The sequence below is a fragment of the Flaviramulus sp. genome, from assembly GCF_982512915.1.
Map to the genome: position 1 here is coordinate 57,672 of NZ_CEWOCJ010000008.1, position 57,671 is coordinate 115,342.

At 32.0% G+C, this 57,671-nt stretch carries 67 protein-coding genes (2 of these 67 cut by a window edge); 18 read left to right on the top strand and 49 right to left on the bottom strand.

All coding sequences use genetic code 11. The annotated features are described in order from the left end of the window. Both AC1XJX_RS07420 and AC1XJX_RS07425 read left to right on the top strand, forming a co-directional pair. Positions 1-284, top strand: the 3' portion of a protein-coding gene (locus AC1XJX_RS07420; protein ID WP_482003340.1) for a DUF1501 domain-containing protein. Its footprint begins 1,351 nt before the window's first position; 284 of the gene's 1,635 nt are visible here — the last part of the coding sequence; its start codon lies beyond the left edge, outside the window; its stop codon occupies positions 282-284. Positions 285-376: 92 nt separating this feature from the next. Then, the gene (locus tag AC1XJX_RS07425) at positions 377-823 is read left to right on the top strand and encodes a HEAT repeat domain-containing protein (protein WP_482003341.1); all 447 of its coding nucleotides are present in this window, start codon (positions 377-379) and stop codon (positions 821-823) included. Between the two features lie 123 nt (positions 824-946). On the opposite strand, the gene AC1XJX_RS07430 is transcribed toward AC1XJX_RS07425, so the two are convergent. Then, positions 947-2,560 (bottom strand): SulP family inorganic anion transporter, encoded by a 1,614-nt coding sequence (locus tag AC1XJX_RS07430; RefSeq protein ID WP_482003342.1) that lies wholly within the window; start codon positions 2,558-2,560, stop codon positions 947-949. Positions 2,561-2,709: 149 nt separating this feature from the next. Between AC1XJX_RS07430 and AC1XJX_RS07435 the strand changes: the two genes are divergently transcribed. After that, a complete protein-coding gene (locus tag AC1XJX_RS07435) occupies positions 2,710-4,449 on the top strand; it encodes a M14 family metallopeptidase (RefSeq protein WP_482003343.1) in 1,740 nt (579 codons plus the stop codon). Positions 4,450-4,455: 6 nt separating this feature from the next. Here AC1XJX_RS07435 and AC1XJX_RS07440 read toward each other — a convergent pair whose 3' ends face one another. From AC1XJX_RS07440 to rpsL, 36 genes are all read right to left on the bottom strand, one after another. After that, positions 4,456-5,370: a dimethylarginine dimethylaminohydrolase family protein gene (locus tag AC1XJX_RS07440; protein WP_482003344.1), complete on the bottom strand. Its 915-nt coding sequence runs from the start codon at positions 5,368-5,370 to the stop codon at positions 4,456-4,458. Between the two features lie 67 nt (positions 5,371-5,437). Further along, on the bottom strand, positions 5,438-6,724 hold the full coding sequence (locus AC1XJX_RS07445) for a citrate synthase (RefSeq protein WP_482003345.1): 1,287 nt from the start codon (positions 6,722-6,724) through the stop codon (positions 5,438-5,440). A 172-nt stretch (positions 6,725-6,896) separates the two neighbouring features. Then, positions 6,897-8,189 (bottom strand): phosphopyruvate hydratase, encoded by a 1,293-nt coding sequence (gene eno, locus AC1XJX_RS07450; protein WP_482003346.1) that lies wholly within the window; start codon positions 8,187-8,189, stop codon positions 6,897-6,899. A gap of 156 nt (positions 8,190-8,345) precedes the next feature. Then, positions 8,346-9,449 carry a glutamine-hydrolyzing carbamoyl-phosphate synthase small subunit gene (gene carA, locus AC1XJX_RS07455; RefSeq protein WP_482003347.1) on the bottom strand — a complete coding sequence of 368 codons (1,104 nt, stop codon included), beginning with the start codon at positions 9,447-9,449 and terminating at the stop codon, positions 8,346-8,348. A gap of 86 nt (positions 9,450-9,535) precedes the next feature. Next, positions 9,536-10,012, bottom strand: coding sequence for a 50S ribosomal protein L17 (gene rplQ, locus AC1XJX_RS07460; protein WP_482003348.1), 477 nt, complete (start codon positions 10,010-10,012; stop codon positions 9,536-9,538). Positions 10,013-10,071: 59 nt separating this feature from the next. Further along, a complete protein-coding gene (locus tag AC1XJX_RS07465; protein WP_482003349.1) occupies positions 10,072-11,064 on the bottom strand; it encodes a DNA-directed RNA polymerase subunit alpha in 993 nt (330 codons plus the stop codon). A gap of 95 nt (positions 11,065-11,159) precedes the next feature. Beyond that, positions 11,160-11,765: a 30S ribosomal protein S4 gene (gene rpsD, locus AC1XJX_RS07470; protein WP_482003350.1), complete on the bottom strand. Its 606-nt coding sequence runs from the start codon at positions 11,763-11,765 to the stop codon at positions 11,160-11,162. A 176-nt stretch (positions 11,766-11,941) separates the two neighbouring features. Continuing rightward, positions 11,942-12,334: a 30S ribosomal protein S11 gene (rpsK, locus tag AC1XJX_RS07475; protein WP_482003351.1), complete on the bottom strand. Its 393-nt coding sequence runs from the start codon at positions 12,332-12,334 to the stop codon at positions 11,942-11,944. A 105-nt stretch (positions 12,335-12,439) separates the two neighbouring features. Continuing rightward, positions 12,440-12,814, bottom strand: coding sequence for a 30S ribosomal protein S13 (gene rpsM / locus AC1XJX_RS07480; protein WP_482003352.1), 375 nt, complete (start codon positions 12,812-12,814; stop codon positions 12,440-12,442). Positions 12,815-12,817: 3 nt separating this feature from the next. Then, complete coding sequence (ykgO, locus tag AC1XJX_RS07485) at positions 12,818-12,934, bottom strand: type B 50S ribosomal protein L36 (protein ID WP_013305171.1); 117 nt, start codon at positions 12,932-12,934, stop codon at positions 12,818-12,820. A gap of 4 nt (positions 12,935-12,938) precedes the next feature. Continuing rightward, on the bottom strand, positions 12,939-13,154 hold the full coding sequence (infA, locus tag AC1XJX_RS07490; protein ID WP_482003353.1) for a translation initiation factor IF-1: 216 nt from the start codon (positions 13,152-13,154) through the stop codon (positions 12,939-12,941). A 10-nt stretch (positions 13,155-13,164) separates the two neighbouring features. Further along, the gene (gene secY / locus AC1XJX_RS07495) at positions 13,165-14,511 is read right to left on the bottom strand and encodes a preprotein translocase subunit SecY (protein ID WP_482003354.1); all 1,347 of its coding nucleotides are present in this window, start codon (positions 14,509-14,511) and stop codon (positions 13,165-13,167) included. A gap of 15 nt (positions 14,512-14,526) precedes the next feature. After that, positions 14,527-14,979, bottom strand: a complete 453-nt coding sequence (gene rplO, locus AC1XJX_RS07500; RefSeq protein ID WP_482003355.1) for a 50S ribosomal protein L15 — start codon at positions 14,977-14,979, stop codon at positions 14,527-14,529. Positions 14,980-14,990: 11 nt separating this feature from the next. Beyond that, on the bottom strand, positions 14,991-15,173 hold the full coding sequence (rpmD, locus tag AC1XJX_RS07505; RefSeq protein WP_482003356.1) for a 50S ribosomal protein L30: 183 nt from the start codon (positions 15,171-15,173) through the stop codon (positions 14,991-14,993). Between the two features lie 12 nt (positions 15,174-15,185). After that, positions 15,186-15,710, bottom strand: coding sequence for a 30S ribosomal protein S5 (gene rpsE, locus AC1XJX_RS07510; RefSeq protein WP_482003357.1), 525 nt, complete (start codon positions 15,708-15,710; stop codon positions 15,186-15,188). Between the two features lie 6 nt (positions 15,711-15,716). Then, positions 15,717-16,073, bottom strand: a complete 357-nt coding sequence (rplR, locus tag AC1XJX_RS07515; protein ID WP_482003358.1) for a 50S ribosomal protein L18 — start codon at positions 16,071-16,073, stop codon at positions 15,717-15,719. A 10-nt stretch (positions 16,074-16,083) separates the two neighbouring features. Then, complete coding sequence (gene rplF, locus AC1XJX_RS07520) at positions 16,084-16,626, bottom strand: 50S ribosomal protein L6 (RefSeq protein WP_482003359.1); 543 nt, start codon at positions 16,624-16,626, stop codon at positions 16,084-16,086. 18 nt (positions 16,627-16,644) lie between these two features. Then, the gene (gene rpsH / locus AC1XJX_RS07525) at positions 16,645-17,043 is read right to left on the bottom strand and encodes a 30S ribosomal protein S8 (protein ID WP_482003360.1); all 399 of its coding nucleotides are present in this window, start codon (positions 17,041-17,043) and stop codon (positions 16,645-16,647) included. A 68-nt stretch (positions 17,044-17,111) separates the two neighbouring features. Then, positions 17,112-17,381 (bottom strand): 30S ribosomal protein S14, encoded by a 270-nt coding sequence (rpsN, locus tag AC1XJX_RS07530; protein ID WP_345275907.1) that lies wholly within the window; start codon positions 17,379-17,381, stop codon positions 17,112-17,114. Between the two features lie 3 nt (positions 17,382-17,384). After that, a complete protein-coding gene (gene rplE, locus AC1XJX_RS07535) occupies positions 17,385-17,936 on the bottom strand; it encodes a 50S ribosomal protein L5 (protein ID WP_482003361.1) in 552 nt (183 codons plus the stop codon). A 2-nt stretch (positions 17,937-17,938) separates the two neighbouring features. Then, entirely contained in the window at positions 17,939-18,250 is a 312-nt protein-coding gene (gene rplX / locus AC1XJX_RS07540; protein WP_482003362.1) for a 50S ribosomal protein L24, read from the bottom strand. A 13-nt stretch (positions 18,251-18,263) separates the two neighbouring features. Further along, entirely contained in the window at positions 18,264-18,632 is a 369-nt protein-coding gene (rplN, locus tag AC1XJX_RS07545; protein WP_237231812.1) for a 50S ribosomal protein L14, read from the bottom strand. A 2-nt stretch (positions 18,633-18,634) separates the two neighbouring features. Further along, complete coding sequence (gene rpsQ, locus AC1XJX_RS07550; RefSeq protein WP_054729566.1) at positions 18,635-18,892, bottom strand: 30S ribosomal protein S17; 258 nt, start codon at positions 18,890-18,892, stop codon at positions 18,635-18,637. 12 nt (positions 18,893-18,904) lie between these two features. Next, positions 18,905-19,096, bottom strand: a complete 192-nt coding sequence (rpmC, locus tag AC1XJX_RS07555; protein WP_482003363.1) for a 50S ribosomal protein L29 — start codon at positions 19,094-19,096, stop codon at positions 18,905-18,907. A gap of 13 nt (positions 19,097-19,109) precedes the next feature. Further along, on the bottom strand, positions 19,110-19,529 hold the full coding sequence (rplP, locus tag AC1XJX_RS07560) for a 50S ribosomal protein L16 (protein ID WP_482003364.1): 420 nt from the start codon (positions 19,527-19,529) through the stop codon (positions 19,110-19,112). A gap of 21 nt (positions 19,530-19,550) precedes the next feature. Further along, positions 19,551-20,282, bottom strand: a complete 732-nt coding sequence (gene rpsC / locus AC1XJX_RS07565; protein ID WP_482003365.1) for a 30S ribosomal protein S3 — start codon at positions 20,280-20,282, stop codon at positions 19,551-19,553. A gap of 9 nt (positions 20,283-20,291) precedes the next feature. Further along, positions 20,292-20,699, bottom strand: coding sequence for a 50S ribosomal protein L22 (gene rplV / locus AC1XJX_RS07570; RefSeq protein WP_482003366.1), 408 nt, complete (start codon positions 20,697-20,699; stop codon positions 20,292-20,294). A gap of 6 nt (positions 20,700-20,705) precedes the next feature. Further along, positions 20,706-20,984 (bottom strand): 30S ribosomal protein S19, encoded by a 279-nt coding sequence (gene rpsS / locus AC1XJX_RS07575; RefSeq protein ID WP_482003367.1) that lies wholly within the window; start codon positions 20,982-20,984, stop codon positions 20,706-20,708. Positions 20,985-20,987: 3 nt separating this feature from the next. Next, on the bottom strand, positions 20,988-21,815 hold the full coding sequence (rplB, locus tag AC1XJX_RS07580; protein ID WP_482003368.1) for a 50S ribosomal protein L2: 828 nt from the start codon (positions 21,813-21,815) through the stop codon (positions 20,988-20,990). Between the two features lie 10 nt (positions 21,816-21,825). Continuing rightward, positions 21,826-22,116, bottom strand: a complete 291-nt coding sequence (gene rplW / locus AC1XJX_RS07585; protein WP_482003369.1) for a 50S ribosomal protein L23 — start codon at positions 22,114-22,116, stop codon at positions 21,826-21,828. Positions 22,117-22,121: 5 nt separating this feature from the next. Further along, on the bottom strand, positions 22,122-22,751 hold the full coding sequence (rplD, locus tag AC1XJX_RS07590; protein ID WP_482003370.1) for a 50S ribosomal protein L4: 630 nt from the start codon (positions 22,749-22,751) through the stop codon (positions 22,122-22,124). Beyond that, positions 22,751-23,368, bottom strand: coding sequence for a 50S ribosomal protein L3 (gene rplC, locus AC1XJX_RS07595; RefSeq protein ID WP_482003371.1), 618 nt, complete (start codon positions 23,366-23,368; stop codon positions 22,751-22,753). The genes rplD and rplC overlap by 1 nt, the downstream gene beginning before the upstream one ends. Before the next feature lie 135 nt (positions 23,369-23,503). Then, the gene (rpsJ, locus tag AC1XJX_RS07600; RefSeq protein WP_007650482.1) at positions 23,504-23,809 is read right to left on the bottom strand and encodes a 30S ribosomal protein S10; all 306 of its coding nucleotides are present in this window, start codon (positions 23,807-23,809) and stop codon (positions 23,504-23,506) included. A gap of 11 nt (positions 23,810-23,820) precedes the next feature. Further along, positions 23,821-25,947: an elongation factor G gene (fusA, locus tag AC1XJX_RS07605; protein ID WP_482003372.1), complete on the bottom strand. Its 2,127-nt coding sequence runs from the start codon at positions 25,945-25,947 to the stop codon at positions 23,821-23,823. Between the two features lie 6 nt (positions 25,948-25,953). Beyond that, positions 25,954-26,430: a 30S ribosomal protein S7 gene (gene rpsG, locus AC1XJX_RS07610; protein ID WP_482003373.1), complete on the bottom strand. Its 477-nt coding sequence runs from the start codon at positions 26,428-26,430 to the stop codon at positions 25,954-25,956. A 20-nt stretch (positions 26,431-26,450) separates the two neighbouring features. After that, positions 26,451-26,825 (bottom strand): 30S ribosomal protein S12, encoded by a 375-nt coding sequence (gene rpsL / locus AC1XJX_RS07615; protein WP_237231822.1) that lies wholly within the window; start codon positions 26,823-26,825, stop codon positions 26,451-26,453. A 180-nt stretch (positions 26,826-27,005) separates the two neighbouring features. Between rpsL and AC1XJX_RS07620 the strand changes: the two genes are divergently transcribed. From AC1XJX_RS07620 to rlmB, 6 genes are all read left to right on the top strand, one after another. After that, positions 27,006-28,700 carry a POTRA domain-containing protein gene (locus AC1XJX_RS07620; RefSeq protein ID WP_482003374.1) on the top strand — a complete coding sequence of 565 codons (1,695 nt, stop codon included), beginning with the start codon at positions 27,006-27,008 and terminating at the stop codon, positions 28,698-28,700. 298 nt (positions 28,701-28,998) lie between these two features. Continuing rightward, positions 28,999-32,103 (top strand): SusC/RagA family TonB-linked outer membrane protein, encoded by a 3,105-nt coding sequence (locus tag AC1XJX_RS07625; protein WP_482003375.1) that lies wholly within the window; start codon positions 28,999-29,001, stop codon positions 32,101-32,103. Between the two features lie 10 nt (positions 32,104-32,113). After that, positions 32,114-33,712 carry a SusD/RagB family nutrient-binding outer membrane lipoprotein gene (locus AC1XJX_RS07630; RefSeq protein ID WP_482003376.1) on the top strand — a complete coding sequence of 533 codons (1,599 nt, stop codon included), beginning with the start codon at positions 32,114-32,116 and terminating at the stop codon, positions 33,710-33,712. 17 nt (positions 33,713-33,729) lie between these two features. Beyond that, positions 33,730-34,689 carry a hypothetical protein gene (locus tag AC1XJX_RS07635; protein WP_482003377.1) on the top strand — a complete coding sequence of 320 codons (960 nt, stop codon included), beginning with the start codon at positions 33,730-33,732 and terminating at the stop codon, positions 34,687-34,689. An 18-nt stretch (positions 34,690-34,707) separates the two neighbouring features. Beyond that, positions 34,708-35,550, top strand: coding sequence for a hypothetical protein (locus AC1XJX_RS07640; RefSeq protein WP_482003378.1), 843 nt, complete (start codon positions 34,708-34,710; stop codon positions 35,548-35,550). 64 nt (positions 35,551-35,614) lie between these two features. Next, a complete protein-coding gene (gene rlmB, locus AC1XJX_RS07645; protein WP_482003379.1) occupies positions 35,615-36,349 on the top strand; it encodes a 23S rRNA (guanosine(2251)-2'-O)-methyltransferase RlmB in 735 nt (244 codons plus the stop codon). Here rlmB and AC1XJX_RS07650 read toward each other — a convergent pair. Next, entirely contained in the window at positions 36,346-37,074 is a 729-nt protein-coding gene (locus tag AC1XJX_RS07650) for a rhomboid family intramembrane serine protease (protein WP_482003380.1), read from the bottom strand. The genes rlmB and AC1XJX_RS07650 overlap by 4 nt on opposite strands. A gap of 167 nt (positions 37,075-37,241) precedes the next feature. Here AC1XJX_RS07650 and AC1XJX_RS07655 point away from each other — a divergent pair, with 167 nt between their 5' ends. Further along, positions 37,242-38,525: a replication-associated recombination protein A gene (locus AC1XJX_RS07655; protein WP_482003381.1), complete on the top strand. Its 1,284-nt coding sequence runs from the start codon at positions 37,242-37,244 to the stop codon at positions 38,523-38,525. 116 nt (positions 38,526-38,641) lie between these two features. Here the strand turns inward: AC1XJX_RS07655 and AC1XJX_RS07660 are convergent, their stop codons facing one another. The 4 genes from AC1XJX_RS07660 to radC are packed head-to-tail and all read right to left on the bottom strand — an operon-like array spanning position 38,642 to position 42,225. Next, positions 38,642-39,496: a hypothetical protein gene (locus AC1XJX_RS07660; protein WP_482003382.1), complete on the bottom strand. Its 855-nt coding sequence runs from the start codon at positions 39,494-39,496 to the stop codon at positions 38,642-38,644. Between the two features lie 50 nt (positions 39,497-39,546). Further along, a complete protein-coding gene (locus AC1XJX_RS07665) occupies positions 39,547-40,236 on the bottom strand; it encodes a YjjG family noncanonical pyrimidine nucleotidase (RefSeq protein ID WP_482003383.1) in 690 nt (229 codons plus the stop codon). Continuing rightward, positions 40,226-41,527 (bottom strand): polysaccharide deacetylase family protein, encoded by a 1,302-nt coding sequence (locus AC1XJX_RS07670; protein WP_482003384.1) that lies wholly within the window; start codon positions 41,525-41,527, stop codon positions 40,226-40,228. The genes AC1XJX_RS07665 and AC1XJX_RS07670 overlap by 11 nt, the downstream gene beginning before the upstream one ends. Then, complete coding sequence (radC, locus tag AC1XJX_RS07675) at positions 41,527-42,225, bottom strand: RadC family protein (protein WP_482003385.1); 699 nt, start codon at positions 42,223-42,225, stop codon at positions 41,527-41,529. The genes AC1XJX_RS07670 and radC overlap by 1 nt, the downstream gene beginning before the upstream one ends. Before the next feature lie 49 nt (positions 42,226-42,274). On the opposite strand from radC, the gene AC1XJX_RS07680 reads away from it, so the two are divergent. From AC1XJX_RS07680 to AC1XJX_RS07690, 3 genes are all read left to right on the top strand, one after another. Further along, a complete protein-coding gene (locus AC1XJX_RS07680; protein ID WP_482003386.1) occupies positions 42,275-43,162 on the top strand; it encodes a dienelactone hydrolase family protein in 888 nt (295 codons plus the stop codon). 211 nt (positions 43,163-43,373) lie between these two features. Beyond that, complete coding sequence (locus tag AC1XJX_RS07685) at positions 43,374-44,414, top strand: sensor histidine kinase (RefSeq protein ID WP_482003387.1); 1,041 nt, start codon at positions 43,374-43,376, stop codon at positions 44,412-44,414. Next, complete coding sequence (locus tag AC1XJX_RS07690) at positions 44,415-45,095, top strand: LytR/AlgR family response regulator transcription factor (protein WP_482003388.1); 681 nt, start codon at positions 44,415-44,417, stop codon at positions 45,093-45,095. Positions 45,096-45,263: 168 nt separating this feature from the next. On the opposite strand, the gene AC1XJX_RS07695 is transcribed toward AC1XJX_RS07690, so the two are convergent. The 3 genes from AC1XJX_RS07695 to AC1XJX_RS07705 all read right to left on the bottom strand — a co-directional run bounded on the left by AC1XJX_RS07695 (position 45,264) and on the right by AC1XJX_RS07705 (position 49,215). Continuing rightward, positions 45,264-46,619: a UDP-N-acetylmuramate--L-alanine ligase gene (locus tag AC1XJX_RS07695; protein WP_482003389.1), complete on the bottom strand. Its 1,356-nt coding sequence runs from the start codon at positions 46,617-46,619 to the stop codon at positions 45,264-45,266. A 178-nt stretch (positions 46,620-46,797) separates the two neighbouring features. Beyond that, positions 46,798-47,748 (bottom strand): tetratricopeptide repeat protein, encoded by a 951-nt coding sequence (locus AC1XJX_RS07700; protein WP_482003390.1) that lies wholly within the window; start codon positions 47,746-47,748, stop codon positions 46,798-46,800. A gap of 180 nt (positions 47,749-47,928) precedes the next feature. Further along, complete coding sequence (locus AC1XJX_RS07705; protein WP_482003391.1) at positions 47,929-49,215, bottom strand: hypothetical protein; 1,287 nt, start codon at positions 49,213-49,215, stop codon at positions 47,929-47,931. A gap of 150 nt (positions 49,216-49,365) precedes the next feature. On the opposite strand from AC1XJX_RS07705, the gene AC1XJX_RS07710 reads away from it, so the two are divergent. Further along, positions 49,366-49,872, top strand: coding sequence for a hypothetical protein (locus AC1XJX_RS07710; RefSeq protein ID WP_482003392.1), 507 nt, complete (start codon positions 49,366-49,368; stop codon positions 49,870-49,872). A gap of 5 nt (positions 49,873-49,877) precedes the next feature. Continuing rightward, positions 49,878-51,269: a T9SS type A sorting domain-containing protein gene (locus AC1XJX_RS07715; protein WP_482003393.1), complete on the top strand. Its 1,392-nt coding sequence runs from the start codon at positions 49,878-49,880 to the stop codon at positions 51,267-51,269. A gap of 4 nt (positions 51,270-51,273) precedes the next feature. On the opposite strand, the gene AC1XJX_RS07720 is transcribed toward AC1XJX_RS07715, so the two are convergent. The 4 genes from AC1XJX_RS07720 to AC1XJX_RS07735 form a co-directional block, all read right to left on the bottom strand. Beyond that, positions 51,274-51,792, bottom strand: a complete 519-nt coding sequence (locus AC1XJX_RS07720) for a DUF4136 domain-containing protein (protein ID WP_482003394.1) — start codon at positions 51,790-51,792, stop codon at positions 51,274-51,276. 78 nt (positions 51,793-51,870) lie between these two features. Beyond that, positions 51,871-52,869, bottom strand: coding sequence for a GTPase ObgE (obgE, locus tag AC1XJX_RS07725; protein WP_482003395.1), 999 nt, complete (start codon positions 52,867-52,869; stop codon positions 51,871-51,873). Positions 52,870-52,908: 39 nt separating this feature from the next. Then, entirely contained in the window at positions 52,909-53,133 is a 225-nt protein-coding gene (locus AC1XJX_RS07730; RefSeq protein WP_482003396.1) for a PLD nuclease N-terminal domain-containing protein, read from the bottom strand. After that, positions 53,117-54,244 (bottom strand): adenylate kinase, encoded by a 1,128-nt coding sequence (locus AC1XJX_RS07735; protein WP_482003397.1) that lies wholly within the window; start codon positions 54,242-54,244, stop codon positions 53,117-53,119. Before AC1XJX_RS07735 ends, AC1XJX_RS07730 begins: the two co-directional genes overlap by 17 nt. A gap of 133 nt (positions 54,245-54,377) precedes the next feature. Here AC1XJX_RS07735 and AC1XJX_RS07740 point away from each other — a divergent pair, with 133 nt between their 5' ends. The 3 genes from AC1XJX_RS07740 to AC1XJX_RS07750 all read left to right on the top strand — a co-directional run. Continuing rightward, positions 54,378-55,535: a 5-(carboxyamino)imidazole ribonucleotide synthase gene (locus AC1XJX_RS07740; RefSeq protein ID WP_482003398.1), complete on the top strand. Its 1,158-nt coding sequence runs from the start codon at positions 54,378-54,380 to the stop codon at positions 55,533-55,535. A 2-nt stretch (positions 55,536-55,537) separates the two neighbouring features. Continuing rightward, the gene (gene purE / locus AC1XJX_RS07745) at positions 55,538-56,017 is read left to right on the top strand and encodes a 5-(carboxyamino)imidazole ribonucleotide mutase (RefSeq protein ID WP_482003399.1); all 480 of its coding nucleotides are present in this window, start codon (positions 55,538-55,540) and stop codon (positions 56,015-56,017) included. A gap of 151 nt (positions 56,018-56,168) precedes the next feature. Then, a protein-coding gene (locus AC1XJX_RS07750) for a M3 family metallopeptidase (RefSeq protein WP_482003400.1) crosses the window boundary here: on the top strand, positions 56,169-57,671 show its 5' portion. The gene runs 534 nt beyond the window's last position; only the first 1,503 of its 2,037 coding nucleotides appear in the window; its start codon is at positions 56,169-56,171; its stop codon lies beyond the right edge, outside the window.

Sequence of the window (57,671 nt, forward strand, 5' to 3'; positions counted from 1 at the left end):
ATTGCACAAATTTTTCAGGTGAAAATCCAAAAGAAGCATCTAAAAAATGGATGATTCATCCCAATCCTTTTATAGATATCATAAATCTTTCAACCACTTTAGAAAATACTGACTCTATTTCTTATAGACTTTTTAACTCATCTGGAGTCATGTTAATAGATAAAACCGAAAATCTTGAAGCTGGCAAATTAGAACTTAATTTAAAAAACTTATCAAGCGGACTATACCTTTTCCAAATTGACACTCTTAATAAAAAGGAAATTCACAAAGTAATTAAAATTTAAAACTTTGCTTTATCGAACTAATACTTTAATTAGTTATCGTAACAAAACCTATTTATTAAACACTAATAGATAAACTGTTACTAGCCAATAACATGTTCTATAAAATTATATTTTTAATTTTCAAACTTAAATTTATTCAACCTTCAGAACGTGCTATCAATTATTTGATGCACAACGAAGAAGTTGAAAAGTTAGAATATACTTTAAGGTTTGGAAACTATAAAAATAGAAAATTATCTGCCGAAGCTTTGGGGGTTATTGGTAAACCATCTTCTATACCTGTACTTATAAATGTTATGAATGATAAAGTTCAAAACGTATCTATGGCTGTTTTAAATGCTTTGGAAACATTAGAAGATAATGATGAGCTTGTAAAAACGATTGTAAATAAACGATTTAATTGGTTAAAGCTTGTTACCGATAGTAAAGTTAAATATGAAGTTAACAAAAACAAAAAGTATAAAATTTACCGTTGGGAACGCGCTAGTAAAAAATCGTTTGATCGCGCTAAAGAACAACTAAAAAAGCCAATGCGATAGTTTTGCGTTAAGTATTGCAGTGAAAACCCTTTTTAGGAGGCACGAGCAAAAAAGATTGTAAAGTAAAGCCAGACTTCATGTCATAAGCGTAATCGAAGGATTTGGTAACGCCCTAATTATTACTTAAAACTTATACTCGGATAATGGTTTTGTAAATTTCTCAGGGTCTTCTGCTAAATGGTAACGTGGGTCGTCTATATCCTCGATGATTACTTCTCTGAATTTTGGGCTTGCTTTGTAAAGTAATATTTTACAGTCTTCGCTTAAGTGTTTTAGTTTGATTGTTTTGCCTTCGGCTTCGTATTTATTTACCAAATTAAAAATTGCTTCTAAGGCAGAATGATCGCTTATGCGTGACTCTACAAAATCTATTTCAACATTATCGGGATCGTTTTTTACATCAAACTTATCATTAAACGCTATGATGGAACCGAAAAATAATGGTCCCCAAATTTCGTAAACCTTTGTACCATCATCACGCATACGCTTCCGTGCTCGAATGCGTTTAGCATTTTCCCATGAAAAAACTAAGGCACTAATAATAACACCTGCTATTACCGCAATTGCCAAATCGAAAATAACAGTTAGTGAGGATACGGCTACTAGAACAATGACATCGGTAATCGGGATTTTATTTAATATACGAAAACTACTCCAAGCGAATGTGCCTATAACAACCATAAACATAACGCCAACTAACGCAGCTATAGGAACTTGCTCAATTAATCCAGATGCAAATAGAATAAATACTAGCAATAAAACCGCAGCTACAATACCTGATAATCGTTTTCTACCTCCTGACTTTATGTTGATTAAAGATTGTCCAATCATGGCACAACCACCCATACCACCAAATAATCCGGTAATGATATTTGCACCACCTTGCGCTAAACATTCACGGTTGGTATTACCTCTAGTTTCAGTTAATTCGTCAACTAAATTTAGTGTCATTAACGATTCAATTAAACCAATAGCTGCTAATATTAATGCATACGGACCAATAAACTTTAAAGTTTGCCAAGTAAAAGGAACTTTACTAAAAATATCTGTTTGGAATTGTGGTAAACCGCCTTTTAAACCTTCGCCTCCACCATCGCGTATAAAACTACCAACGGTTGCAACATCTAATTTTCCAAAAATAACAATAGCAGAAACTACCAAAATAGCAATTAAAGCTTCGGGTAATTTTTTAGTTAGTTTAGGTAAACCAAACATAATCCCCATGGTTAAAGCTACCAGTCCAAGCATAATATATAACTGAATGCCAGAAAACCAATCACCATAAGCGTTTTTAAACATCCCTAATTGAGACAAGAAAATAACTATTGCTAAACCATTAACAAAACCCATCATTACTGGGTGAGGAATCAATCTTACAAACTTACCTAGTTTAAAAACACCAGCTAACATTTGTATAAAACCCATTAAAATAACTGTTGCAAATAAATAATATAACCCTAATTGTTCACCCTCGGCTCCAAAAGCATTTCCTTCAGCAACCAAACTTACCATTACTACTGCAAGTGCACCTGTAGCTCCACTTATCATTCCGGGTCTGCCACCAAAAACAGAGGTTATCAACCCAATCATAAATGCGGCATACAAACCAACTAAAGGATCTACCCCTGCAACAAATGCAAATGCTACTGCTTCAGGAACCAAGGCTAATGCCACAGTTACTCCACTTAAAATATCATTTTTTGCGTTGGTTGTTCTTGTAGTAATAAATTCGGTCATCTTGAGTATTTGAAGCTACAAATTTACAGTTTATATATTTCCCAACAAGTTATCTTATATTATTTGACCTATAGTTTTACTACAACGTTTGAAAATTTATGAGTTATTTTCTTTAGAAATTGTAGATTTACTAAAAACAATTTTTAATTATGAAAAAGATTCTTTTTCTAGTAGTTTTAACAGTTGGTTGTAACGCTTCAACTGAAATTAAAAATTTCGATTTTGAAACTCAGTTTGAAAAATCTGAGGGCCTAGAAACTGCTACTTACGAGGAAACCATTCAATATTATACTAATCTATCAGAAGCCTACAAAGAAATCTCTATTGATAGTATTGGAGAAACCGACTCTGGCAAACCACTCCATCTTGTAACTTTAAACCTAGATAAACTATTTGATTTTTCTGAAATTCATAAAACAGGAAAACGCATCTTATTAATTAATAATGGCATTCACCCTGGTGAGTCTGATGGTATTGATGCTACTATGATGCTTTTTAGGGATATTGTACAAGGAAAAATTGAAGCTCCAAAGAATACGGTTTTAGCTACCATCCCAATTTATAATGTTGGTGGTAGTTTAAATAGAAACTCAAAAACTAGAACAAACCAAAATGGTCCTCTTGAATATGGTTTTAGAGGTAATGCCAGAAATTATGATTTAAATAGAGATTTTATAAAATCGGATACTAAAAATGCTAAGACCTTTGCAAAGATTTTTCATTTAGTAAAACCAGATGTTTTTATTGATAACCATGTAAGTAATGGGGCAGATTACCAATATACGCTAACGCATTTATTCACGCAACACAACAAACTTGGTGGTAATTTAGGCCAATTTTTACATACTGAAATGATGCCTAAACTAGAACAAAAACTTGCCGAAAAAGAATGGGATATCACACCTTATGTTAATGTATTTAACTCCATTCCTGAAAAAGGATTTTCTCAATTTATGGACCATCCCCGTTATTCAACAGGCTATACTACTTTATTTAACACCTTAGGTATGATGGTGGAAACACACATGTTAAAACCATACAAACAGCGTGTAGAGGGAACTTACGAACTGATGAAAAGTATGATAGAAATTACTGAAGAACAGGGGGATCAGATTTCAGAATTACGAAAGGATGCATTATCTGATATTAAAAAACAAAAAACCTATACACTTGATTGGGAGATTGACACTACTAAAACAACAACTTTAAATTTTAAAGGTTTTGAAGGTGAGATTATAAAAAGCGCTGTAACAGGATTTGATCGATTAAAATATGATAAAACTAAACCATTTATAAAGAAGGTTGTTTATGAAAATTATTTTAAGCCAAACTCAATTATTGATGTACCAAAAGCATATGTGATACCTAAAGGTTTACATCATGTTATTGATTTATTAAAATTAAATCAAGTTAAAATGACCGCATTTGAAAACGATACAACAATTAATGTTGAATCTTATAAAATTTCAGACTATAAAACCAGACAATCACCTTATGAAGGTCATTATCAACATTACAAAACTGAAATTAATAAAACAGAAAAAACCATTCACTTTTTTAAAGGTGATTTTATGATTTACACCAATCAAGCTGCTTTTAGGTATTTGATTGAAACTCTTGAGCCACAGGCTCCAGATTCATTTTTTAATTGGAATTTCTTCGATACTATTTTACAACAAAAAGAAGGGTTTTCGCCGTATGTTTGGGAAGACAAAATACTCGAAATACTAAATCAAAATCTAGAATTGAAAATTAAATTTGATTCAAAAAAATCAATTGATAATGATTTTGCTAACAATTGGTATGCACAATTAGATTGGTTGCATAAACAAAGTAAAAACTATGAAAAAGCACATATGCAATTCCCTATTTATAGGATTAGCTATTAATTAACTTTAATCTCTAATTAAAGGCATAGTCGTACAACGCAACAAACCGCCTTGTTTTGATATTTCGCCGTAAGTAACTTCCTCTACTGTGAAACCTTCATTACACAACCATATATTTAATCTTGTAAAGTTCTTTTCAGAAATAATAACATCTTCAGATATTGAAAAAACATTACTATTCATTTCATACATTTCCTCTTTAGAGATTTCAAATACATTTTCTTTTCCAAAAAAATCAACTAACCAATCATACTCCTTTTCAATTAAAAATCCATTTTTATGAATAATAGCTTTTCCTTTGCCTATGGGTTGAAAACAACAATCTAAATGTAAAGCATTTTCTTTAGCATTTGTATTTGACTTTCTTAATTCGAAAGATTTTACAATTTTATCTGGAAATAATTCTTGAATTGCAATAACTGCATCCATATTTGTTCGAGCTGTTATTAAATCTGGATAATCTTCTCCTGAATAAGTACCAATAAAAATATAATCGCCCCAAGGCATAACATCACCGCCTTCGACATGACACTCATCTGGTAAAATGATTCTTTTATCTCTATCTACTTGATTCCAAACATATCTAATCGCTTCAATTTCTCTATCTCTATCTGGAAGTATATTTGCACGGATAATTTTATCGTCTATAACAAATGCAATATCTCTGGAGAATATTTGATTACAATTATTTATAACTTCTGGTCTAAAAACTTTAACACCATATTTTTCAAACACTTTAGCAACAGCATCCATTTCTAAAATCATATCAGACTCTTTAGGATAAGTACCTGATAGAACATGCTCTATGCTTTTAGGATCGTAACAATCTTCAACTTTAGGAATACGCCCATTACTTTCAGCTGTACCTAAAATCACCTCCCGAAGCCTTGAAATTTCATCTGTAATATTTAAATGTAGCATATTGTAAATATAAAAAAGCTCCACAAGTAATAACTTATGAAGCTTTGTATTTTTTACTCTATTAAAATTACCTTTTATCTATTGAAACAAACTTTCTTTCAGTCTCTCCAATATAAATTTGTCTTGGTCTTCCAATTGGTTCTTTACGTAATCGCATTTCTCTCCATTGTGCTATCCAACCTGGTAAACGACCAAGTGCAAACATAACTGTAAACATATCAGTTGGTATCCCCATACCTCTGTAAATGATTCCTGAGTAGAAGTCTACATTAGGATATAACTTTCTATCCACAAAATATGAATCTTCTAATGCTTCTTTTTCAAGTCCTTTAGCTATATCTAAAATAGGATCAACAATCCCTAAATTACCTAACACTTCATCAGCAGCTTTTTTGATAATTTTAGCTCTAGGATCAAAATTTTTGTAAACACGATGTCCAAAACCCATTAAACGGAAAGGATCATTTTTATCTTTAGCTTTAGCCATGTATTTTTTTGTATCTCCTCCATCTTCTTTGATAGCTTCCAACATTTCTAAAACTGCTTGATTTGCACCACCATGAAGTGGACCCCAAAGTGCTGAAATACCAGCAGAAATAGATGCAAAAAGACCAGCATGAGATGAACCTACAATCCTTACTGTAGATGTAGAACAGTTTTGCTCATGGTCTGCATGAAGAATTAAAAGTTTATCTAAAGCATCAACTAAAATTTTACTTTGTACATAACAAGCATTAGGTTGTCGAAACATCATTTTCAAAATGTTTTCAACATATCCTAACTCATTATCACCATAATCAAGTGGTAACCCTTGTTTTTTGCGTAATGTCCAAGCTACTAAAACAGGAAACTTTCCTAAGATTCTAACTACAGATTTGTACATATCCTCTTCTGAATTCACATTTACAGAAGAAGGATTAAATGCCGTTAACGCACTAGTTAAAGACGATATTACACCCATTGGATGTGCGGATTTTGGAAAAGCATCTAAAATCTTTTTTATATCTTCATCCACAATAGATTGTGCTTTAATATCTGCATGAAATTTTTCACTTTGTTCTTTTGTAGGTAGCTCACCAAAAATTAATAAAAATGCTACTTCTAAAAAATCGGCTTTTTCAGCTAGCTCTTCAATTGAATATCCACGATATCTCAAAATACCTTTTTCACCATCTAAAAAAGTAATAGCACTTTCACATGACCCTGTATTTTTATACCCAGGATCTATTGTTATTACACCTCCCGAATCACTTCTAAGAGTTGTAATGTCAATTGCAAGCTCATTTTCGGTTCCCTTTATTAAAGGAAATTCATTTTTTTTACCGTTAATTTCTATCGTAGCAGTATTTGCCATTTTTTTAGTAATTTAAAGTTATCATGTGGTTTGCTAAATTACGAAATATACCTTTATTTTTAAAGACAATTCGAAATGATTTAATCGATTAAGCAATTATTAAAATTGATACTAAATAAAAAAGCGATTATTAGAAAATAATCGCTTTTAATATAATTTATAAATTGTTTTCTTATTTTATTTTGAATGCTTTTTCTTGTGGAAAATAAGCAACTTCTCCTAATTGTTCTTCAATACGAAGTAATTGATTGTATTTCGCCATACGATCACTTCTAGAGGCAGAACCGGTTTTAATTTGCCCACAATTTAAAGCTACCGCTAAATCAGCAATCGTATTATCTTCTGTTTCACCAGAACGATGAGACATTACTGAAGTATATCCTGCATTTTTAGCCATATTAACTGCTGCAATAGTTTCAGTTAAAGATCCAATTTGATTTACTTTTATTAAAATTGAATTAGCAATACCATTTTCAATACCACGAGATAATCTCTCTACATTAGTAACAAATAAATCATCACCAACTAATTGAACTTTATCGCCAATTTTTTCTGTTAATAATTTCCATCCATCCCAATCGTTTTCATCCATACCATCTTCAATAGAAATAATTGGATATTTTGCAGCTAATTCAGCTAAATACTCAGCTTGTTCAGCAGAAGTTCTCACTTTACCTGTTTCACCTTCAAATTTTGTGTAGTCGTATTTTCCATTTACATAAAATTCGGCAGCTGCACAATCTAAAGCTACCATCACATCACCTCCAAAAGTATATCCTGCTTTTTCAACGGCTACTTTAATAGAATCCAAAGCATCCTCTGTACCTCCTGCTAAATTTGGCGCAAAACCTCCTTCATCACCTACAGCTGTGCTTAAACCTCTATCGTGTAAAACTTTTTTAAGGTTATGGAAGATTTCAGTGCCCATTTGCATAGCCTGTGTAAAGTTTTTAGCTTTAACTGGCATAATCATAAATTCTTGGAATGCAATTGGCGCATCACTATGAGAACCACCGTTAATGATATTCATCATTGGTACTGGCAATGTATTAGCAGAAACTCCACCAACATAACGATATAATGGCATATTTAACTCTGCTGCTGCTGCTTTAGCTACTGCTAAAGAAACACCTAAAATAGCATTAGCTCCTAACTTTGATTTATTTTTTGTTCCATCTAAATCAATCATTATTTGATCGATAAGATTTTGTTCAAATACTGATACTCCTAATAATTCTTGAGCAATAATAGAATTTACATTATCTACGGCTTTTAAAACGCCTTTACCCATATATGCTTTTCCACCGTCACGTAATTCTACTGCTTCATGTTCTCCAGTTGATGCACCTGATGGTACAGCGGCTCTTCCTAAAACGTCATTTTCTGTAACTACATCTACTTCTACTGTAGGATTTCCTCTTGAATCTAGAATTTGTCTTGCGTGGATATTAATTATAATACTCATAATTGGTTTGTTTTAAACTTTTAATAATCAAATTTACGGTTAAATCTTGTTTTTAATTTAATGTTTGTAGAGAATTTAACAAAAACGGTTCTATAACGTTTTAGTTAAGAAACCCTCAATATTAATAATTTAATATTGAGGGTTTTATGGGGTTAATTATTTTTTTAAATTTTCAATAAATTGATCAAATAAATATGAAGAATCATGCGGACCAGGACTAGCTTCAGGATGGTATTGAACTGAAAAACAGTTTTTACTTTTCATCGCTAAACCAGCTACTGTATGGTCATTTAAATGAATATGAGTTACTTCCAAATCAGCATGAGACTCAGCTTCTTCCTTATTAACTGCAAAACCATGATTTTGAGACGTAATTTCACCTTTACCCGTTATTAAATTTTTAACAGGATGGTTAATACCTCTGTGTCCATTATGCATTTTATAAGTAGAGACTCCATTCGCTAATGCTATTACTTGATGACCTAAACAAATACCAAATAAAGGTAAATCTCTTTTAATAATTTCTTTGGCTAATTCTTGAGCTTCAATTAAAGGTTCAGGATCACCTGGTCCATTTGATAAAAAGTACCCATCAGGCTTAAATGATTCTAAATCTTCAAATTTTGAATTATATGGAAACACTTTAATATAAGCATCTCTTTTAGCTATGTTACGAAGTATATTCTTTTTTATACCAATATCTAATGCTGCTACTTTATAAGCCGCATTTTCATCACCAAAATAATAAGGCTCTTTAGTTGATACTTTTGAAGCTAATTCTAAACCTTCCATATTTGGAACTTTAGCTAACTGCTTTTTTAAACCTTCTATATTATCTACATCTGTTGAAATAACAGCATTCATAGCACCATGATCTCTGATATAACTAACCAGAGCTCTAGTATCTACATCAGAAATTGCTAGAAGATTATTTTTATTTAAAAAATTTTCTAACGAATCATCGGCCGCAGTTCTAGAGTATTCATAACTAAAGTTTTTTACAATGAGTCCTGCTATCTTAATAGAATCTGATTCAACTTCATCTTCGTTTGTTCCGTAATTACCAATATGAGCATTCGTAGCTACCATTAATTGACCATAATATGAAGGATCTGTAAAAATCTCTTGGTAACCAGTCATTCCTGTATTAAAACACACTTCGCCAAAAGCAGTACCTTGTTTATCACCTACAGCTTTACCATAAAAAATGGTACCATCTGCTAAAAGGATGATGGCTTTTTGTCTTTTTTGATATTTCATGTTTTTAAAAAAGTTTTACAAAATTGCATAAAAAAAAGGATAAACTAAAATAGTTTATCCTTTATATATTAAATGCTTATTAACATTTATTCTTCTTCTTCGTTAGATGCTTTAGTTTCTACAACTGGAGCCGCAGCAGGTTTAGAACCACCTCTCCTACTTCTTCTTGTTGTTTTCTTACTAGATTTTTCAGCGTTATAAATTTCATTATAATCTACTAATTCAATCATAGCCATATCAGCATTATCACCTAACCGATTTCCAAGTTTAATAATTCTTGTATAACCACCTGGTCTATCAGCTATTTTAGCAGCAACATCTCTAAATAATTCAGTTACTGCCTCTTTTTGTCTAAGACGAGCCATAACAATACGTCTGTTATGTGTAGTATCTTCTTTAGATTTAGTAATAATTGGCTCAACAAATTGCTTTAAAGCTTTAGCTTTAGCTAATGTTGTGTTAATACGTTTATGCTCAATTAATGAACATGCCATATTAGCTAACATAGATTTTCTATGAGCAGTTTTTCTACCTAAGTGGTTAATTTTTTTTCCGTGTCTCATGACGTCTATTTTATCATCTTGCTACCAAACTCGACAAGCGAGGAGCAAAATATGATTAATTAATCTTTATCTAATTTATATTTACTTAAATCCATTCCGAAATTTAAACCTTTAACATTTACGAGCTCCTCAAGCTCAGTTAATGATTTTTTACCAAAATTTCTGAATTTCATCAAATCGTTTTTATTGAATGATACTAAATCTCCTAAAGTATCTACTTCTGCAGCTTTTAAACAATTAAGAGCACGAACTGATAAGTCCATATCAATTAATTTAGTTTTAAGCAACTGTCTCATGTGAAGTGATTCTTCATCATAAGTTTCAGTTTGTGCAATTTCATCAGCTTCTAAAGTGATACGCTCATCCGAGAATAACATGAAGTGATGAATTAACGTTTTAGCAGCTTCAGTTAATGCATCTTGTGGCGTAATTGATCCATCTGTAATGATTTCAAAAACTAATTTTTCATAATCAGTTTTTTGCTCAACACGATAGTTTTCAATACTATATTTGACATTTTTTATAGGAGTATAAATTGAATCTGTAAAAATCGTACCTATTGGAGCAGTTGGTTTTTTATTTTCTTCTGCAGGAACATAACCTCTCCCTTTTTCAATTGTGATTTCCATATTTATATTGACTTTAGGATCTAAATTACATATTACTAATTCTGTATTTAATACTTGAAATCCTGAAATAAATTTTTGAAAATCACCAGCTGTAATGCGGTCTTGTCCTGAAATTGAAATTGAAATTGATTCATTATCAATATCTTCAATTTGTCTTTTAAAACGTACTTGTTTTAAATTTAAGATAATTTCTGTTACGTCTTCTACAACTCCAGAGATTGCTGAAAACTCATGATCTACACCTTCTATTCTAACTGATGTGATTGCAAAACCTTCTAAAGAAGATAATAAGACTCTTCTTAGAGCATTACCTACTGTTAATCCGTAACCTGGTTCTAAGGGTCTGAATTCGAATTTACCTTCGAAATCAGTAGAATCAATCATGATTACTTTATCAGGTTTTTGAAAATTAAATACTGCCATTTTTTTCTTCGTTTTAATTGTTATTTAGTTGCGCGGTTTAAAAGTTTGAAGAAGACTAATAAACCCTTTGGCTAAATACCAATATGATTAAATTATTATTTTGAATATAATTCGACTATGAATTGTTCATTAATGTTTTCTGGAATTTGAATCCTAGCAGGAACAGAAACATAAGTCCCTTGCTTAGTATCATTATTCCAAGTGATCCATTCGTATACGTGACTTGAATTATTAAGAGATTTATCAATAGCCTCAAGAGACTTTGATTTTTCTCTTACCGCCACAATATCTCCAGCTTTTAATGAATAAGATGGAATGTTCACCAGCTCTCCATTTACGGTAATATGTCTGTGAGATACTAATTGTCTAGCACCACTTCTACTTGGAGCGATACCCATTCTGAATACTACATTATCTAATCTAGACTCACAAAGTTGTAATAAAACTTCTCCTGTAATACCTTGAGCAGCTCTTGCGCTTTTAAATAAGTTTCTGAATTGACGTTCTAATATACCGTATGTATATTTTGCTTTTTGCTTTTCTTGTAATTGAATTGCATATTCAGATTTTTTTCCACGACGTCTTGCATTTCCGTGTTGACCTGGAGGATAATTTCTTTTTTCAAAAGATTTATCTTCTCCAAAAATAGCTTCACCGAATTTTCGGGCTATTTTAGTTTTAGGACCAGTATATCTTGCCATTTTTAAATTTGTTTTTAAGAGTGATTATGAATTAAGGTCTTAATCTTATCCTTCGATAATCGTTGATCTCTTGTTGATACTTGTTTTGATTTTTAAGTTTGCAAATGTACAAACAAAATTAATATCAATAACATTTAGCTATTGATATTAATTAAATAATTTTCTTAGCAAAAGAACTAAACTCTTCTACGTTTAGGGGGACGACATCCATTGTGAGGCAATGGAGTAACATCAATGATTTCCGTTACTTCGATTCCAGCGTTATGAATAGAACGAATAGCAGATTCTCTACCATTTCCTGGACCTTTAACATATACCTTTACTTTTTTCAAACCAGCTTCTTGTGCAACAGCTGCAGCATCTTCAGCAGCTAATTGAGCAGCATAAGGTGTGTTTTTTTTAGAACCTCTAAATCCCATTTTTCCAGCTGAAGACCATGATATTACGTCTCCTTTTTTATTGGTAAGTGAGATGATAATGTTATTAAAAGAAGCATTTACGTGAGCTTCTCCAACAGAGTCTACAATAACTTTACGTTTTTTTGTACTCTTTGTATTTGTTTTTGCCATATGATTATATAGTTTTCAGTTGTTAGTTGATAGTCGCTAGAATCCTAAACCTTTTATAATTTCAAACAGATTCCTTCCAACGTCTAATTACTAAAGACTAATTAATTATTTAGTTGCTTTTTTCTTGTTAGCAACAGTTTTTCTTCTACCTTTTCTAGTTCTAGAGTTGTTTTTTGTACGCTGTCCTCTTAAAGGAAGTCCAGATCTATGACGGATACCCCTATAACATCCAATATCCATTAATCGCTTAATGTTTAATTGTGTTTCAGAACGTAATTCGCCTTCAATGGTAAATGACCCAACAGCTTCACGAATGTTGCTTATTTCGTCATCAGTCCAATCTTGAACTTTTGTACTTTCATCTACTTTAGCTTCTGCTAAAATTTCTTTTGCTCTACTTTTACCTATACCATAGATATAAGTTAAAGAGATGACTCCTCTTTTGTTTTTTGGTATGTCTACACCTGCAATTCTTGCCATAATTTACCCTTGTCTTTGTTTAAATCTAGGATTCTTTTTGTTTATCACGTAAAGTCTACCTTTTCTACGTACGATTTTACAATCTGCACTTCTTTTTTTAACTGATGCTCTTACTTTCATCTTGTTAGTATCTATAAGTTATTCGAGCCTTACTTAAATCATAAGGACTCATTTCTAATTTCACTTTGTCTCCTGTCAACAACTTAATATAATGCATGCGCATTTTACCAGAAATATGCGCAGTCACAATGTGTCCATTTTCTAATTCTACTCGAAACATAGCATTTGATAATGCTTCAATAATTGTCCCGTCTTGTTCTATTGCTGCTTGTTTTGCCATAGTATAAAAGTTAAGCTACCGCTTTTCTATTTTTACCTGTCTTCATCAAACCGTCATAGTGTCTATTCAACAAATAAGAATTTATTTGCTGCATAGTGTCAATTGCAACTCCAACCATAATTAATAGTGATGTACCACCGAAAAATAAAGCCCAACCTTGTTGCACTCCCATAAGTTTGACAATAAACGCTGGGAACACAGCAATAAGTGCTAAAAATATAGAACCTGGTAAAGTAATTTGAGACATTATTTTATCTAAATATTCTGATGTTTCAGATCCAGGACGAATACCAGGAATAAAACCACCACTACGTTTTAAATCATCAGCCATTTTATTTGTTGGTACTGTAATTGCTGTATAAAAGTACGTAAATACGATAATCAATAAAGCAAAAGTTAAATTATACCAAAAACCAAACATATCTGAATAGTTAGTTTGCATCCAAGCCCCAGCCGAAGTCTCCTTCAAAAATGAAGAGCCTCCAATAAAACTAGGAACAAACATAATAGCTTGAGCAAATATAATTGGCATAACTCCGGATGCATTAAGCTTTAATGGGATATATTGTCTTGACCCAGCCATAGCACTCTTTTCATAACCGCCAGATGCTGTCCTTCTAGCATATTGTACTGCTATTTTTCTAACACCCATTACAAGCATAATAGAACCAAGAATAATAACAAACCATAATACCAATTCAAAAAGAATTAACATAACATTATTCCCTTCTAACCTTGTTGCTGCATTCTGTAAAAAAGCCTGTGGTAAAGTTGCAATAATACCAACCATAATTAGTAATGAAATACCATTACCTATACCTTTGTCAGTAATTTTTTCTCCTAACCACATTGCAAAAATACAACCAGTAACTAGAATAGTAACAGAGGAAAAATAAAATAAAGGACCTGTACCTAACAAAAATGCACTTTGAGGAATACCTAAACTTGGTAAAGCAGCTAGGTAACCTGGAGCTTGTAATAAACAAATTGCGATTGTTAACCAACGTGTAATTTGATTAATTTTTTTTTGCCCGCTAGCGCCTTCTTTTTGCAGTTTTTGCAAATAAGGAATAGCTATACCCATTAACTGAACAACAATAGAAGCTGAAATGTATGGCATGATTCCTAAAGCAAATACCGAAGCATTAGCAAAAGCACCACCAGTAAAAGCATTGAGTAAACCTAGAATGCCTCCGTCTGTTTTATCTGCTAAACCTCCTAACTGGGAAGCATCAATACCTGGTAAAACTACTTGTGCACCAAATCGATAAACTAATAACAGACTCAAAGTGACTATGATTCTGTTTCTTAGTTCTTCTATTTTCCAAACATTCTTTATTGATTCTATAAATTTCATACTTAAAATAAAGTCTTATAAAGTTACAGCTTCTCCTCCAGCAGCTTCTATTGCAGCTTTTGCTGAAGCAGTAAACTTATGAGCAGACACTTTTAATTTTGCTTTTAACTCGCCACGACCTAAAATTTTAACTAGGTCATTTTTACCAGCCAAACGGTGAACAAATAATGTTTCAAAATCTACTGTATCTTTTATTTTCTTATCATCAACTAGTTGTTGTAAAGTATCTAAATTGATACCTTGATAATCAACACGGTTAACATTTGTAAAACCAAATTTAGGAACACGTCTTTGAAGTGGCATTTGCCCACCTTCAAATCCTACTTTTTTAGAATATCCAGAACGAGATTTTGCTCCTTTGTGACCGCGTGTAGCAGTACCACCCTTACCAGAACCTTGTCCTCTACCTATTCTTTTCCCTTGGTTTTTTACTGAACCCTCTGCAGGTTTTAAATTACTTAAATCCATTATCAGTTATATTATTTTGTTTCCTCAACAGAAACTAAATGTGAAACTTTAGCAACCATACCAAGAATGTTTGGTGTAGCCTCGTGCTCTATTACTTGACCAATCTTTTTAAGACCAAGAGCTTCTAAAGTTCTTTTTTGTCTTAGCGTGCGATTGATTGCGCTTTTAACTTTTGTTACTTTAATCTTTGCCATCTCTGTCCTTTATTAAGCGTTAAAAACTTGTTCAAGTGAAATACCTCTATCTCTAGCTATAGTATTAGCATCTCTTAATTGCAATAAGGCATCAAATGTTGCTTTAACTACGTTGTGTGGATTTGATGATCCTTGAGATTTAGATAATACATCGTGAACACCAACTGCTTCTAAAACAGTTCTTACTGCACCACCAGCAATAACACCTGTACCAGGAGCCGCAGGAATAATATTTACTCTAGCGCCACCGTATTTACCTTTTTGCTCATGTGGTAAGGTTCCTTTAAGAATAGGAATTCTAACTAGATTTTTCTTAGCATCTTCAACTGCTTTGGCAATTGCACTAGCTACATCTTTAGATTTTCCTAAACCTTGACCTACGACGCCAGCTTCATCACCAACTACAACAATTGCTGAAAAGCCAAATGCTCTACCACCTTTAGTTACTTTTGTAACTCTTTGTACACCAACTAAACGATCTTTAAGATCTAATCCAACTGGTTTTACTAACTCTGCACTTTTATATTTTTGAAACATAATTTCTTAGAATTTAAGTCCTGCCTCTCTAGCTCCTTCAGCTAGTGATTTTACTCTACCATGATATAAATAACCACCTCTATCAAAAGCGATAGTTTCTATACCAGCTTTTAAAGCTTTTTCAGCAAGCGTCTTACCTACTAGCTTAGCAGTTTCAACTTTAGTTGCTTTAGCAGCATTAATAACTTTATCTCTTGAAGATGCCGAACTGATTGTTACACCAGTTACATCATCAACTATTTGAGCATAGATTTCTTTGTTACTTCTGTAAACAGCTAATCTAGGTCTAGCCTCTGTACCAGAGACTACCTTACGGATTCTGTTTTTAATCCTTAGTCTTCTTTCGTTCTTTGTCAATGCCATAACTTAATTATTAAGCTGATTTACCTGCTTTTCTTCTTAATACTTCACCAACAAACTTAATACCTTTACCTTTGTAAGGTTCTGGTGGTCTAAAGCCACGAATTTTTGCTGCTACTTGACCAACAAGTTGTTTATCGAATGATGTTAATTTAACAATTGGATTTTTACCTTTTTCTGATATAGTTTCAACTACTACCTCTGGAGCAACTTCTAAAACTATGTTGTGCGAAAACCCTAGAGCTAAATCCAATTTTTGTCCTTGATTCGATGCTCTATAACCTACACCTACCAATTCTAATTGCTTAGTCCATCCTTGAGAAACACCTGCAATCATATTATTCATTAAAGATCTATATAAGCCATGTTTAGCTTTTTGATCTTTAGTATCTGAAGAACGAGTAACCCAAACGCTACTATCTTCAACTTTTATTTCAATAGAATCGTAATATTGTTTTAACTCTCCTAATTTTCCTTTTACTGTTACAACGTTATCTTTAACGTCAACTGTTACACCTTCTGGAATGGCTACTGGATTATTTCCTATTCTTGACATTTCTTTCTGGTTTTAAAATTAGTAAACATAACATAAAACTTCACCACCTACATTATCCCTTTTTGCTTGTTTACCTGTCATAACTCCGTGAGAAGTTGAAACAATAGCAATACCAAGACCATTAAGAATTCTAGGTAATTCATCAGCACCTGCATACTTACGAAGTCCTGGTTTACTGATTCTTTGAAGTTTTTTAATTACTGGTTCTTTTGTCTCTTTATTGTACTTAAGAGCAATTTTTATTGTTCCTTGTACAGATGAGTCATCAAATTTATAACTTAAAATATATCCTTGTTCGAATAATATTTTAGTAATGTCTTTTTTCAAATTAGAAGCTGGTATATCAACCACTCTGTGGTTAGCACGCACTGCATTTCTAATTCTTGTCAAATAATCCGCAATTGGATCTGAATACATAATGAATTGATTTTGTGATTTTGGTTTTCGAACTATTTCGAACCTAAAATCTGATTATTTAAATAATATTACCAACTAGCTTTTCTAACCCCGGGTATAAGGCCTTGATTAGCCATTTCTCTAAACGTTACACGAGAAATACCAAAAGTTCTCATGTATCCCCTCGGTCTTCCAGTTAATTTACATCTATTGTGCACACGAATTGGAGAAGCATTTTTTGGTAACTTTTGTAATGCTTCGTAATCTCCAGCTTCTTTTAAAGCTTTACGTTTCTCAGCATATTTTGCTACTGTTTTAGCTCTTTTTACCTCACGGGCTTTCATTGATTCTTTAGCCATATCTTAGTTCTTTTGAAAAGGTAATCCTAATTCGGTTAATAATGATTTTGCTTCTTTATCAGTCTCGGCAGATGTTACAAATGAAATATCCATACCTGAAATCTTATTAACTTTATCAATATTAATTTCTGGAAATATAATTTGCTCAGTGATACCTAAGTTATAGTTACCACGACCATCAAAACCTGAAGCTTTAATTCCGTTAAAATCTCTTACACGTGGAAGTGCTGAAGTTACTAAACGATCTAAAAACTCATACATTCTTTCTCCACGAAGGGTAACTTTTGCCCCGATTGGCATTCCTTTACGTAATTTGAAAGATGCAACATCTTTTTTAGATATTGTTGCTATAGCTTTTTGTCCAGATATAGTAGATAATTCTTCTACAGCGTAGTCGATTAACTTTTTGTCTGCAACAGCTGCTCCAACTCCTTTAGATATAACTATCTTTTGTAATTTTGGAACTTGCATTACATTCTTATATCCAAATTCGTCTGTAAGAGCTGCAATTACTCTGCTTTTATACTCTTCTTTGAGTCTAGGTGAATATGCCATAACTATATTACTTCATTAGATTTTTTAGAAAATCTTACTTTATTATCGCCTTCCATTCTGTATCCAATCCTTGTTGTTTCCCCTTTTGAAGTTAACAATGATAAATTAGAAATATGAATAGCAGCTTCTTTTTCTACGATACCGCCTTGAGGATTTTGTGCACTTGGCTTAGTATGCTTTTTTACTAAATTCACACCCTCAACAATGGCTTTGTTCTTGTCTATTAATACTTTCTGCACTTTACCTTCAGATCCTTTATGATCTCCAGCTATTACTTTAACAGTATCTCCAGTTTTTATTTTAAGCTTTGTCATCTTAAATAATGTATTAAAGCACTTCTGGTGCTAATGATACAATCTTCATGAATTGTTTATCACGAAGTTCTCTAGCAACAGGACCAAATACACGAGTACCTCTCATTTCCCCTTGAGGATTTAAAAGTACACAAGCATTATCATCAAATCTTATATAAGATCCGTCTGGTCTTCTTACTTCTTTTGTTGTACGTACAACAACTGCAGTTGAAACTGCACCCTTTTTAATGTTACCATTTGGGGTTGCATCCTTAACTGAAACAACAATTTTGTCTCCTACAGAAGCGTATCTTCTTTTAGTACCACCTAGAACACGGATAGTTAAAACTTCCTTTGCTCCAGTGTTATCTGCTACTTTTAATCTTGATTCTTGCTGTAACATAATTATTTAGCTCTTTCAATTATTTCAACTAATCTCCAACATTTAGATTTGCTTAAAGGTCTTGTTTCCATGATCTTTACAGTATCTCCAATGTTACAATCGTTTGTTTCGTCGTGTGCAACATATTTTTTTGTTTTTAACACGAATTTACCATACATAGGGTGTTTTACCTTTTTAACTTCAGAAACCACAATCGATTTCTGCATTTTGTTACTAGTAACAACTCCTATACGTTCTTTTCTTAAATTTCTTGTTTCCATCTTTCAGCAGAATTATTGTAATTCTCTTTTAGTTAATTCAGTCGCAATTCTAGCTACAGCTCTTCTCATAGAACGTAATTGAATTGGATTTTCTAAAGGAGATATTGCATGAGCCAATTTTAGGTCTGAATAACTCTTTTTTGTCTCACCAAGTTTCTCTTGTAACTCAGCTACAGATAATTCTTTAATTTCTGATTGTTTCATAATATCAAATAAATTATGCTTCGTAATCTCTAGCGATTAAAAACTTAGTTTTTACAGGTAATTTTTGAGCTGCTAAGCGTAATGCTTCTTTCGCTATATCTAGAGAAACTCCCCCGATTTCAAAAATCACTCTACCTGGTTTACATACTGCAACCCAGTATTCAACGGCACCTTTACCTTTACCCATACGCACTTCAAGAGGTTTTTTAGTAATAGGCTTATCTGGAAATACTTTAATCCAAAGTTGTCCTTCTCTTTTCATGTAACGTGTTGCGGCAATACGTGCTGCTTCAATTTGACGAGATGTCAAAAAGGTTGAATCTAACACTTTTATTCCAAAAGTACCGTTTGAAAGTTGATGACCTCTTTGAGAGATCCCTTTCATACGACCTTTTTGTTGTTTACGAAATTTTGTTCTTTTAGGCTGTAACATTTTTCTTTACTTTATAAAAAATTACTTTCTACGACGAGGATTTGATTTGTTTCCCCCTCTTGCTCCTGCTCCTGTTCCACCTTTTCCTTGCTTCTTAGATAAACCAACAAGTGGAGAAAGTTCTCTTTTACCATATACTTCACCTTTCATAATCCATACTTTAACACCCAATCTACCATAAGTAGTGTGTGCCTCAACTAAAGCATAATCAATATCGGCTCTAAAGGTTGATAAAGGAATACGTCCTTCTTTGTAGTGTTCAGAACGAGCCATTTCAGCACCATTTAAACGTCCACTAATTTGAACTTTAATTCCTTCAGCATTCATACGCATTGTAGCAGCGATCGCCATTTTAATAGCACGTCTGTATGAAATTCTATTTTCAATTTGACGAGCGATACTAGATCCTACTAAAAATGCATCCAGTTCAGGTCTCTTAATTTCAAAGATGTTAATCTGAACTTCTTTTCCAGTAATTTTCTTAAGCTCTTCTTTTAACTTGTCTACCTCTTGACCAGCTTTTCCAATAATGATGCCTGGACGAGCTGTAGTGATAGTAACGGTTACAAGTTTAAGAGTTCTTTCTATAATTACTCTACTTACACTAGCTTTAGCTAAACGTACATGTACGTATTTTCTAATCTTATCGTCTTCAGCAAGTTTATCTCCATAATCATTACCTCCATACCAGTTAGATTCCCATCCTCTGATAATACCTAAGCGATTTCCGATTGGATTTGTTTTTTGTCCCATACTTCTATCTTAGCTTTGTGTGTTATTGTTAGCTCCAACTACTATTGTAACGTGGTTAGAACGTTTTCTTATTCTGTGTGCACGACCTTGAGGAGCTGGACGTAATCTTTTTAACATCGAACCTCCATCTACTCTAATCTCTTTAACAATTAATTCTGCTTCCTCAATGTTAGCCTCCTCATTTTTAGATTGCCAATTAGCTATAGCTGATAATAACAATTTTTCTAATTTACCTGAAGCTTCTTTTTGGTTGAATTTTAAAATATTAAGTGCATGTTCTACTTTTTCGCCTCTTACTAAATCAGCTACTAAACGCATTTTTCTTGGTGATGTAGGACAATTATTAAGTTTAGCAAAAGCTACTAGCTTATTCCCTTCCTTAATAGCGTCTGCCATTTGTTTTTTACGACTTCCCATAGCTTACTACTTTTTACCTTTGTTTTTAGCACCTGCATGTCCACGGAATGAACGTGTTGGTGAAAATTCTCCTAATTTATGACCTACCATATTCTCAGTTACGTAAACTGGAACAAATTGACGGCCATTATGTACTGCTATTGTTTGACCAACAAAATCAGGAGTAATCATACTTGCTCTGGACCAAGTTTTAATTACAGTTTTTTTGTTAGATTCTACATTTGCAGCTACTTTCATTTCTAATTTATAATGAACGTAAGGTCCTTTTTTTAATGATCTTGCCATGTCTTATTTCTTTCTACGTTCTACAATATATTTATTACTTGCATTCTTTTTAGAACGGGTTCTGTAACCTTTAGCTGGAATGCCATTTCTAGAACGAGGATGTCCACCTGAAGCTCTACCTTCACCACCACCCATTGGGTGATCAACTGGATTCATTACTACTGGTCTTGTACGAGGCCTTCTTCCCAACCATCTAGTTCTACCAGCTTTACCTGAAACTAATAATTGATGATCTGAGTTAGACACAACTCCTATAGTTGCCATACAAGTAACTAAAACTAATCTGGTTTCACCTGATGGTAATTTTATAGTAGCAAACTTACCATCTCTAGCCATTAATTGAGCAAAAGCACCAGCACTACGAGCCATAACAGCTCCTTGCCCTGGACGTAACTCTACACATGAGATAATAGTTCCTAAAGGAATTTGACTTAGTGGCATAGCATTCCCTATTTCGGGAGCAACACCTTCTGATCCAGACAACACATTTTGCCCTACTTGTAAGCCATTTTGAGCTATAACATATCTTTTCTCACCATCTTGATAGTTCAATAAGGCAATAAAAGCTGTTCTGTTTGGATCATATTCAATAGACTTAACTTCAGCTGGAATTCCAGTTTTGTTACGTTTAAAATCGATAATACGATACTTTCTTTTATGACCACCACCAATATAGCGCATGGTCATTTTTCCTTGACTGTTTCTACCACCAGACCTTTTATTCGGAGCTAATAAACTTTTCTCCGGCTTATCAGTAGTAATAGCGTCAAATCCATTTACTACTCTAAATCGCTGTCCTGGTGTGATTGGTTTTAATTTTCTTACTGACATTAGTCTTTAATTACATGTTACTGTATAAATCAATCATTTCACCTTCCGCCAGTTGTACAATTGCTTTTTTAACAGCATTTGTTTTACCATGTTGAATACCTGTTTTTGTATAACGGGTTCTTCTATCTGGACGGACATTTATAGTACGAACTTTTTCAACAGAAACACCATAAGCAGCTTCAACCGCTTTTTTTATTTCTACCTTGTTCGCCTTAGTATTCACTGCGAATGTATAGCAGTTTCTTAACTCGCTATCAGCTGTCGCTTTCTCTGTGATTATAGGTTTAATTAAGATATTCATTGCCTCTATTTACTTAAATTTGTTTCAATTCCTTCTAAAGCACCTTCTAAAAGCACTAACTGATTAGCGTTTAGAATCTTGTATGTGCTTAATTCTGAAGAAGTTATAACTTCAGAGCCTTTCAAATTGCGCGATGACAAATATACATTATTATTTGACCCACCCAACACAAATAAAGATTTTTTGTTTTCAAGGTTTAGAGCCTTTAAAACTGCTGTAAAATTCTTAGTCTTTATTGAGTCAAAATTAAAGTCTTCTAATACCGTTATTGATTGCTCACCTGCTTTAATACTTAAAGCTGATTTTCGAGCTAATCGCTTCACATTTTTATTAAGTTTGAAACTATAATTTCTTGGTCTAGGACCGAACATTCGACCTCCACCTTTAAATACTCCAGACTTAATACTTCCTGCTCTTGCAGTACCAGTTCCTTTTTGCTTTTTAATTTTACGAGTACTTCCAGATATCTCAGCTCTTTCTTTCGATTTGTGAGTACCTTGACGTTGGTTTGCTAAATATTGTTTAACATCCAAATATACTGCATGATTATTAGGCTCAATAGCAAATACATCTTTAGAAAGGTCTGCCTTTCTACCTGTATCTTTTCCGTTTATATCTAAAACTGCTACTTTCATTATTTTCTAATAATTACATAAGAATTTTTGTGTCCGGGTACACACCCTTTAACAACAAGTAGATTTTTATCTGCTACTACTTTTAAAACTCTTAAATTTTCAACTTTTACTGAGTCACCACCCATTCTACCAGCCATTTTCATTCCTTTGAAAACTCTAGCAGGATATGAAGCTGCACCAATAGATCCTGGTGCTCTTAAACGATTATGTTGACCGTGAGTAGCTTGACCCACACCACCAAATCCATGGCGTTTTACAACCCCTTGAAATCCTTTACCTTTTGAAATTCCAGAGATATCAACAAACTCTCCTTCAGCAAAGTGTTCTACAGTGATAGCATCACCTAATTTGTACTCCTTATCAAAACCTTTGAATTCTACGATTTTGCGTTTTACAGAAGTTCCTGCTTTTTTAGCATGACCTAAGTCAGCTTTAGTAGCACTTTTTTCTGTCGCGTCATCGAAACCTAATTGAACAGCTTTATAACCGTCAACCTCTTCAGTTCTGACTTGGGTAACGATACATGGTCCAGCTTCGATTACAGTACAAGGAATATTTTTTCCTTTTTCATCGAAAATGCTGGTCATACCGATTTTTTTTCCAATTAACCCAGACATAATTATTTATTTAATTTATTATTTATTTAAAATATTTCAGGGACAAAATACCTTTCGTCCCTGAAATGTATTTTTCCGTTTTTCCCGCGACCGCATCGTTGGGACATGTAATTCCGGTTATAAACCGAGATGTAATTATACTTTAATCTCTACTTCTACACCACTTGGTAATTCAAGTTTCATTAACGCATCAATAGTTTTCGATGACGAAGAGTAAATATCCAATAATCTTTTGTAAGAGCTTAATTGAAATTGTTCTCTTGATTTCTTGTTTACGTGTGGAGAACGTAATACAGTGAAAATTTTCTTATGAGTTGGTAATGGAATTGGACCAGTTACAACAGCTCCTGTGCTTTTTACTGTTTTCACAATCTTATCAGCAGACTTGTCTACTAAATTATGATCGTAAGATTTTAATTTTATTCTGATTTTCTGACTCATTTTCTTAGATTTTAAGCTTCAACACCTTTAGCTGCTTTAATAACCTCTTCAGATATATTTGAAGGTGTTTCAGCATAATGTGAAAATTCCATTGTTGACGTTGCACGACCTGATGATAATGTTCTTAATGTTGTTACATAACCAAACATTTCAGATAATGGCACAGTAGCTTTTACAGTTTTTGCACCAGCTCTATCGCCCATATCACTAACTTGACCTCTTCTTCTATTTAAATCTCCAACAATGTCACCCATATTTTCTTCAGGTGTAATTACCTCAAGTTTCATAATAGGCTCCATGATTACTGCTTTGGCAGCTTTTGCAGAGTTTTTAAATCCAATTTTAGCGGCTAATTCGAATGATAATGCATCAGAATCCACATCATGGTATGATCCATCTGTTAAAGTTACTTTCATAGCATCAACTTCGTAACCAGCTAAAGGTCCATTTTGCATGGCAATTCTAAAACCTTTCTCAATAGATGGTATAAATTCTTTAGGAACATTACCTCCTTTAATTGCTGAGATAAATTCTAAACCAACTTTTCCTTCTTCAGCAGGTTCTAATGTAAATACAATATCAGCAAACTTACCACGACCACCAGATTGTTTCTTATAAACTTCTCTATGATCTGCTTTACGAGTAATAGCTTCTTTATATTCAACTTGAGGAGCACCTTGATTCACTTCAACTTTAAACTCACGACGTAAACGATCAACAATAATGTCTAAGTGTAACTCACCCATTCCAGATATAATAGTCTGTCCTGAAGCTTCGTCAGTTCTTACAGTAAATGTAGGATCTTCTTCGGCTAATTTAGATAAAGCCATCCCTAATTTATCAACATCTGCCTTAGTCTTAGGCTCAACAGCAATACCAATTACTGGATCAGGGAAATTCATAGATTCTAAAACAATAGGATGTTTTTCATCAGACATGGTATCACCTGTCTTAATATCTTTGAATCCTACAGCAGCTCCAATATCTCCTGCTTCAATAAAATCAATGGGATTTTGTTTATTTGAATGCATTTGGTAAATACGAGATATACGCTCTTTCTTACCTGAACGGTTATTCAAGATGTAAGAACCCGCATCTAAACGACCAGAATAGGCACGAAAAAATGCTAAACGACCAACAAAAGGATCTGTTGCAATTTTGAATGCTAAAGCTGCAAAAGGTTCTTTTGCATCTGGTTTACGTATTTCTTCTTTTTCAGTATCTGGATTAATTCCAATAATACCTTCTTTATCAAGAGGCGAAGGCAAATAACGACAAACAGCATCTAATAAGAATTGAACACCTTTATTTTTAAATGAAGAACCACAAATCATAGGAATGATAGCCATATCCATTACAGCAGCTCTAAGCGCAGCGTGCACTTCTTCTTCTGTAATAGAATCTTCATCTTCCATGAATTTTTCTAATAAGTTCTCATCATAAGTTGCTACTTCCTCAATTAACAACGCTCTATATTTTTTTGCTTCAGCTTTAAGCTCTTCAGGAATCTCAATAACATCAAAAGTTGCTCCTTGAGTTTCATCATGCCAAACTATAGCTCTATTTTTTACTAAATCAACAATCCCTTTAAAATCAATTTCGTCTCCAATGTTTAATACGATTGGCACCGCATTTGATTTCAACATATCTTTAACTTGTTGACATACAGCCATAAAATTAGCACCTTGACGGTCCATTTTATTAACAAAACCAATACGAGGTACTTTATAGTTGTCTGCCAATCTCCAGTTAGTTTCAGATTGTGGTTCAACACCATCAACTGCACTAAATAAAAACACCAAACCATCTAGTACACGTAATGAACGATTTACTTCAACAGTAAAATCTACGTGACCTGGAGTATCTATGATATTGAAATGATATCCTTTAGTTTCATCCGTTGGGTTACCATTGTCTAAAGGGAAATTCCAGGTACAAGTAGTCGCAGCAGATGTAATTGTAATACCACGCTCTTGCTCTTGTTCCATCCAGTCCATTGTAGCAGCGCCATCATGTACTTCTCCAATTTTGTGAGAAACTCCTGTATAATAAAGAATACGTTCTGTAGTAGTAGTTTTTCCTGCATCAATGTGTGCAGCAATACCTATGTTTCTTGTATATTTTAAATCTCTTGCCATTTCCTATTAAAATCTAAAGTGAGAGAATGCTTTATTTGCTTCTGCCATCTTATGAGTATCAACTCTTTTCTTAACAGCTGCTCCTTCTTCTTTAGCTGCCGCTAAAACTTCTGAAGCTAAACGTAATGCCATAGATTTTTCATTTCTTTTGCGTGAATAGCTAATTAACCATTTCATTGCCGTTGAAACTTTTCTATCAGGACGAATTTGCATTGGTATTTGGAATGTAGCACCTCCAACACGACGACTACGTACTTCTACGTGAGGCATCACATTTGATAAAGCATCTTTCCAAATGTCTAAGGCTGATTTTTCTTCGTCAGTTTTTTTCGATTCTACAATATCAATTGCATCATAGAATACTTTAAAAGCTACCGATTTTTTTCCATCCCACATCATCATATTAACGAAACGAGTTACTAACTGGTCGTTAAAACGTGGATCTGGTAAAAGCGGTCTCTTTTTTGCTGCTCTTTTTCTCATGTCTTCTTCTTAAAGTTTAATTACTTTTTAGGGCGTTTTGCACCATACTTAGATCTACGTTGTGTTCTACCTGCAACACCTGCTGTGTCTAAAGCACCACGAACAATGTGATATCTAACTCCTGGCAAATCTTTTACCCTTCCACCTCTAACCAATACTATCGAGTGCTCTTGTAGATTATGTCCTTCACCACCGATGTATGCATTAACCTCGTTACCGTTTGTTAAACGAACCCTTGCTACCTTACGCATTGCTGAGTTAGGTTTTTTAGGTGTTGTTGTATAAACACGAGTACACACACCACGTCTTTGAGGACAAGAATCTAAAGCGGCCGATTTACTCTTCTTGGTTATTTTGGCTCTTCCTATTCTTACTAATTGTGAAATTGTTGGCATATATATTTATATATAAAATTTTAAAATCCTCTTTTAAGAGGGCTGCAAAGGTAGAAATTAAAATTAATTATTCAAACCCTAATTCATTAATTTTTAAGAGTTTTCAAAATTTATTTTTTTAGACATACAAAAAATGTTCTTTTTCCGTTAGATTTACAACTTCTATAAGTCTGATTTAAAGTGAAAAAAATACATTCATTAATACTTGTAATAAGCATACTTTTTTCTACAAAAGTGTTTTGTCAAGACTTATTCTTAAAAGTTAAAGGAGATAGTGAAGCTGAAACTCTGATTATAGATTCAATAAATTATAACAAAACTCATAAAGACTATACATATCTGAAACTTGAGGTTAATACAATTCAAAAAAAACTATATAAATTAGGGTTTATTGAAAATGAATTTGAAGAAATAAAAAAGTTAAACGATTCCATATTCATCTCAAAAGTAAAATTGAAAAGAAAATTTAATACTATTTTTATATACTACAAAAAAGAACTGATTGATAAATTAAATTTAAAGTTGATTTCTAATAATATATACAGGGATTATATAAAAATAGAGTTTACTCAGATTGAAAACACACTTAGCTACATAAATTCTAAAATTACTGAAAAAGGTTTTCCGTTTTCAAAATTACGTCTATCTAATATTAGAATTAAGGACGATTCAAATTTAGAAGCGGATTTATATGTGGAATCATCTTCAGAAAAAAGGACAATTAGTGATATTGTTATTAAAGGTTATGAGAAATTCCCAAAAGCCTATTTAAAATATTTTCTAAAAATCAAACCAACTCAAGATTTTGATTTAAAAAAAATTAGAACCAAAACTGAACAACTAAATAATTTAAACTTTGCAAATGAAATAAAACCCCCAGAGGTTTTATTTTTAAAGGACTCTACAACCTTATATTTATATCTTGAAAAAACAAGAAGTAATGCTTTTGATGGTTTTTTAGGTTTTGGCACTAACGAGGAAACTAATAAACTTGAATTTGATGGTTATTTAAATTTAAACCTTACAAATAATTTAAATTTTGGAGAATCATTTAGATTACTTTACAAAAGCGATGAAAATGATCAAAAAACATTTGAAACCGATATTTCGCTACCTTATTTATTAAAATCCCCTATCGGTTTAGATTTACTATTGCGTATCTTTAAAAAAGATTCGACATTTACTACAATTAACCAATTTGCCAAATTACATTATCAATTAAATGCTTTAAATAAAGTGTATGCTGGAATAAGCGCCACAGAATCAAACAATTTGCTTAATTCAGGTTCAAATTTACCAATCGAAGACTACAATTCAGAATATTTCACATTAGCTTATCAATTTTCAAACCCCCAACCTTATAGCTTACTTTTTCCAATAAATTCAAAATTATATTTTGAGACTAATTTTGGAAATAGAAAAACAATATCAAATAAAGAAAAACAATCCCTTCTTAGTATTGATGCTTTTAAGATTTTCAATTTGAACCAAAAAAACAGTATTTATATCAGGGGGAATGGTTCAAAATTAATTTCTAACACCTATTTTGAAAACGAACTCTTAAGATTTGGCGGAATTAACTCTATTAGAGGATTTGAAGAAAATAGTATTTTCTCCACATTATTTGGTTTAATAAATACTGAATATCGCCTCCAAATAAATAATTCTATCTACATACACTCAATTATTGATGCTGCTTACTTTGAAAACAAAATTTTAAGTATTAAAGAAAAGCTATTTGGTTATGGTTTTGGTTTTGGTATTTTAACTAAGTCAGGGCTATTGAGATTTAATTATGCTAACGGCAAATTAGAGAATCAAAAATTTAATCTATCAAATTCTAAGATTCATTTAAGTTTAACTACTCAATTTTAAAATCTAAAAAAGAATCTAGAACTATCTAAAATCAAGGAAATAATTCATTTATAGCATTATAAATAGATAAAATTAAAAATTATATGTTTATTTCTAAATTATAAAGGGGCTCAAATTGAGAATAACGAATTTTATATGTATGATTTAAATAATACATCTTAGTTTGACCTCAAAATAGAGGGTGTTTATTGCTGATTTCTTAAAATTTTAGTTGAAATATCAAATTTTAACCATTATTTATTGTTTTATTAACTTTTTATTATGATTTTTGGCATTGACTAATTCAAATAATTATAAAATGAAAACAAAGTTTAGTGGAATTCTAACGCTATTCCTAGCGTTTGTTGTGCAACTAACGTTTGCACAAGAAAAGACAATTTCAGGTACAGTATCAGATGATTCTGGTTTACCGCTTCCTGGAACAACTGTCTTAGTAAAAGGTACAACTTCTGGTACTTCTACAGATTTCGATGGAAAATATTCAATTCAAGCAGCTCAAGGTTCTACCTTAGTGTTTAGTTTTGTTGGATATTCTAAAAAAGAAGTTCGTGTAGGAGCCTCTAACACAATTAATGTTACACTTGCTGAAGATGCAGAATCTTTAGATGAGGTTATTGTAACGGCTCAGGGTATTAGAAGAGAAGAAAAAGCTCTTGGTTACTCTGTAGCAACAATTCAATCAGATCAAATTGAAAGAAAACCTGAGACGGATGTTGCCAGAATTTTAACTGGTAAGATTGCAGGGGTTGAAGTAAATGCGGGTGGTGGATTTTTAGGAACACAAGCGAGTGTAATTATTCGTTCTAAAAACTCAATCTCTGGTAACAACCAACCTCTATACATTGTAGACGGCGCTCCAATTGCTGGTGATAGATCTTTTGATATTGACCCAAACAACATCGCTACTACAACTGTACTTAAAGGTTTAGCAGCATCAACTCTTTATGGTCAAGATGGTCGTAATGGGGTTATCGTTATTACTACTAAATCTGGTTCAGGTGGAAGTATTGACAAGAAATTTGAAGTTACAGTTTCTACAACTACTTCTTTTTTAGATGTTGCTAACTTACCAGATTTCCAAAATCTTTATGGTCAAGGAGCTGATAATACTCTTAACACCACGTTTTTTGGAACTTGGGGTGCTAGATTTGATGGGCAAATTGTTCCTCATCCTTTAGCTATTGGTGCATATGCAGGTTCATTCCCGCAATTTCAAGGAGCAACTGTAGAGTACAAGGCAGCGCCTAACAATGTGAGCGATTTCTTTAAAACTGGAATAGGACAAATTACTTCTGTTTTACTTAAGAAAAACTTCGATAAAGATTCTGGTATTAGTTTAGCATTTGGTCATGCTGATCAAACTGGATATATCCCTGAAAATGGTTTAAGAAGATATAACATAGCTGTTGGTGGTAGAACTAAACTTACTAATAAATTAGGTTTCAACACAAGTGTTACTTACAACAATACTTTCACTTTCAGACCAACAAGAAACTTCTTTACATTATTAACTTGGATTCCAAGAAACTTAGATATTCAAAATTTACCTTTTGAAGACCCTAATGATGGTTCTTCTGTTTATTACAGAACAACTATATCTAACCCAAGATGGCAACAAAAAAATACGGCTTTTAATGAAACTACAGATAGAACTTTTATCAAAGCTGGCTTAGATTATGAAATAAGTGATAAAATTACTGCAAATTATCTTTACAGTTTAGATAGTTATTCAACACTTAATGAAGATTACCAGAACAAAGGTGGTGCTGATAGCCCACTAGGTTTTTTACAAACTTTCAATAGAACAGTAAGAACAACCAACCACAGATTTTCTTTTGTTGGTAGTGATTTCAAATTAGCTGATAACATAATTTTAAATGCTGTATTAGGTGGTGAATCTAAAAACGTTCAATTTTCTAACTTAGGTATCTTTAGTGAAGACCAAGTTGTTTTTAATTTTAAGAGACATAATAACTTTAGATCAAACCAAGTAATTGAAGGAACGTCAGAAACGAATACTATTGGTATATATGGTCAATTAGAATTTGCTTATGAAAACTATGCTTATTTAACGGTAAGTGGACGTAATGACTGGGGTTCTACTGTAGAAGATGAAAATAACTCATTATTCTATCCTAGTGTTTCTTTATCGTTAATACCTACAAGTATGTTTGAAGGTTTAAAGGGTGCCAGCAATAACTATCTTAAAGTTAGAGGTAGTTACGGTACTTCTGCAAACTTCCCTAATGCTTACTTAACAAGACCACAATTGGCAGCGAATGCGCAAGCTAACCTTAATCCATTTACAGGAAATACGGTAGCAACAAATGCATTAAGTACATTTTTACCTAACCCAGGTTTAAAACCTGAGCTTTTAAAAGAATATGAGATTGGTTTTGAAGGTCGTTTATTTAACAACTTTTTAGATTTTGACATTTCTGCTTATAGAAGAGTTATTGAAGATCAAATTTTAAATTCAAGTTTAGCTGCATCTACTGGTTTTACCAATACAGTAATTAATGCTGGTAGAATTGATACAGACGGTCTTGAGATTAGTTTAGGAATCAACCCTTTCCAAAGTAATGAAGAAGGTGGATTTAACTGGAATATTAACAACCAATTTACTGCATACGAAACTACTGTTATTGATTTACCAGTAGAAAGAGTAGATATTGCATCTGGTATCAACTTTGCTATTGAAGGAGAACCTTATGGTGTTATGAGAGGTACTTTTGCTGTAAAAGATGATGAAGGTAACTTGTTAATAAACCCTGAGACTGGTAAAATAATATTCAGTGATGATGTTGGTTTAGAAGATGAATTAATAGGGGATCCTAACGAAGATTGGAGATTTACAAATATCAATACATTCTCTTACAAAGGATTTACTTTAGGTATCCAATGGGAGTATATACATGGTGGAGATATTTACTCTGTAACTGCTTCTAACTTATTACGTAGAGGTGTTACTACCGATACTCAAGATAGAGAAGGTACATTTATTATACCAGGTGTTTTAGGAAATCCTAATACTGGTGAGATTTTAACAGATGGTAACGGTGATAAAATTGAAAACACGATTCAAATAGGTCCTAATGATTTATATTTCATCAACTTACAAGATGTAGATGAGAACTTAGTTTATGATGCATCTGTAATCAGATTAAGAGATATTTCATTAAGCTATTCATTATCCAAGAAAGCTCTAGAGAGATCTCCTTTCGGAAATGTAACTTTTACGGTTTCTGGTAACAACTTATGGTACGAAACACCAAACATTCCTAAAGGTCTTAATTTAGATCCAGAAGTGCTTGGATCAGGTGCTGGTAATGGTAAAGGATTAGATTTCCAAAATGACCCTTCTTACAAGCAATATTCATTTGGTGTTAAATTAACTTTTTAAAAAAATGACAATGAAAAAATATTTTAATAAAGCTTCTACAGGTTTCGTTATTGCATTTAGTTTTCTACTTGCTTTATATTCTTGTGAAACTACAAATTTGGATATCAATGATAATCCAAATACACTGACACCAGTTTCTGCTGACGCCAGTTTAGTACTTAATAGTATCCAATTATCTTTTGTTGGACAACACTTAGGATTAAGCTTTCAAAGTGGAGATATCATGAGACATGTTCATATGTTTGGAACATATGCTTCAAACTCAGGTCAAGGTTCTATGAATGGGGCATGGGCTAATACGTATTCTATAGCAAATAACTTAAATTTAATACAAGATTTAGCTGAAACTAACGACCTAGCTAATCATGTTGGAATGGGGCAAGTATTAGAGGCTTTTGCTTTTGTAAACTTAGTTGATAACATTGGTACAGCAGTTTATTCTGAAGCAGTAAGTTCTGAGTTTCCTCAACCTAATTTAGATAGCGGTGCTTCAATTTATGAGGCTATGTATGCGCAATTAAACGAAGCTATAACAAATTTAAGTGCTACTGGTCAAATTCAACCAGAAGATTTAATCTATAACGGAGATATGTCTAAATGGATTAAATTAGCAAACACACTTAAAATTAAAATGTATGTGCAAACTAAATTAGTTGGTAATGCGAGTGCAGTTTCTGATATTAATAGCATACTAGCAAGTGGTAATTATATTAAAGATTTGGCAGATGATTTTCAAATTCAATTTGGAACAAATGAAACCAATCCTGATAACAGACACCCATGGTTTGCTGGTAATTACCAAATTAATGCTGGGAACCAATACATGAGTAATGATTTTATGAATACATTACTTAATGACAAGGCTAGCCCAGACCCTAGATTACCTTATTACATTTACAGACAAACTAATACAGACCCATCTGGTACATTATTACCTTGTGCGGGTGATGGAGATTTCCAATATTGTTATGTTGGAGATGGTTATTGGGGTAGAGATCATGCTGATGATGAAGGTATTCCTAATGATGGAGAATTAAGAGCTACTTATGGTATTTATCCTGCAGGTGGTGCTTATGATGATGCTAGTTTCAGCTTTACCAGGGATAGCCAAAATCTTGGTGGTGCTGGTATTCATCCAGTAATTTTATCATCATTTTCAAAATTCATGCTTGCAGAAGCTGCTTTACCTGCTCCTGTTGGTTTAGGAGTAACTGGAAACCCAAGAACATACTTAATGCAAGCTATGATGGATTCTTTCAACAAAGTTGCAAATTTTTCTGGAATACCTATGGTAAGTACTGATGTTACAGCTTATATCGACCAAGTATTACTTCGTTATGATGTTGCAACTTCTGATGAAGAAAGATTAGAAATCATTATGTTAGAATACTATATCGCTATGTGGGGTAATAGTCTTGAAGCGTATAACAACTACAGAAGAACAGGATATCCAGAATTAGGGTTTTCTGTAATCTCTAACACTGATTTCCCAAGAAGTTACTTTTTACCAGACTCTGAGTTAAATTCTAATGACAATCCTAATTTAGAGCAAAAAAGTTTAACTGATCAAGTATTCTGGGATACTAACCCAGCCGGATTTATAGATTAAAACTAAAAAATTTGAATATGAAAAAAATAATTTATTTACTATTGGGAGTAGCAGTTATGCTAACTCAATACTCGTGTACTGATCAAAGTACCTTTAATAATCCAGCTACTTACGAGTTGGAACAAGGTGCCTTTGTGAAATTTGCTAACGATGGTGTTTCAGCAACGTATCCTGATGCTGCAAATATTTCAATATCAGATGAGCTAATTGATGCTAATAACAATATTAGTGAGTATTCATTAACATTATCAGCCGTTATTGGTGGTGCTCCATACAAAGCAGATGATTTTATTGTAATAAATAGTTTCCCTGCATCACTTAGCATTACAAGTGCATCTATGGCAGCTGCTTTTGGTTTAGAAGCTTCTGATTTTGGTTTTGGAGATTCATTTAATTTTGTTGCTAAAGTAACAAGAAACGATGGCGTTGTATTTTATGGTGTTGAACCTTCTTTTGATGATGATGCCTTAACTGTAGGTTTAGGTAATACTGAAGGACAACTTTACACATCAGCTTACAAAAATGCCATGAATTTCGGAACAATTATTTCTTGTCCTTTTGTTCAAGCAGACATGTTAGGAACTTACACTATAATTACGGATAGTGGTTTTAATGCAGGAGCAGGTGACGGTTTACCAACCCAGTTTGAAATAATAGCTGGAGCTAATGCAAACCAAGTTATACTGGTTAATCCATTTGATTCTGCGGGTACTGATGGAACAGGTTTTAATATAGCAGTAAATATTAGTGATTTAGGTATAGCTACCGTAGCGCGTCAAAATGCTGTATTAACTCAAGAAGTATGTTGTGCAGGTTATACCCCTACACACATAAGAACAACTGCTGATGTATCTCTTGGTTTATCATGTATAGGTTTCTTAGATTTGAAAATAGTTTCAGGACTAGGTGTTGCTGGATCTGATGGTACTGGATTTACTTTTGGTGGGTTTACTAGATTTACAGCTCAAAAAAATTAATTTAAATAATATTATATTATGAAAAAATTTAAATATATATTAAGCTCACTTTTGTTACTAACCATAGTTTCTTGTGGTGACGACGAATTTTCAAGAGCTTACGTTGATAATGAAGTAAAAGAAGCGTTAGTAGGTACGTTAAGTCTTAACCGTACTCTAGCGGCTCCTGGTACTTTTATTCAATACACCTATACGTTACCACAAAGTTTTAATGTGGAATCAACGCTTGAGATAAGCGCAACTACATTCGATTTTAATCAAACAAAATCTTTTGTTACAGTTCCTGCAGGTCAAACAACAGGTACAGGATTATTAACGATGCCGGGTACACCTGTTAACAATTATAACGGATTAAATGAATATGTAAATATCCAATTAACTGGTATTAATTTAGCTCAATCAGAAACTGGTGATGCAGTAGATTATCCTTTTACATTAACTTCAGAAGCGGTAGGTGTTAAACTTATTGATGTGAATGGTACTTTTATGGCTCCTACAACAAATTGTTTAAAGATGAGTTTAGATTGGCTAGGTCCTTATGATCAAAATGATTTAGACTTATTTGTATATAATGCAGCTTTTACAGCTAGATTTGAAAATTCTGAGTCTGGAAGTAGATTTGAAGGAGATTTCTTTAATAACCCAGCTAACGAAAACTTTCCTGATGGGGATTATATAGTTTCGGTAGAAATTTGGACTACTGTTGATGATACTCCTGTGCCATATACAGTAATTTTAACTACAGATGATAGTGTATCTCATGTTTTTGAAGGTACAGTAGATCCTGCTGTTGGTTTTGTAGATATTCCATTTACTCAAACAACTGATGCTGATGGTAAAAGAACATTTACTTTCAACTAAAAGTTTTATTATCTAAAATAAAAAACCACCTTTTACAGGTGGTTTTTTTATTTACCTTTATGCCATGGAACAAACCACTACAATTTTCGGTATTAGAGCCATTATAGAGGCTATAAACTCAGGAGAAACCATTGATAAAGTATTCCTTCAAAAAGGGTTACATGGCGATCTATTTACGGATTTAGAGAGTACTATTAGAAAAAATAGTATAAACTCATCTTATGTTCCTGTAGAAAAACTTAATAGAATAACTAATAAAAATCATCAAGGTGCCATAGCTCAAATTTCGCCAATTGAATTTCATGATATGGAAACATTAGTAGTTAATGTTTTAGAATCGGGTAAAACACCTCTTTTTCTATTATTAGACCAATTGAGTGATGTTAGGAATTTTGGAGCAATTATTAGAACAGCTGAATGTACAGGTGTAAATGGTATTATTATCAAAAAAAAAGGTGGTGCTCCTGTAAACGGAGATACTATTAAGACTAGTGCTGGCGCTGTTTTTAAAGTTCCTATTTGTAAAGTAGACCATATTAAAGATGCCGTATTTTACATGCAAGCATCGGGTATAAAAGTTATTGCAGCAACTGAAAAAACAGCTAACACACTTTATGATGTTTCCTTTACAGAACCTTGCGCCATTATCATGGGTTCTGAAGGACGCGGTATAAACCCATCTATTTTAAAAGTAGTTGATGAAAAAGCCAAATTACCTTTGATGGGAGAGATTGAATCTTTAAACGTATCGGTAGCTTGTGGAGCTTTCTTATATGAGGTTTTAAGACAACGTCGTTAATCTTTACTTTGTTTTTTATAGAAGTAATTGATTATAATTTGATCCTGTTCTATTTGATCTTCTTTTAATTCGACAAAATTACCGTTTTCATCAAAATGTTTTAAAAAGGGATCTTCATCTTCATTATAATTTTCGTGTTCCCAAGGGTACTTTTTAGGTTTTACTATTTCCTTTTTAAAAAACAAAGCGAACAATAAACCGGTAATTAAACCAGAAAGGTGACCTTCCCATGATATACCTTTCTCAATTGGTAATGTATACCATATCATACTACCATAAAGGAAAACTACCAAAAGTGATAAAGCTATAAGCCTATAATACTTAGCAAAAACGCCTTTAAAAAAAGTAAAACTTACTAAAACATAAATTAAACCACTAATTCCAATATGATAGGTTGGCCTTCCAATAAGCCAAGTTAAAAAACCAGAAAACAGGATACCTAATAATACTACTTTCCAAGCAATTTGGCGGTAAAAATAAAATAAGGCCATAGAGAGAACAAAAAGAGGTATTGTATTATGGTAAATATGCTTGATACTACCATGTATAAATGGACTTAAAACAAGACCGCGTAACCCTTTAATAGTTTGGGGGTAGATACCGTATTTACTAAAGTTATATCCAAACCTAACTTCAAACCAGAAGATAAACCAAATGATTAGTACAAATGCTACTGGATATGCTACCACGCCAGTAGAGTATTTAAAATGCTCATGTTTACTCATTGGTATAAAGTTAGCAAATAGTTATCCAACTTTACTTTAAATGCTAAAATGTCAGATAAGTGCGTGAGCGATTGCAGCAAACTACCGTGTAATAAGGAAAGTGCGACCCGATATTTTTTATTGAGGGACACGCCCAAAACTTAAAATTTTGATTTAATTTTACAATAATGAATACCAATGAACCTTTAGCTGAACGCTTACGACCAAAAACTTTAGATGACTATGTGAGCCAAAAACACTTAGTTGGGAAGGATGGTGCGTTAACATTACATATAAAACAAGGATTAATTCCGTCGATGATTTTTTGGGGACCACCAGGAACAGGTAAAACCACGCTAGCAAATATCATTGCAACGGAATCGGGGAGACCGTTTTATGCCTTAAGTGCCATAAACTCTGGAGTAAAAGATATAAGGGATGTTATTGACAAAGCGAAACAAAGCGGGGGTTTATTTACTACTAAAAACCCTATTTTGTTCATAGATGAAATACATAGATTTAGTAAATCTCAACAAGACTCGTTACTACAAGCAGTTGAAAAAGGCTGGATAACACTTATTGGTGCGACTACTGAAAATCCGAGTTTTGAGGTTATTTCTGCACTTTTATCCCGTTGTCAGGTTTACATATTAAATGCTTTTGATAAAACTGATTTAGAGCTGCTTTTAGAGAGAGCCATTAAGATTGATGAATACTTATCTAAAAAATCTATTAAAATTAAAGAAACAAATGCGTTATTGAGACTTTCTGGTGGTGATGCTAGAAAATTGCTTAATATGTTTGAATTGATTGTAAACTCTTTCGATTCTAATAATATTGAAATTACAGATGAGGACGTATTACAAAAAATCCATAATAATACGGTTCATTACGATAAAACTGGCGAGCAACATTATGATATTATTTCGGCATTCATAAAATCTATAAGAGGTAGCGATCCAAACGCGGCAGTTTATTGGTTGGCACGAATGATAGAAGGTGGCGAGGATGTGAAATTCATAGCTAGAAGGTTACTAATCTGTGCCAGTGAGGATATAGGAAATGCAAACCCAACCGCTTTAGTAATTGCAAACAACACGTTTCAAGCAGTTACCGCAATTGGTTATCCAGAATCTAGAATAATATTAAGCCAATGCGCAACTTATTTAGCATGTTCACCAAAAAGTAATGCTGCTTATGTGGCAATAGGTAATGCCCAACAATTGGTTAAACAAACTGGAGATTTAAGTGTTCCGCTAGAAATTAGAAACGCACCTACGAAACTTATGAAAGAGTTAGGTTATGGTGATAATTACAAATATGCTCACAATTACGAAAACAATTTTGCAAATCAAGAATTTTTACCAGACGAGATAAAAAACACAAAACTATACGACCCTGCTAATAATGTTAGAGAAAATGCCCATCGTGAGTTTTTAAAAACTCGTTGGAAAGATAAGTACGGATATTAATTTTTATAAAAATTGAAAGAAAATAGGCATTCGCACAAGGGTCGGGCTTTACGTTTCAATCTTTTAGATCATAACCTCTCAAAAAGGATTTACACTTCAATCCCTAACGCAAAACGTTAGAATTTAATATTTAAAATTTCTTGATTTAAATCATTACCAGAATAATATTCAAGTAACCATACTTCGTTTTTCTTGTAAACTATAGCATTTGATTTGTCAACTAAATACAAATCTTTTAAATTGGTTTTTTTAATTCTATAAACTACTTTAGGTGTGCTATCCACTAACTGAAATCCATTTTCAATTTCTTGAGCATATAATATATTTGTGGCTTCTTCAATAACAAAAGTATCAGGGGAGTTTACTAATATAGCTTCTTGTTTAGTCTTAGTTTTTAAAACGCTTTCAACTACTACAGCCTCAAATTCATTTTCCTTTTTAAGTTCTTGAATTTCTTGTTTTAATAGCTGAATTTGATTCGCTACTTCACTTTTATTTATATTTTCACCTATTGCTAATGTGTTTATATTCTGGTTAGGTTTATATTGATAATTCATTGCTCGAAAAGATTCAAAAGCGTCTCTTAAAGCCAAATTATAGGCCGTTTTAAACTCCTTCTCCCTACTCTCTCCTAATTTTGAAGTATAAACCACTTTGTCAAAGCAATCTTTAAGGACTACAGTTAACTTCGTCTTAAAAACTCCAGAATCTTTTAAAACATCAGATTTTAAGGCTAAACATCTATCATTCAAAAAATCTTGTGGATAGTTATCACCCTCAAAAATGGTCTCAAAACCATATTTATTAAATAAAAAATTAGCTAAAGAATTCAATTGATATTCATCTTGTTCTTTTAAAAAATCAAACTTTTTAGGAACAATAACATATTTATAATCATTCAAACTTGTTTGAGAAAAAACAGATGACACCATTAAACAGGTAGTCATAATTAAAAAAAAATTAGCTTTCATATTTATTCTTTTATGTTTAACTCTATTTATAAATATAAATTTTTAAAATGCTATAAATACTTTTTCAATTCAATTAAATTATTAATTGTTTTAATATCAGCATCTAAGACAGTATTCTTAATATCAAAAAAAACAACATCCATACCAATGTTTTGGGCCCCAAGTATATCAGCTTCATAACTATCCCCTATCATAACACTTTGTTTTGCATGGGTGTTTGCTAGTTGTAAAGCAAAATCAAAAATTTTTGGATTTGGTTTTTTAACACCTGCCATTTCAGAATTTGTAACTGTTTTAAAGTATTTATGAATATTAGATTGGGTTAATTTTTTATGTTGTACTTCATCAAAACCGTTAGTAATAATATGCAAATTATAATAAATACTCAAATAATCTAAAACTTCAAATGCATTATCAAATAAATGATTAAACGTTGTAAGATGTGTAATATAATCATCTGATAATTTATAAATTAATTCCGCTTCTACTTGATGATTAATTGCTAAAAAAGTATCATTTAATCTGTTAAAACGCAACGCATTCTTTTCTACTTTTTCTTCCCTGTAAAGCTTCCAGTATTTTAGGTTTATAGGTTCATAATGAAACAAAAATTCACTTACATTAATATTTATATTATTAATCTTAAAAATTTTTTCAAAAGTTAATCCAGAATTTTTATCAAAATCCCAAAGCGTATGATCTAAATCAAAAAACACATCTGTTATGCCATTAATCTTCATTTGCTGAATCTAAAATATCATTAAACAACTCTTTAAACCCTTTCCATTTCTCATCATCGCTAAAAGTATAATTATGAAACACAGGCACAAACTCACCGTTAACTTGTTTTATTTCATTAATAATTTCATTTAAAAATTTCTTTTTATCTAATAGTGACTGATATTTTAATAAAGCATTATCCATTAAATGATAAGAATTAATTTTCAATGGTGTTTGTACTTCATAATCTAGATCATAAAACAAAAAAGGTGTACAAGTTCCTGCTCTAAAACCAACATAATCTACATAACCCATCGTATAATCCTCTAAAATTTCTAATTCGATAAGGTTTCTATATGATTCTGGTAGATTAATTTTTGAAAACGATTGTCTGGAAGCTTTTAAACTAGTATTTAAAATATGTTCCATTCTCAACTTTTCTTTTTTAAGAATATCTAAATCTTCCAAAGCCAAATAAGAGGCTTTTAAACCAACTGCACTATAATCTGCAACATATTTTATTAGCGAAACAAATTTCTTTTTATTAGGGTTTATACCTTTATCATACGTAGAATAATCACCTATTAAAAAGAAAAACATAAATTTAAAACTGGTATGCTTTTGTCTATTGATAATGTATTTAAAGGTATCAAACGGATCGTGTAAAAATCCAAGAATCACTAAAAGCCTTGAATACAAACTTTTAAATTTAAAACTAAAAATATCTTTAAGAATACCTCCAAAAGTTCTTAAAATACCTTTTAGTTTATAATTATAAGCTGCAGGAACATCAATTATTGGCTTAATTTTGTAGGTTTTTATTGGAAATTGAAATTCAGGAAACTGCTTATGTAAAGCCTCTTTAAATTTATAAGCCCAAATATCTACTACCGGTTGCTGTAAAAATTTTTCTTTGTATGCTAAACTATCAGTGGCTGTAAAACGCCCAAACTCATCTTTTACATGTGGTAAATACTCTTCGTAACGTGATAACAAATAAAAAGAAGCTGAAAAAATATCAAACGGAATAGCACTTTTTTCACCATTAAAAAAGAAACACTTTGTTTGATCCCAATTTTGAATATTTAATTCAATATCATTAAGTCCTTGATCAAATAAAATTTCATGACTTTTTATAAAAAACTCGTTACTTAAGGGTTGTTTAGTGTAAGACATTTTCATGCCCTCATGCACTATAAAAGTTTGTATTTCGGATGTAAACCCAACCTCTATTCCTAAAATTCTTGTGCAAATATGCTTGAAAACATATTTTAAACGTGGCGAAATTTTATGAGTATAAACTAAAAGCATTAAAGTATGGTTTCATCGGCAAAACTAAAGTATGCTTTTTCTGTTATTATTAGATGATCTAAAACTTTTATATCTAAACTTTGTGCGGCTATCTTTAATTTATTAGTAATTTGTTTATCTGCTTCACTGGGTTTTAGAGTGCCCGAAGGATGATTATGAGCTAAAATTAAACCAGTAGCACTAACTTCTAGTGCTGTTTTAAGTACTAAACGCACATCTACTAAAGTACCGGTAATACCTCCTTTACTCAATTGTGTTTTATGGATAACTTTATTGGAATTATTCAAATAAATAATCCAAAATTCTTCATGCTGAAGCTCACCAATAATAGGTTGCATAAGTTCAAATACCGAAGCGCTTGATGTTATTTTCTTTTTCTCTAAAGCCTCTTCACCTCTCCGGCGTCTTCCTAATTCTAAAGCAGCTGCAATGGTAATAGCTTTTGCTTCTCCAATACCTTTAAATAACATAAGTTGTTTTATGGATAACTTCCCTAACGCACTTAAATTATTATCAACACTTGCTAAAATTCGCTTACACAACGCTACAGCACTTTCGTCTCTGTTTCCAGAACCAATTAAAATAGCAACTAATTCTGCATCGCTCAAAACAGACTTGCCCTTATAAAGTAATTTCTCACGTGGCTGATCGTCTTGACTCCAGTTTTTTATAGAAAAAGAAGGTAGTTTTTCTGTCATGCCATAAAGATAAATATTGTAAATTACAGGAGCAATAAAAAGTTATCTTATGAAAACGTTAAAAAAAGAAGACATCAGTCAGGAAGTGTTTGATTTATACGACTATTATGCACATAATAAAATAGACAGACGTCAATTTGTTGAAAAGTTATCAATTTATGCTGTTGGCGGTATTACGGTATCATCATTGTTAAGTTTTATAACTCCAGATTATATAAACACGCTTTTGGTAAAACCAGATGATGAGCGCTTAGATTCTAAATACATTAATTATGAATCTACTAAAGGAGGTGGCACCATAAAAGGTTTATTATCTAAGCCAGATAACACTACCAGAAAATTACCAGGAATTATTGTAGTGCATGAAAACCGTGGCTTAAACCCTTATATTGAAGATGTTGGCAGACGTGCAGCAATTGATGGATTTATATCATTAGCTCCAGATGCTTTATCGCCATTAGGTGGCTACCCAGGAAATGATGATGATGGACGTGCTTTACAACGCCAACGTGACAGAAATGAGATGCTTGAAGATTTTATAGCTGCTTTTGACTATTTAAATAAACACGAAAATTGCAACGGAAAAATAGGTGTTGTAGGTTTTTGTTTTGGTGGCTGGATTGCTAATATGATGGCTGTAAAAGTACCCCGTTTAGGTGCTGCTGTGCCATTTTATGGCGGACAACCATCTGCTGAAGAAACAGCAAATATAAAAGCGCCCTTATTATTACAATACGCTGGGTTAGATACTCGAGTAAATTCAGGATGGCCAGATTATGAAATTGCTTTAAAAGCCAATAATATACAACATGCAGCTTACTTTTATGATGATGTAAACCATGGCTTTCATAATAATACCACACCTCGTTATGATGAAAAAGCTGCTAATTTAGCTTGGGATAGAACTATTGCTTTTTTTAGGGAGAAGTTGGGGTAATTGACTTTGTAAAAAATTTAAACTAACTATTTAACATCATATAAAAATATTAAAACGATTTCATATCCTATCTTTGTTCGCATACTTTTAGTTACTACCGATAAAAAAATAATATTCGCAGACAAAAACACTTCAACAAAAGATTACTTTTGGAAAAGACTTTAAATAATAGGATTTTTAATTCATGGTTAATCAATAAAGTTTTAATATCATGAACAAAATTACTACTCTTTTTCTAATTCATATTCTAGCATGCATCGCGGTTTGTTTTTTTGGTTTAGTTATTGTTTACAAAAGTATTGAGTTTACAGACACCCCAAGTTTAATTACAATATCATTAATATTTTCTATCTGGCTGTTAATAAGTTTTTATACGTTTTATTTTAAACTTGTACCTGATTATCTTGAGAAAAGAAAATATAAAAAATTTGTTGTTTATGCCATTTTAACTGTTTTTATAATAATCCCTTTCGATATGTTATTATGGTGGGGAATATTTTATTTTACCATATCTGGACAAGCACAATTTTATTTTTCCGATTTTCCATCAGTAAACCTAATTCACCCCTATATAGGCAGTGTTGTAGGATCAATATTTTCTGGTGGACTTGGTACCTTTTATAGGTTTAGTATGGATTGGTTTAAAAACCAGCAGGTAAAAAAGGACTTGGAAAACAAAAATCTTTTGAGTGAGTTAAAAACTTTAAAATCAAAACTTAATCCGCATGTATTATTCAATACCTTAAACAATATTGATACTTTAATACAAACAAGCCCTGAACAAGCTTCTGCTGCCCTGTCAAAGCTATCCGATTTATTAAGGTATGTAGTTTATGAAACAGAACATGAAAAGGTTCCTATTCAAAAAGAAATTGATAATCTTCAAAAATATATAGCATTGGAAAAAATGAGAATAGTGAATCCAGATGTTGTTGAATTTATAACCAATGTGTCAAATGAAACTAACATTCCGCCAATGCTGTTTTTTCCATTTATTGAAAACGGATTCAAACATAGTAATTTGAACAATCCAAATCAGAAGTTGAGAATTTCAATTATTGAGAACAAAAGTAAAATAGCATTCAGCTGTTCAAATACTATAAATGAATATAAACGAAATGATACGGTTTCGGGAATGGGATTAGAACTTGCTAAGAAAAGGCTAAATTTGCTTTTTCCTGACACTCATTTTTTAAATATCAATAAAGTTGATAATGAGTACCGAGTAAACCTAGAAATTCAGTTAGTATAGATGGTTAATTGTATTATTATAGAAGATGAGCCTTTAGCAATTAAGAAGTTGGTATACTACATTGATAAATTACCCAGACTTAATTTATTAGAAACCTTTCATTCAGCAGTTGAGGCAATTGGATATATAAATGAAAATTCTGTTGATTTAATATTTCTTGATATTGAAATGAAAGAACTTTCAGGAATTCAATTACTTGAATCAATTAATACAAAAGCAAAAGTAATTATTACAACAGCATACTCGCAATATGCCATTAAAGGTTTTGAATTACAAGTATGTGATTATCTTTTAAAACCAATTACTTTCGAACGATTTGTAAAGGCTTGTGATAAAGTTATTCAAGATTTCAATAAGCAAATTACCATTGTGCATTCCAAAATATTTGTAAAAACAGAGTATCGGCTTGAAGGAATTAATACTGCTGATATTTTGTACATAGAAGGTATGGGCGATTATAAAAGAATCATTACCTCTCAAAAAAAGATCATGACACTTGAGACATTTAAGGATTTACTGAATAAATTACCCAACAATAAATTCTGTCGCGTTCATAATTCGTATATCGTTTCTTTGGATAGAATTGAAAATATAGAACGAAACCGAATTACTATCAATAAAAAATTAATTCCAATTAGTGATTCATACGGAAAAGAATTTTACAATAGTTTGAATTCATGAAATAAAGCCAGCTTAGTTACCATAAAGAACTGAGTTAAAAAGAAACTATTTTATGCTAATTCAATGCGAGTTTTTTTTTGCTAGCTTCTTATTTTTACTCAGAAAATCCTATAAGACAGACACGTAACTTTCCTTATTAATAACAAACCGTAAAAAGAAATAATTAAATTATACTAGCAACCCTTTAACCGTATCAAAATCAAGTCCGCCATAATTACCAGAGCTCATTAGAAGCAATGCTTTGTTATCAAAATTTTGGGAGAAAAGAAACGCTTTAAAATCATCAGGATTGGTGTAAATAATTAAATCATCACGCTCAAAGGCACTGGCAATTTGCTCATGCGTAACTGCTTTAAGTTTTTTAATTTCAACGGCATGTGGTGAATAAAATACTACAGCAACATCGGCAGCGTCCAAAGTACCTTTATATTCTTTTAAAAATTGGGCGTTTAAACTACTATAAGTATGCAACTCTAAGCAAGCTAGTAAAGTTCTATTTTCGTATTGTTCTTTTACCGCTTTTGTAGTAGCTTCAACTTTACTTGGTGAGTGTGCAAAATCTTTATAAGCCACGCTCGTTTTAGTTTCTGCTATTTTTTCAAGACGTTTACTTGCACCTTTAAATGTTGATATTGCTTCGTAAAAATCGTCTTCATCTATCCCCATGTGTTGACAAATCCATTTAGCACCTGCCAAATTATTAAGATTGTGTTTTCCAAAAACTTCAATTGGCAAATCTCCTTCTGGTGTTTCTAAAAGTGTTTGTCCATTTTCAACAGTATATTTTGGGGTGCTATAAGGTAGTTTTCTAATAGCGTTTTGAGAAGCTTCTACTACTCTTTTTACTTCTAAATCTTCCTCGTTATAATTGATGCTACCGCCACTAACAATTGAATCTACAAAAATGCTAAACTGCTCAACATAATTTTCATAGGTTGGGAACACATTAATATGATCCCAAGCAATACCACTTAATAAAGCGATATTAGGTTTGTATAAATGAAATTTAGGACGTCTATCAATGGGTGAACTTAAATACTCATCACCTTCTAAAATAATAAAATCGTTTTCTTCAGTGAGTTTTACCATCACATCAAAACCTTCTAGTTGTGCGCCAACCATATAATCAACATCCTTATCATGATAATGCATTACGTGTAAAATCATGGAAGTTATAGTTGTTTTTCCATGGCTACCGCCAATAACTACGCGTGTTTTATATTTGGATTGCTCGTATAAAAACTCTGGATAACTATAAATTTTAAGGCCCAATCCTTGAGCTTTTAAAAGTTCTGGATTATCTTCTTTTGCGTGCATTCCTAAAACAATAGCATCTAAATCTGTTGTGATTTTTTCTGGATACCAGCCAAATGTTTTTGGCAATAAGCCTTTAGCTTCTAATCGTGATTTTGAAGGCTCAAAAATAGTATCATCACTTCCTGTTACTTGATATCCTTTATTGTGTAATGCTAATGCTAAATTGTGCATTGCAGCGCCACCAATGGCTATAAAATGTACGTTCATGTTTTGTTTTTGAATGCTTTCAAATATACTTTTTTTGCTGCTAATACACGAATGTTTTTAAATGAAAACGTTTACAAATAGCATACAGAATTGCGTTAGGGATTGAAGCGACATCCTTTTTTGAGGCACGAGAAAAGATATAGCAGAAAGCCCGACCCGAAAGGGTAACGCCAAAATATTACATACTTAAAATTTTCTTTTTTTGCTCTTTAAATGTTTTAATTTTAGGGAGTTCTTCTAGTGCTATATTGATGTGCTTTAAGGCTTCGGTTTTATTGTTTTTGTAAGTGTTTATTTGAGCTAACCGGTAATGTGCCCAAGCCTTTGGAACTCCATCTTCGGGCGAATAATTTTTTAGATATACTTGTAAGCACTGTTCTCCCTTTTGCAACTCCACATTATACTCGGCAGCCACTTTACCTATTTGATAGTGCAACGCATTGCGCTGGTGTTTTTTTTGAGCTTCTTCAATGTTCTGAATGGCTTTTTTAGGTTCTTTTTTACTTTCGTAAAGATTGGTAAGCTTATCGAAACAGGTTAACGAGCCGCCTTCATGTATGGCAAGTTTATAAAATTTTTCTGCTAATTCTGGCTCGTTATCGTATTCGTAAATATATCCCTTTGCCAAGTAACCATCTACTTTTGAGAGGTTTTCAAGCTCTTGAGCGTACTGCAAAGATTTATTTTTACTACCTCCAAAAACACCTGGTATTTGCATAAACAATTCTACCAAAGCCCAACGTGCATCAATATGTTTTGGATCTAATTCTGCTGCTTTTATAAAAGAAGCTTTAACATCGCCTATAAAACCAATGGCTTTAAACTTGTTTTCTAGAGCTTTCATGCCCAAAGCGCCACCGTATTTGTAATGATAATTTGCGTTACTACTGTTAGCTTCTACAAGTTTTTTATATTCTGTAATAGCTTCGTCCCACTTTTTTTGATGTCCAAACGTATCGCCTAATAACTCTATGGCTTTTAAATCTGAAGGATGTGATTCCAAAAACTGAATAATATTTTTCTCAGCTTGAGCGTATTGTTTATTTTGAAAAAGTATGTCTACATTATCAATACTTGTTTGGCCAATAACCAAAACTGGAAAAAGAAATAAGTAGATTATTTTTTTCATTTAATTATATTCAGAATAGCAAAGTTAAACTTTATAGTGGACTAAAAATAGATTACTTCCATAACGAACGTTATAGTTTTGTTATTTATTATTTTAGTAGATATAAAGATAATACTTAACGTAAAAATACTTGCATTTGTTAATTGATTTAAAAAAAAGTAACTCAAAAAACCTCTTTTTTTATCTATTAAACGGGTAATCGTTAGCCCAATTAAAACCTCTGTTCATCAATATAAAGTTATCTTTATTTAAAATCTTACCACTTGCTTTAATAGTATCGTTTTTATATAAAGTTTCAAAGGTAAATTCGTTTTCTGTTTTTTTATAATTAATGGTCATTATATCGGTAGAATCCTTATAACTTACGAGCTTTAATTCATTTTTTAAAGTATCAATCTCAGATTTATAAGAGTTTACCGACTTATCAATATTATGAATTTGAACACTTCCTTTTCGTTCTGAAATTAAATAACGCCATCTTTCAGTATTGTTAAGATCGGTTGAAATGGTATCGCCATTTTTTTCAAACATATTAATCTTAAATAACCCATATAAATCAGGTTTTGGTGCGCCATCCCCATATACTTTTTGAGATTTAGATAAATTAATTATTCCAAAAATTATAATGTAGGGAATCAGTAAAGCCTTCATTATTATAGAAAATAATTTTAATGATTTCTCATCTGGTTTAGTAGGTTGTTTTATTATTGAAAGACTCACTGTTTTTCCAGTGAAAAAAAATGTAAACATGGGTTTTAAATCTTTTAGAATTAAAAATAGGGTCATTAAAAACAAATGTGTAGAAAGAATTTTTACTGGAACATCATAAAAATAATTTACTGCCATAACATTAGCTGTTGTCATTATAGTAATAATAGCTCCAGCTGTCATGGTTCTTCTAAACAACAACAAGCCTGCTGAAACCTCAGCTATCCCTATAAAAAGATTATACCCTTTAGAAAATCCCAAAAATGTCCAAGCTAAACCCATTGGAGATGAATCTCCATAGGGCTGTAATAATCTAGAAAATGATGGAGATGGAAATTGGAGTTTAATAACTTTAACTAATCCATAATTTATCAACATTAGCGCAACATAAAAACGAATGGCAACTGTAATCCAATAATATAATTTTCTATAATTACTTCGGTTTCTATCTAAAAAAGACCATATTAAAGTCCCAAAAACTGCAACAACAGAAAACATAAAAATGCAAACATAATCATAGGTAGTATCGCCGCTTCCATTAGTAAACGTGGTAATTTGTTCAGGAAGTTTAAGAATTTTTTCTCCAAGCCAAGGAATAAACTTATGCAATAAACTTGTAGGATAATTAGCTATTAATACCCAAAAAGGATAAGCGCCATTATTATTTAAAACAATAAAAAGTAAAAAATAAATAAAGCTAAATCTGAAACCAATTTTCTCTAAGAAAGACCATTTTGAATCTGAAGATAATGCACTCATAATAACTGTTTTTGATTGATTATTTTTGTGAAAAATAGTATTTTAAGGCTAGAAACCAAATTAATTAACAGCAAGTTAAAGGCTTTAGAAGCTATAAAATTTTGTGTTTACATTAATTACTATATTTGTTTTATCTCAAAAACTTTAGTTTTGAAAAAGTTAAAACCCGAAAATACTATTTTAAAGCTATTACTATTAATAGTCCTAATTAATGGTTATAGTTGTGGCTTAAAAAAGGTTATTCTGCAGAAAGAGGAATTAATTGAAAGTAATCCTAAATTAATTTTTTTAAACTATAATGTATCAGAAACTAAAAATGGTGAAACCGAAGTTGCATTCATCAATAAAAAAATTACCGATGGTAAATTGAAAAATTATAAAAATAATTTTATCGAATCTGCTTCTATTGGTGATTTAAAGTGCATGCAGTTGGATGAAAATTCTAATCCTATTCAAAGTGAAATTATAAAAAATCCATTAATTCAAACAGTTGAGTTTGTAAATGATTCTTTATTTTTAAAGAAAAAACAAATACATTTGAAAAGCACTCAACTTGCTTTAAAATTACAATTACATAGTAAAACAAAGTCGATAACAATAAGTAAAATTACTGATAGTTTACAGAATTCAAAAGCCCTAATAAAGACGATACTATAAACAAAATGAAAAACCTACTTATTACATTACTTTTTTTGATAAGTTCTCAAATACATCATACACAAACTTTTGAGGTTGAATCTTTAAAAGTTTCCGGTGATAATGATAAAAGAATTAACCTCGTTATTTTAAGTGAAGGCTATCAAGTTTCAGAATTTGCGAAGTTTAAAAACGACGCCATAAATTTTATGACTGATATGTTTTCGCAATCACCATTTGTGGAATACACTAATTACTTTAATGTATACATTATAAAAGTGCCTTCGAATGAAAGTGGTTCAGATCATCCAGGAACTGCGACTGATGTGATAGAACCTGCATCAGCTATCATTAATGTTGACACATATTTTAATACGAGTTATGATAGTTTCAATTTCCACAGATTGCTATTTAGCTCTGATTATGCAACCATAAATACGGTACTTGCAAATAACTTCCCTGAATTCGATCAAACCATCATATTAGTGAATTCTGATGAGTATGGAGGAAGTGGTGGACAATTTCCTTTTACTTCTACTGGTACTAGTGCCAACGAAATTGCTATACACGAATTAGGGCATTCGCTTTTTGATTTAAAGGATGAATATTACCCCGGAGATGTATTGGCAGCTGAAGCTATAAATATGACTCAAGAAACTAATCCAGCCCTAGTTAAATGGAAAAACTGGCTAGGAATTAATAGTGTTGGAATTTATGCATATGCTTCTTCTGGCACTGCTGCTACTTGGAATAGGCCACATCAAAATTGTAAAATGCGTTATTTAGGTGTGCCTTTTTGCTCTGTTTGTAAAGAAGGTATGATAGAAAAAATACATGATCTTGTGTCTCCTATCGACTCTTATATGCCTATTTCAAATACAGTTAACAATCCAAGTTTCCCAATAGATTTTAATTTGAATTTAATAAAGCCTGAGCCAAATACTTTAGAAAACGAATGGGTTTTAAATAGCCTAAATATTGCTAATAATGTTGAAGTGGTTTCTTTACTTGAAATTAATTTAATTGAAGGAATTAACACTTTAAATTCAATAGTTACAGATAATACTAGTTTTTTAAAAATAGACAATCATGAAACTATACATTTAAGTATGGTAACTTGGACTATTAATTATTCTAGTTTAGGAATTGAAGAAATCGATAGTGTTTTAAATAATTTAAGCATTACCGTGTACCCAAACCCTACTAATGATGTGATAAATTTTAAGTTTGAAAATAATAACAACTTAAGCTTGAAAATTGATATTGTTAGTATTGACGGTAAAAAAATAGAAACTTTATTTGTTGATAATTCACAAACACTTCAAATAGATATTAGCGCCTATAGTACAGGCCTATACCTTGCCAATTTTTACTCAAACAACATTCTTTTGTCCAATAAAAGAATCATAAAAAACTAGATTACTACTTAGGTGGATATTTAGATAATATTTTTTCTACAATTGCCTTTAATTTAGCTTCTCTATTTTCGGGAGTTCCGTTTGGATTAAAACTAGATTCACTTACAGCTTGCCAAAATAATTGTTTTTTATTTTCATCAACAAAATCGATAGTTATTTGACGGTTGATATTAGATTGTCCAATGGGTAACCCAATAGAAATACCGCCTCCTGCATTTCTGCCACCACCACCTAAACCTACACCTACGGTATTCTGTTGATTTATTTGAAATTGTTCACTTTTTATATCAATAAAAAAATCTGGAGTTTCCACTAAACTAAAACCTCTCATTGCCATTGATGTATCCAATTCATCTAGTAACCTTTTAGTATCTAACTCACTCAAACCTGTTTCCATATCTTTATAGTAGTTATAAGTTTTATAATGGCTAAAATCGGTTTGTAAATCATAATCATAGGTCACACGAATGGGTGCACAAGACACTATTAGTATGGCTAGAATAAAAAAAACGGGAGATTTCATAACTTTATTTTTTTTTAATAAAGTTAATTAAAAAAATATGCTAGAAACTATTAAGTATAAAATTTTAAGACAATTTAATTAATCATTCAAAATCTTCCAAAGGAGATCTTTTAATTCTGTTATGCCTTGTTGCGCAACAGACGAAATTAGTAAATAAGGAATAGGCAACTCATTATCTAATTGAATTTTTAGTTCTGCTTGTAACTCATCATCCAACATGTCACATTTTGAAATTGCTACAATGCGCTCTTTATCTAACATTTCAGGATTGTAACGGCGTAATTCATCTAGCAAAATATCATACTGCTTTTTAATATCTTTAGCATCCGCTGGTATTAAAAACAATAACACAGAATTACGCTCTATATGGCGTAAAAAATAATGTCCTAGGCCTTTTCCTTCAGCAGCACCTTCAATAATTCCGGGGATATCAGCCATTACAAACGTTTGAAACTCACGATACTTTACAATACCTAAATTAGGTTTTAGGGTAGTAAATTCATAATCAGCAATTTTAGGTTTAGCTGAAGTAATAACTGATAAAAGTGTAGATTTTCCTGCATTTGGAAAACCTACCAAACCAACATCAGCCAGCACCTTAAGTTCCATGGTTACGTATTTCTCTTCCATAGGAATCCCAGGTTGCGCATAACGAGGCGTTTGATTTGTTGATGTTTTAAAATGCCAGTTTCCTAAACCACCCTTACCTCCTTGAGCTAAGATTTTTTCTTCCCCTTCATCCGTTATTTCAAAAAGTATTTCGTTACTTTCTGTATCTCTAATAACGGTTCCCAATGGAACTTCGATGTAAACATCTTCTCCATCAGAACCAAAACTTCTTCCGCTACTACCATGTTCTCCATGGCCAGCTTTAATATGTTTTTTAAACTTTAAATGCAGAAGTGTCCAAAGGTTCTTATTACCTATAACGATAACATGACCTCCTCTACCACCATCACCTCCATCTGGTCCGCCTTTAGCCACATATTTTTCTCGATGCAAATGGGCAGAACCTTTACCCCCGTTACCAGAGCTAACAAACATTTTTACGTAGTCTACAAAATTTCCTTCAGTCATGTTTTAGGCAAAATGTTATTAGATATGGAAACAATAATTTTATAAATTTTTAATTCTTTTTGGCCTCCCTAGAAGAAAATACAAGATTGTTCCAAAGAAAGGTAAAAACAAAACAACTAAAACCCAGATTATTTTATCATTACCATTAAAATCATTTTTTAAAATACTTATAAGTGCTAAAACTGGAAAAAGCAAACAACACACTGCAATTATAATTATAATAAGCTGCCATATACCAAGAGCAAAATTAATTTCCAAATTCATATTGTAAGTTATCAATTACAGAACTTAAACGCAGAGTAATATCATCAATACTTCCAACACCATCAACTCCAAAATATTTATCTTGAGCAGTATAGTAGTCTTTTAAAATGGCAGTTTTATCGTAATATTCTTTAATTCTATTTCTTATGATCGATTCATCTGCATCATCAGGTCTTCCGCTCGTTTTTCCTCTTCCTAATAGACGCTCTACTAAAATTTCATCATCTACTTCTAAAGCAATCATAGCATTTATTTGAGAATCTTTACTATCCATAAGAGCATCCAATGCGTCGGCTTGTGCATTGGTTCTAGGAAAACCATCAAAAATAAATCCTTTAGCTGTCGTGTTTTTTTCAACTTCAGCTTCTAACATATCTATAGTAACTTGGTCTGGAACTAGCTCACCTTTATCTATATAAGATTTAGCAAGCATACCTAATGCAGTTTCGTTTTTAATATTGTACCTAAAAACATCTCCGGTTGAAATATGTACTAAATTATATTTCTCTTTTAAAAAGTTTGCTTGTGTTCCTTTTCCTGCACCTGGAGGTCCAAATAGCACTAAATTTGTCATGTATTGGGTTTCTTTAATTTGATATACTTCTGGTAAATTTCTTCCTAATCCATCATAGTCTAATCCATAACCTACAATGAATTTATTAGGAATTTCAATACCTACATAATGTAATTTAAAATCTTTTTTATAAGCTTCTGGCTTGTGGAACAAGGTTGCTATTTTTAGCGATTTCACTTGTTCATTTTTAAAAATCCTGTAAACCTCGTGTAATGTATTTCCTGTATCTATAATATCTTCCAAAATAATTACAGTTCTATCAGTTAAATCTTGTGTTAAACCAATTAAACGCTGGATGTCCTCTGTTGATTTTACGCCTTCATAAGACGCTAGTTTTATAAATGTAACTTCACAAGGATTTGGATATTTTTTCACAAAATCACTCACAACCATAAACGATCCATTTAATATCCCAACAAAAACAGGAATTTCATCACCAATATCCTCAGCAATTTGAAGAGCTAAGCGTTGCATAGCCTCATCAATTTGCTTTGCAGAAATAAATGGTTTAAAATATTTGTCGTGTAGTTTTATCACGGGTATTAATTTTTAAAGTGGCAAAGATAATCAATAGATTGCCTAATATCGATTTTTTGATTTATGTTTTAGGAACTATTTTAAGATTTAAGTGTATTTTTGCGTGTATAAAATGAATTATCAACAATAAATCATGACAAATTACTTTTCTACAAATTTTAAACTCGGTATTCTCGGCGGTGGGCAGTTAGGCAAAATGATGCTTTATAATACCCGCAAATTTGATATTTATACCGCTGTTTTAGAAGCCAGTGAAGATGCACCATGTAAAATTGCATGTGATGAATTTCATTTGGGAAATTTAATGGATTATGATACTGTTTATAATTTTGGAAAGCGAGTAAATGTATTAACTTTTGAAATTGAAAACATAAATGTTGACGCCTTGGAAACTCTTGAAAAAGAAGGTGTTAAAGTCTATCCTTCATCAAAAACATTAAGAACCATTCAAAATAAAGCAAAGCAAAAATTATTTTACGTTGATAATAATATCCCTACAGCACCTTTTTCCCGTTTTGCATACCTATCAGAAATTGAAGATGCTATAAATAATGGCGGTTTAAAATTTCCGTTTGTTTGGAAAGCAGCTCAATTTGGTTATGATGGCAATGGCGTTAAAATAGTGAGACATCTTTCAGATTTAGAAGGGCTACCAAAAGGAGAGTGTATTGCAGAAACATTGGTGCCTTTTAAAAATGAATTAGCTGTGATAGTTGCCAGAAATGCTTCAGGAGAAACCAAAACCTACCCAGTTGTAGAGATGGAATTTCACCCAGAAGCCAACCAAGTAGAATATGTTATTTGTCCTGCAAGAATTTCTGAGGAAATTGCAAAAAAAGCTGAGGAAGTTGCTTTAAAAACTTCAAAAGCTTTCAATCATGTTGGCCTTTTAGCAGTTGAAATGTTTCTAACTGAAGACGACCAAATTTTAATAAATGAGGTTGCACCTAGACCTCATAATTCTGGACATCAAACTATTGAGGCTAGTTATACATCTCAGTTCGAACAACATATTAGAGCTATTTTAGATTTACCATTAGGACGAACAGGAAGTAAAGTTGGTGGTGTCATGGTTAATTTAGTTGGTGCCGAAGGTTTTACAGGAGATGTAGTTTATGAAAACATTGAAAAAATTATGAAAATGGAAGGTGTCACACCTCATATTTATGGTAAAAAACAAACACGCCCTTTCAGAAAAATGGGTCATGTTACTATTGTAAATGAAAATTTAAGTGAAGCCAGAAGAATAGCAGAAGCAGTTAAAAAGACAATCAAAGTAATAAGTATATAATTATGAGTAAAGTTGGAGTTATTATGGGTAGCAAAAGCGACTTGCCAGTTATGCAAGAAGCTATTGATATATTAAACGGGTTTGATATTAAAGTTGAAGTTGATATTGTTTCAGCACATAGAACTCCAGAAAAATTATTCGATTATGGAAAAAATGCGCATGCTAGAGGTTTTTCAGTAATTATTGCTGGTGCTGGTGGTGCCGCACATTTACCAGGAATGATTGCTTCTTTATCGCCACTACCAGTAATAGGGGTTCCTGTAAAAAGCAGTAATTCTATTGATGGTTGGGATTCTATATTATCCATTTTACAAATGCCAGGTGGGGTTCCTGTAGCTACTGTAGCTTTAAATGGCGCTAAAAATGCCGGTATATTAGCTGCACAAATTATAGGCGTATCAGACAAATGTGTTTTAGATAAAATTATGGCTTATAAAGAAGGCTTAAAAATAAAAGTAAACGAATCTGCAAAAGACTTATAATAAAAAAAGCCTCGAAATAATTCAAGGCTTTTTAGCTATTAACAAATAATTCTTTTGAGTTAGTCACTCCACAAATTAATAATCGCAAACATAAAAAAAATTTATTATGCATGAATAATAAATTTTTACTTTTTAAAATATTTATTGAAAAATGACAGAAAACATATTAAATAAATCGTTTAACAGCAATTTTGGTACAGCACCTTTTTCAAAAATAAAGAATAATCACTTTTTACCAGCTTTCAAAAAAGCTATAAAAGATGCTAAAGATGAAATTGATGCTATAGTTAATAATAATGAAAAGCCTAATTTCAAAAACACAATTGAAGCCCTAGATTTTTCTGGAGAACAATTAGACAGAATTTCTAGTATTTTTTTTAATTTAAATTCTGCTGAAACCAATGAAGAGATTCAAAAAATAGCTCAAGATGTTTCACCTTTATTAGCAGAATTCAGTAACGATATTACTTTAAATGAAGATTTATTTAAACTTGTAAAAGTAGTTTATGATTCTAAAGATTCATTACAATTATCAACAGAACAAAATACATTGCTTGAAAAAAAATATAAAGGGTTTTCAAGAAATGGTGCTAATTTATCAGAAGACAAAAAGCAACAACTGAGAGAAATTGATAAAAAACTAAGTCAGTTAAAATTAAAATTTGGTGAGAATGTTTTAGCAGAAACTAACAATTTTGAAATGCTTATTACTGATGAATCTAATTTATCTGGGCTCCCTGAAGGCGCTATTGAAGCAGCAAAACAATTAGCCGAAAGCAAAGATAAATATGGTTGGCTATTCACTTTAGATTACCCTAGTTACATTCCTTTTGTAACCTATGCTGATAATAGAGAATTACGTAAAAAATTAACTTTAGCTGCTGGAGCAAAAGCTTTTAAAGGAGATACTTTAGATAATCAAGAAAATGTACTTCAAATAGTAAAACTACGCCACGAGCGTGCCCAATTGTTAGGCTATAAAACACACGCACATTTTGTTTTAGAAGAACGAATGGCTAAAACCCCTGAAAAAGTTGCATCGTTTTTAAATGAATTATTAGAAAAAGCAAAACCTGCTGCTTTACGTGAATTTGCAAACCTTCAGAATTTTGCAAAAGGGTTAGATAACATTGATCATTTAGAAAAATGGGATGGCTCTTATTACGCCGAAAAATTAAAACAAAAGTTATTCGATTTAGATGACGAAAAACTAAAACCATACTTTAAACTAGAAAACGTTATAAACGGTGTATTTGCAATTTCTAAAAAATTATTTGGATTGCACTTTGAAGAAATTGATACCATAGACACATACCATCAAGATGTTTTAACATATAAAGTAACCAATGATAATGGCGATTTAATTTCCATTTTTTATGCAGACTTTTTTCCAAGACCGGGCAAACGTAATGGCGCTTGGATGACTTCATTTAAACCTCAGTATATCAAAAATGGAGAAAATAGCAGACCACACATTTCTATAGTTTGCAACTTTACCAAGCCAACAAAAACAAAACCATCGCTTTTAACTTTTAACGAGGTTACCACATTATTCCACGAAATGGGTCATGCGCTACATGGTATGTTGGCAAACACAACGTACCCAAGTTTATCTGGTACTAGCGTATTTTGGGATTTTGTTGAACTACCAAGT

Coding starts and splice junctions, on each gene's coding strand:
- AC1XJX_RS07425 (WP_482003341.1), top strand. CDS start 377: ATGTTCTATAAAATTATATTTTTAATTTTCAAACTTAAATTTATTCAA.
- AC1XJX_RS07430 (WP_482003342.1), bottom strand. CDS start 2,560: ATGACCGAATTTATTACTACAAGAACAACCAACGCAAAAAATGATATT.
- AC1XJX_RS07435 (WP_482003343.1), top strand. CDS start 2,710: ATGAAAAAGATTCTTTTTCTAGTAGTTTTAACAGTTGGTTGTAACGCT.
- AC1XJX_RS07440 (WP_482003344.1), bottom strand. CDS start 5,370: ATGCTACATTTAAATATTACAGATGAAATTTCAAGGCTTCGGGAGGTG.
- AC1XJX_RS07445 (WP_482003345.1), bottom strand. CDS start 6,724: ATGGCAAATACTGCTACGATAGAAATTAACGGTAAAAAAAATGAATTT.
- eno (WP_482003346.1), bottom strand. CDS start 8,189: ATGAGTATTATAATTAATATCCACGCAAGACAAATTCTAGATTCAAGA.
- carA (WP_482003347.1), bottom strand. CDS start 9,449: ATGAAATATCAAAAAAGACAAAAAGCCATCATCCTTTTAGCAGATGGT.
- rplQ (WP_482003348.1), bottom strand. CDS start 10,012: ATGAGACACGGAAAAAAAATTAACCACTTAGGTAGAAAAACTGCTCAT.
- AC1XJX_RS07465 (WP_482003349.1), bottom strand. CDS start 11,064: ATGGCAGTATTTAATTTTCAAAAACCTGATAAAGTAATCATGATTGAT.
- rpsD (WP_482003350.1), bottom strand. CDS start 11,765: ATGGCAAGATATACTGGTCCTAAAACTAAAATAGCCCGAAAATTCGGT.
- rpsK (WP_482003351.1), bottom strand. CDS start 12,334: ATGGCAAAAACAAATACAAAGAGTACAAAAAAACGTAAAGTTATTGTA.
- rpsM (WP_482003352.1), bottom strand. CDS start 12,814: ATGGCAAGAATTGCAGGTGTAGACATACCAAAAAACAAAAGAGGAGTC.
- ykgO (WP_013305171.1), bottom strand. CDS start 12,934: ATGAAAGTAAGAGCATCAGTTAAAAAAAGAAGTGCAGATTGTAAAATC.
- infA (WP_482003353.1), bottom strand. CDS start 13,154: ATGGCAAAACAAGCAGCAATAGAACAAGACGGGACAATTATTGAAGCA.
- secY (WP_482003354.1), bottom strand. CDS start 14,511: ATGAAATTTATAGAATCAATAAAGAATGTTTGGAAAATAGAAGAACTA.
- rplO (WP_482003355.1), bottom strand. CDS start 14,979: ATGGATTTAAGTAATTTAAAACCTGCAGAGGGTTCAGTAAAAAACCAA.
- rpmD (WP_482003356.1), bottom strand. CDS start 15,173: ATGGCAAAGATTAAAGTAACAAAAGTTAAAAGCGCAATCAATCGCACG.
- rpsE (WP_482003357.1), bottom strand. CDS start 15,710: ATGTTTCAAAAATATAAAAGTGCAGAGTTAGTAAAACCAGTTGGATTA.
- rplR (WP_482003358.1), bottom strand. CDS start 16,073: ATGGCATTGACAAAGAACGAAAGAAGACTAAGGATTAAAAACAGAATC.
- rplF (WP_482003359.1), bottom strand. CDS start 16,626: ATGTCAAGAATAGGAAATAATCCAGTAGCCATTCCAGAAGGTGTAACA.
- rpsH (WP_482003360.1), bottom strand. CDS start 17,043: ATGTATTCAGATCCAATTGCGGATTATTTGACAAGAATTAGAAATGCA.
- rpsN (WP_345275907.1), bottom strand. CDS start 17,381: ATGGCTAAAGAATCAATGAAAGCCCGTGAGGTAAAAAGAGCTAAAACA.
- rplE (WP_482003361.1), bottom strand. CDS start 17,936: ATGGCATATTCACCTAGACTCAAAGAAGAGTATAAAAGCAGAGTAATT.
- rplX (WP_482003362.1), bottom strand. CDS start 18,250: ATGACAAAGCTTAAAATAAAAACTGGAGATACTGTTAAAGTAATAGCT.
- rplN (WP_237231812.1), bottom strand. CDS start 18,632: ATGTTACAGCAAGAATCAAGATTAAAAGTAGCAGATAACACTGGAGCA.
- rpsQ (WP_054729566.1), bottom strand. CDS start 18,892: ATGGAAACAAGAAATTTAAGAAAAGAACGTATAGGAGTTGTTACTAGT.
- rpmC (WP_482003363.1), bottom strand. CDS start 19,096: ATGAAACAATCAGAAATTAAAGAATTATCTGTAGCTGAGTTACAAGAG.
- rplP (WP_482003364.1), bottom strand. CDS start 19,529: ATGTTACAGCCTAAAAGAACAAAATTTCGTAAACAACAAAAAGGTCGT.
- rpsC (WP_482003365.1), bottom strand. CDS start 20,282: ATGGGACAAAAAACAAATCCAATCGGAAATCGCTTAGGTATTATCAGA.
- rplV (WP_482003366.1), bottom strand. CDS start 20,699: ATGGGAAGTCGTAAAAAACAAATGGCAGACGCTATTAAGGAAGGGAAT.
- rpsS (WP_482003367.1), bottom strand. CDS start 20,984: ATGGCAAGATCATTAAAAAAAGGACCTTACGTTCATTATAAATTAGAA.
- rplB (WP_482003368.1), bottom strand. CDS start 21,815: ATGTCAGTAAGAAAATTAAAACCAATCACACCAGGACAGCGATTTAGA.
- rplW (WP_482003369.1), bottom strand. CDS start 22,116: ATGAATATCTTAATTAAACCTATAATCACAGAGAAAGCGACAGCTGAT.
- rplD (WP_482003370.1), bottom strand. CDS start 22,751: ATGAAAGTAGCAGTTTTAGATATAAACGGAAAAGATACAGGTAGAAAG.
- rplC (WP_482003371.1), bottom strand. CDS start 23,368: ATGTCTGGGTTAATTGGAAAAAAAATCGGTATGACCAGCATTTTCGAT.
- rpsJ (WP_007650482.1), bottom strand. CDS start 23,809: ATGAGTCAGAAAATCAGAATAAAATTAAAATCTTACGATCATAATTTA.
- fusA (WP_482003372.1), bottom strand. CDS start 25,947: ATGGCAAGAGATTTAAAATATACAAGAAACATAGGTATTGCTGCACAC.
- rpsG (WP_482003373.1), bottom strand. CDS start 26,430: ATGAGAAAAAGAGCAGCAAAAAAGAGACCGCTTTTACCAGATCCACGT.
- rpsL (WP_237231822.1), bottom strand. CDS start 26,825: ATGCCAACAATTTCACAATTAGTAAGAATAGGAAGAGCCAAAATAACC.
- AC1XJX_RS07625 (WP_482003375.1), top strand. CDS start 28,999: ATGAAAACAAAGTTTAGTGGAATTCTAACGCTATTCCTAGCGTTTGTT.
- AC1XJX_RS07630 (WP_482003376.1), top strand. CDS start 32,114: ATGAAAAAATATTTTAATAAAGCTTCTACAGGTTTCGTTATTGCATTT.
- AC1XJX_RS07635 (WP_482003377.1), top strand. CDS start 33,730: ATGAAAAAAATAATTTATTTACTATTGGGAGTAGCAGTTATGCTAACT.
- AC1XJX_RS07640 (WP_482003378.1), top strand. CDS start 34,708: ATGAAAAAATTTAAATATATATTAAGCTCACTTTTGTTACTAACCATA.
- rlmB (WP_482003379.1), top strand. CDS start 35,615: ATGGAACAAACCACTACAATTTTCGGTATTAGAGCCATTATAGAGGCT.
- AC1XJX_RS07650 (WP_482003380.1), bottom strand. CDS start 37,074: ATGAGTAAACATGAGCATTTTAAATACTCTACTGGCGTGGTAGCATAT.
- AC1XJX_RS07655 (WP_482003381.1), top strand. CDS start 37,242: ATGAATACCAATGAACCTTTAGCTGAACGCTTACGACCAAAAACTTTA.
- AC1XJX_RS07660 (WP_482003382.1), bottom strand. CDS start 39,496: ATGAAAGCTAATTTTTTTTTAATTATGACTACCTGTTTAATGGTGTCA.
- AC1XJX_RS07665 (WP_482003383.1), bottom strand. CDS start 40,236: ATGAAGATTAATGGCATAACAGATGTGTTTTTTGATTTAGATCATACG.
- AC1XJX_RS07670 (WP_482003384.1), bottom strand. CDS start 41,527: ATGCTTTTAGTTTATACTCATAAAATTTCGCCACGTTTAAAATATGTT.
- radC (WP_482003385.1), bottom strand. CDS start 42,225: ATGACAGAAAAACTACCTTCTTTTTCTATAAAAAACTGGAGTCAAGAC.
- AC1XJX_RS07680 (WP_482003386.1), top strand. CDS start 42,275: ATGAAAACGTTAAAAAAAGAAGACATCAGTCAGGAAGTGTTTGATTTA.
- AC1XJX_RS07685 (WP_482003387.1), top strand. CDS start 43,374: ATGAACAAAATTACTACTCTTTTTCTAATTCATATTCTAGCATGCATC.
- AC1XJX_RS07690 (WP_482003388.1), top strand. CDS start 44,415: ATGGTTAATTGTATTATTATAGAAGATGAGCCTTTAGCAATTAAGAAG.
- AC1XJX_RS07695 (WP_482003389.1), bottom strand. CDS start 46,619: ATGAACGTACATTTTATAGCCATTGGTGGCGCTGCAATGCACAATTTA.
- AC1XJX_RS07700 (WP_482003390.1), bottom strand. CDS start 47,748: ATGAAAAAAATAATCTACTTATTTCTTTTTCCAGTTTTGGTTATTGGC.
- AC1XJX_RS07705 (WP_482003391.1), bottom strand. CDS start 49,215: ATGAGTGCATTATCTTCAGATTCAAAATGGTCTTTCTTAGAGAAAATT.
- AC1XJX_RS07715 (WP_482003393.1), top strand. CDS start 49,878: ATGAAAAACCTACTTATTACATTACTTTTTTTGATAAGTTCTCAAATA.
- AC1XJX_RS07720 (WP_482003394.1), bottom strand. CDS start 51,792: ATGAAATCTCCCGTTTTTTTTATTCTAGCCATACTAATAGTGTCTTGT.
- obgE (WP_482003395.1), bottom strand. CDS start 52,869: ATGACTGAAGGAAATTTTGTAGACTACGTAAAAATGTTTGTTAGCTCT.
- AC1XJX_RS07730 (WP_482003396.1), bottom strand. CDS start 53,133: ATGAATTTGGAAATTAATTTTGCTCTTGGTATATGGCAGCTTATTATA.
- AC1XJX_RS07740 (WP_482003398.1), top strand. CDS start 54,378: ATGACAAATTACTTTTCTACAAATTTTAAACTCGGTATTCTCGGCGGT.
- purE (WP_482003399.1), top strand. CDS start 55,538: ATGAGTAAAGTTGGAGTTATTATGGGTAGCAAAAGCGACTTGCCAGTT.